Annotated in this window: 51 protein-coding genes, 1 tRNA gene and 1 riboswitch (1 of these 53 only partly in view); of the genes, 22 read left to right on the top strand and 30 right to left on the bottom strand. The window is 68.4% G+C overall.

Going from position 1 to position 56,317, the window contains the following annotated elements; genetic code table 11:
• The first annotated feature begins 216 nt into the window (after positions 1–216).
• Positions 217–1,656, top strand: coding sequence for an aldehyde dehydrogenase family protein (locus DS837_RS19350; protein WP_149166264.1), 1,440 nt, complete (start codon positions 217–219; stop codon positions 1,654–1,656).
• 162 nt (positions 1,657–1,818) lie between these two features.
• Here DS837_RS19350 and DS837_RS19355 read toward each other — a convergent pair whose 3' ends face one another.
• The 8 genes from DS837_RS19355 to DS837_RS19390 all read right to left on the bottom strand — a co-directional run bounded on the left by DS837_RS19355 (position 1,819) and on the right by DS837_RS19390 (position 10,612).
• Positions 1,819–3,180, bottom strand: a complete 1,362-nt coding sequence (locus DS837_RS19355; RefSeq protein ID WP_149166265.1) for a nucleobase:cation symporter-2 family protein — start codon at positions 3,178–3,180, stop codon at positions 1,819–1,821.
• Positions 3,181–3,383: 203 nt separating this feature from the next.
• Positions 3,384–4,628 carry a threonine ammonia-lyase gene (locus tag DS837_RS19360; RefSeq protein WP_149166266.1) on the bottom strand — a complete coding sequence of 415 codons (1,245 nt, stop codon included), beginning with the start codon at positions 4,626–4,628 and terminating at the stop codon, positions 3,384–3,386.
• 14 nt (positions 4,629–4,642) lie between these two features.
• Positions 4,643–5,449, bottom strand: a complete 807-nt coding sequence (locus tag DS837_RS19365; RefSeq protein ID WP_149166267.1) for a carbon-nitrogen hydrolase family protein — start codon at positions 5,447–5,449, stop codon at positions 4,643–4,645.
• A 4-nt stretch (positions 5,450–5,453) separates the two neighbouring features.
• Positions 5,454–6,509 carry an agmatinase gene (speB, locus tag DS837_RS19370; RefSeq protein ID WP_014199843.1) on the bottom strand — a complete coding sequence of 352 codons (1,056 nt, stop codon included), beginning with the start codon at positions 6,507–6,509 and terminating at the stop codon, positions 5,454–5,456.
• Between the two features lie 24 nt (positions 6,510–6,533).
• Entirely contained in the window at positions 6,534–7,334 is an 801-nt protein-coding gene (locus tag DS837_RS19375) for an ABC transporter permease (RefSeq protein ID WP_149166268.1), read from the bottom strand.
• Positions 7,334–8,188: an ABC transporter permease gene (locus DS837_RS19380; RefSeq protein WP_149166269.1), complete on the bottom strand. Its 855-nt coding sequence runs from the start codon at positions 8,186–8,188 to the stop codon at positions 7,334–7,336. Before DS837_RS19380 ends, DS837_RS19375 begins: the two co-directional genes overlap by 1 nt.
• Positions 8,185–9,201, bottom strand: a complete 1,017-nt coding sequence (locus DS837_RS19385; RefSeq protein WP_247890029.1) for an ABC transporter ATP-binding protein — start codon at positions 9,199–9,201, stop codon at positions 8,185–8,187. Before DS837_RS19385 ends, DS837_RS19380 begins: the two co-directional genes overlap by 4 nt.
• A gap of 289 nt (positions 9,202–9,490) precedes the next feature.
• Positions 9,491–10,612, bottom strand: coding sequence for an ABC transporter substrate-binding protein (locus DS837_RS19390; RefSeq protein ID WP_149166271.1), 1,122 nt, complete (start codon positions 10,610–10,612; stop codon positions 9,491–9,493).
• A gap of 185 nt (positions 10,613–10,797) precedes the next feature.
• Here DS837_RS19390 and DS837_RS19395 point away from each other — a divergent pair, with 185 nt between their 5' ends.
• The 3 genes from DS837_RS19395 (at position 10,798) to DS837_RS19405 (ending at position 12,397) form a co-directional block, all read left to right on the top strand.
• A complete protein-coding gene (locus DS837_RS19395) occupies positions 10,798–11,733 on the top strand; it encodes a LysR family transcriptional regulator (protein ID WP_247890041.1) in 936 nt (311 codons plus the stop codon).
• 98 nt (positions 11,734–11,831) lie between these two features.
• Positions 11,832–12,212 carry a hypothetical protein gene (locus DS837_RS19400; protein WP_149166272.1) on the top strand — a complete coding sequence of 127 codons (381 nt, stop codon included), beginning with the start codon at positions 11,832–11,834 and terminating at the stop codon, positions 12,210–12,212.
• On the top strand, positions 12,209–12,397 hold the full coding sequence (locus DS837_RS19405; RefSeq protein ID WP_149166273.1) for a helix-turn-helix transcriptional regulator: 189 nt from the start codon (positions 12,209–12,211) through the stop codon (positions 12,395–12,397). Before DS837_RS19400 ends, DS837_RS19405 begins: the two co-directional genes overlap by 4 nt.
• 29 nt (positions 12,398–12,426) lie before the next feature.
• On the opposite strand, the gene cysE is transcribed toward DS837_RS19405, so the two are convergent.
• From cysE to DS837_RS33120, 3 genes are all read right to left on the bottom strand, one after another.
• Positions 12,427–13,311, bottom strand: a complete 885-nt coding sequence (gene cysE / locus DS837_RS19410) for a serine O-acetyltransferase (RefSeq protein ID WP_149166274.1) — start codon at positions 13,309–13,311, stop codon at positions 12,427–12,429.
• 193 nt (positions 13,312–13,504) lie between these two features.
• On the bottom strand, positions 13,505–14,428 hold the full coding sequence (locus tag DS837_RS19415; protein WP_149166275.1) for a hypothetical protein: 924 nt from the start codon (positions 14,426–14,428) through the stop codon (positions 13,505–13,507).
• A gap of 427 nt (positions 14,429–14,855) precedes the next feature.
• Positions 14,856–14,978 (bottom strand): hypothetical protein, encoded by a 123-nt coding sequence (locus tag DS837_RS33120; RefSeq protein ID WP_282187580.1) that lies wholly within the window; start codon positions 14,976–14,978, stop codon positions 14,856–14,858.
• 327 nt (positions 14,979–15,305) lie between these two features.
• On the opposite strand from DS837_RS33120, the gene DS837_RS33125 reads away from it, so the two are divergent.
• From DS837_RS33125 to DS837_RS19440, 5 genes are all read left to right on the top strand, one after another.
• The gene (locus DS837_RS33125; RefSeq protein ID WP_282187581.1) at positions 15,306–15,494 is read left to right on the top strand and encodes an ATP-binding protein; all 189 of its coding nucleotides are present in this window, start codon (positions 15,306–15,308) and stop codon (positions 15,492–15,494) included.
• A complete protein-coding gene (locus tag DS837_RS19425) occupies positions 15,484–15,837 on the top strand; it encodes a response regulator (protein WP_149166276.1) in 354 nt (117 codons plus the stop codon). The genes DS837_RS33125 and DS837_RS19425 overlap by 11 nt, the downstream gene beginning before the upstream one ends.
• 15 nt (positions 15,838–15,852) lie before the next feature.
• Positions 15,853–16,122, top strand: a complete 270-nt coding sequence (locus tag DS837_RS19430; RefSeq protein WP_247890042.1) for a sensor histidine kinase — start codon at positions 15,853–15,855, stop codon at positions 16,120–16,122.
• A 158-nt stretch (positions 16,123–16,280) separates the two neighbouring features.
• On the top strand, positions 16,281–16,655 hold the full coding sequence (locus DS837_RS19435) for a hypothetical protein (RefSeq protein WP_149166278.1): 375 nt from the start codon (positions 16,281–16,283) through the stop codon (positions 16,653–16,655).
• Between the two features lie 126 nt (positions 16,656–16,781).
• The gene (locus tag DS837_RS19440; RefSeq protein ID WP_149166279.1) at positions 16,782–17,519 is read left to right on the top strand and encodes a superoxide dismutase; all 738 of its coding nucleotides are present in this window, start codon (positions 16,782–16,784) and stop codon (positions 17,517–17,519) included.
• A gap of 65 nt (positions 17,520–17,584) precedes the next feature.
• Here DS837_RS19440 and DS837_RS19445 read toward each other — a convergent pair whose 3' ends face one another.
• Entirely contained in the window at positions 17,585–18,265 is a 681-nt protein-coding gene (locus tag DS837_RS19445) for an energy-coupling factor ABC transporter permease (protein WP_149166280.1), read from the bottom strand.
• Between the two features lie 174 nt (positions 18,266–18,439).
• Positions 18,440–18,678: riboswitch (cobalamin riboswitch) on the bottom strand.
• Between the two features lie 144 nt (positions 18,679–18,822).
• On the opposite strand from DS837_RS19445, the gene DS837_RS19450 reads away from it, so the two are divergent.
• Both DS837_RS19450 and DS837_RS19460 read left to right on the top strand, forming a co-directional pair.
• A complete protein-coding gene (locus tag DS837_RS19450; protein WP_149166281.1) occupies positions 18,823–20,751 on the top strand; it encodes a glycosyltransferase family protein in 1,929 nt (642 codons plus the stop codon).
• A 207-nt stretch (positions 20,752–20,958) separates the two neighbouring features.
• Positions 20,959–22,110: a glutathionylspermidine synthase family protein gene (locus DS837_RS19460; RefSeq protein WP_149166282.1), complete on the top strand. Its 1,152-nt coding sequence runs from the start codon at positions 20,959–20,961 to the stop codon at positions 22,108–22,110.
• An 82-nt stretch (positions 22,111–22,192) separates the two neighbouring features.
• On the opposite strand, the gene DS837_RS19465 is transcribed toward DS837_RS19460, so the two are convergent.
• Positions 22,193–22,417, bottom strand: coding sequence for a hypothetical protein (locus DS837_RS19465; protein ID WP_149166283.1), 225 nt, complete (start codon positions 22,415–22,417; stop codon positions 22,193–22,195).
• Positions 22,418–22,563: 146 nt separating this feature from the next.
• Complete coding sequence (gene phaR, locus DS837_RS19470; protein WP_149166284.1) at positions 22,564–23,226, bottom strand: polyhydroxyalkanoate synthesis repressor PhaR; 663 nt, start codon at positions 23,224–23,226, stop codon at positions 22,564–22,566.
• A 485-nt stretch (positions 23,227–23,711) separates the two neighbouring features.
• On the opposite strand from phaR, the gene DS837_RS19475 reads away from it, so the two are divergent.
• From DS837_RS19475 to phbB, 3 genes are all read left to right on the top strand, one after another.
• Complete coding sequence (locus tag DS837_RS19475) at positions 23,712–24,965, top strand: alpha/beta fold hydrolase (protein ID WP_211102329.1); 1,254 nt, start codon at positions 23,712–23,714, stop codon at positions 24,963–24,965.
• 112 nt (positions 24,966–25,077) lie between these two features.
• Positions 25,078–26,253 (top strand): acetyl-CoA C-acetyltransferase, encoded by a 1,176-nt coding sequence (locus DS837_RS19480; RefSeq protein WP_149166285.1) that lies wholly within the window; start codon positions 25,078–25,080, stop codon positions 26,251–26,253.
• A gap of 98 nt (positions 26,254–26,351) precedes the next feature.
• Positions 26,352–27,074, top strand: a complete 723-nt coding sequence (phbB, locus tag DS837_RS19485) for an acetoacetyl-CoA reductase (RefSeq protein ID WP_119510469.1) — start codon at positions 26,352–26,354, stop codon at positions 27,072–27,074.
• A gap of 467 nt (positions 27,075–27,541) precedes the next feature.
• Here the strand turns inward: phbB and DS837_RS19490 are convergent, their stop codons facing one another.
• From DS837_RS19490 to DS837_RS19500, 3 genes are all read right to left on the bottom strand, one after another.
• Positions 27,542–27,949 carry a hypothetical protein gene (locus DS837_RS19490; protein WP_149166286.1) on the bottom strand — a complete coding sequence of 136 codons (408 nt, stop codon included), beginning with the start codon at positions 27,947–27,949 and terminating at the stop codon, positions 27,542–27,544.
• A 4-nt stretch (positions 27,950–27,953) separates the two neighbouring features.
• Entirely contained in the window at positions 27,954–29,207 is a 1,254-nt protein-coding gene (locus DS837_RS19495; protein ID WP_211102331.1) for an MFS transporter, read from the bottom strand.
• Between the two features lie 115 nt (positions 29,208–29,322).
• Positions 29,323–30,258, bottom strand: coding sequence for a LysR family transcriptional regulator (locus tag DS837_RS19500; RefSeq protein WP_149166287.1), 936 nt, complete (start codon positions 30,256–30,258; stop codon positions 29,323–29,325).
• Positions 30,259–30,368: 110 nt separating this feature from the next.
• On the opposite strand from DS837_RS19500, the gene DS837_RS19505 reads away from it, so the two are divergent.
• Positions 30,369–30,845: an NUDIX hydrolase gene (locus tag DS837_RS19505; RefSeq protein WP_149166288.1), complete on the top strand. Its 477-nt coding sequence runs from the start codon at positions 30,369–30,371 to the stop codon at positions 30,843–30,845.
• On the opposite strand, the gene DS837_RS19510 is transcribed toward DS837_RS19505, so the two are convergent.
• From DS837_RS19510 to DS837_RS19535, 6 genes are all read right to left on the bottom strand, one after another.
• Positions 30,808–31,644, bottom strand: coding sequence for a putative bifunctional diguanylate cyclase/phosphodiesterase (locus tag DS837_RS19510; protein ID WP_149166289.1), 837 nt, complete (start codon positions 31,642–31,644; stop codon positions 30,808–30,810). The two genes, DS837_RS19505 and DS837_RS19510, sit on opposite strands and share 38 nt — an antisense overlap.
• Before the next feature lie 200 nt (positions 31,645–31,844).
• Positions 31,845–32,945 carry a redox-regulated ATPase YchF gene (gene ychF / locus DS837_RS19515; RefSeq protein ID WP_149166290.1) on the bottom strand — a complete coding sequence of 367 codons (1,101 nt, stop codon included), beginning with the start codon at positions 32,943–32,945 and terminating at the stop codon, positions 31,845–31,847.
• Positions 32,946–33,063: 118 nt separating this feature from the next.
• Positions 33,064–33,873, bottom strand: a complete 810-nt coding sequence (locus tag DS837_RS19520; RefSeq protein WP_149166291.1) for an energy transducer TonB family protein — start codon at positions 33,871–33,873, stop codon at positions 33,064–33,066.
• Between the two features lie 27 nt (positions 33,874–33,900).
• A complete protein-coding gene (locus tag DS837_RS19525; protein ID WP_149166292.1) occupies positions 33,901–36,147 on the bottom strand; it encodes a TonB-dependent receptor in 2,247 nt (748 codons plus the stop codon).
• A 214-nt stretch (positions 36,148–36,361) separates the two neighbouring features.
• Positions 36,362–36,775, bottom strand: coding sequence for a DUF2946 family protein (locus DS837_RS19530; protein WP_247890030.1), 414 nt, complete (start codon positions 36,773–36,775; stop codon positions 36,362–36,364).
• Between the two features lie 101 nt (positions 36,776–36,876).
• The gene (locus DS837_RS19535) at positions 36,877–38,754 is read right to left on the bottom strand and encodes an ATP-binding response regulator (RefSeq protein ID WP_247890031.1); all 1,878 of its coding nucleotides are present in this window, start codon (positions 38,752–38,754) and stop codon (positions 36,877–36,879) included.
• 197 nt (positions 38,755–38,951) lie between these two features.
• On the opposite strand from DS837_RS19535, the gene DS837_RS19540 reads away from it, so the two are divergent.
• Positions 38,952–39,971, top strand: a complete 1,020-nt coding sequence (locus DS837_RS19540; RefSeq protein ID WP_149166294.1) for a chemotaxis protein CheB — start codon at positions 38,952–38,954, stop codon at positions 39,969–39,971.
• Between the two features lie 202 nt (positions 39,972–40,173).
• Positions 40,174–40,482 (top strand): hypothetical protein, encoded by a 309-nt coding sequence (locus tag DS837_RS19545; RefSeq protein ID WP_211102333.1) that lies wholly within the window; start codon positions 40,174–40,176, stop codon positions 40,480–40,482.
• Between the two features lie 7 nt (positions 40,483–40,489).
• On the opposite strand, the gene DS837_RS19550 is transcribed toward DS837_RS19545, so the two are convergent.
• The 3 genes from DS837_RS19550 to DS837_RS19560 form a co-directional block, all read right to left on the bottom strand.
• Positions 40,490–42,766, bottom strand: coding sequence for a CheR family methyltransferase (locus DS837_RS19550; protein WP_149166295.1), 2,277 nt, complete (start codon positions 42,764–42,766; stop codon positions 40,490–40,492).
• Position 42,767: 1 nt separating this feature from the next.
• Complete coding sequence (gene polA, locus DS837_RS19555) at positions 42,768–45,674, bottom strand: DNA polymerase I (RefSeq protein ID WP_149166296.1); 2,907 nt, start codon at positions 45,672–45,674, stop codon at positions 42,768–42,770.
• Between the two features lie 98 nt (positions 45,675–45,772).
• Positions 45,773–46,435 (bottom strand): DUF6766 family protein, encoded by a 663-nt coding sequence (locus DS837_RS19560; protein ID WP_149166297.1) that lies wholly within the window; start codon positions 46,433–46,435, stop codon positions 45,773–45,775.
• A gap of 153 nt (positions 46,436–46,588) precedes the next feature.
• On the opposite strand from DS837_RS19560, the gene DS837_RS19565 reads away from it, so the two are divergent.
• Complete coding sequence (locus DS837_RS19565; RefSeq protein ID WP_211102335.1) at positions 46,589–47,122, top strand: hypothetical protein; 534 nt, start codon at positions 46,589–46,591, stop codon at positions 47,120–47,122.
• Between the two features lie 89 nt (positions 47,123–47,211).
• Here DS837_RS19565 and DS837_RS19570 read toward each other — a convergent pair.
• The 3 genes from DS837_RS19570 to DS837_RS19580 all read right to left on the bottom strand — a co-directional run bounded on the left by DS837_RS19570 (position 47,212) and on the right by DS837_RS19580 (position 49,389).
• Positions 47,212–47,288, bottom strand: a tRNA-Arg gene (locus tag DS837_RS19570).
• A gap of 96 nt (positions 47,289–47,384) precedes the next feature.
• Positions 47,385–48,386 (bottom strand): alpha/beta hydrolase, encoded by a 1,002-nt coding sequence (locus DS837_RS19575; protein WP_247890032.1) that lies wholly within the window; start codon positions 48,384–48,386, stop codon positions 47,385–47,387.
• Complete coding sequence (locus DS837_RS19580) at positions 48,376–49,389, bottom strand: ABC transporter ATP-binding protein (RefSeq protein ID WP_149166298.1); 1,014 nt, start codon at positions 49,387–49,389, stop codon at positions 48,376–48,378. The genes DS837_RS19575 and DS837_RS19580 overlap by 11 nt, the downstream gene beginning before the upstream one ends.
• 171 nt (positions 49,390–49,560) lie before the next feature.
• On the opposite strand from DS837_RS19580, the gene DS837_RS19585 reads away from it, so the two are divergent.
• The gene (locus DS837_RS19585) at positions 49,561–49,752 is read left to right on the top strand and encodes a zinc-finger domain-containing protein (RefSeq protein WP_081863448.1); all 192 of its coding nucleotides are present in this window, start codon (positions 49,561–49,563) and stop codon (positions 49,750–49,752) included.
• A 327-nt stretch (positions 49,753–50,079) separates the two neighbouring features.
• Entirely contained in the window at positions 50,080–52,143 is a 2,064-nt protein-coding gene (locus DS837_RS19590; RefSeq protein WP_149166299.1) for a putative bifunctional diguanylate cyclase/phosphodiesterase, read from the top strand.
• A gap of 249 nt (positions 52,144–52,392) precedes the next feature.
• Here the strand turns inward: DS837_RS19590 and DS837_RS19595 are convergent, their stop codons facing one another.
• On the bottom strand, positions 52,393–53,076 hold the full coding sequence (locus DS837_RS19595) for an RNA polymerase sigma factor (RefSeq protein ID WP_247890033.1): 684 nt from the start codon (positions 53,074–53,076) through the stop codon (positions 52,393–52,395).
• 239 nt (positions 53,077–53,315) lie between these two features.
• On the opposite strand from DS837_RS19595, the gene DS837_RS19600 reads away from it, so the two are divergent.
• Both DS837_RS19600 and DS837_RS19605 read left to right on the top strand, forming a co-directional pair.
• On the top strand, positions 53,316–54,284 hold the full coding sequence (locus tag DS837_RS19600; protein ID WP_247890034.1) for a FecR family protein: 969 nt from the start codon (positions 53,316–53,318) through the stop codon (positions 54,282–54,284).
• 143 nt (positions 54,285–54,427) lie between these two features.
• Positions 54,428–56,317 carry the 5' portion of a TonB-dependent receptor gene (locus tag DS837_RS19605; RefSeq protein ID WP_149166301.1) on the top strand. 411 nt of this gene lie beyond the right edge of the window, so 1,890 of the gene's 2,301 nt are visible here — the first part of the coding sequence; it begins with the start codon at positions 54,428–54,430; its stop codon lies off the right edge, out of view.

The following is a 56,317-nucleotide window of genomic DNA, read 5'->3' on the forward strand; positions in this document are numbered from 1 at the left end:
GTTGTTGCGGCCCGATTCTTGTCGTTCGGCTCGCCGCAAGCGGGGCGGCGGCGCGTATGTGTTCAACGATCAGAGCTTGAAACCATTGAACTGTCAACAGGGTCCGGTCTTCTGACCTATCCGGTTTTTCCCGATGGAAAGCTTTGGCAAACGGCCCCGGACGGGGCAGGATCGGTTCACCCGAAAACGCCAACGAAGAGAGCGAGGGGATTAGAGATGAAGACCTGCCAATCCTTCTACATCGGCGGCGCCTGGACCGAACCCGCGGCGGGCGCCACCGTGATGGAGGTGTTGAACCCGGCGACGGAGCAGGTGTCGGGCACCGTGGCGCTCGGCGGGCCGGAGGACGCGCAGCGCGCGGTGGCCGCGGCCCACGCCGCCTTCGACGGCTTTTCCCGCACCCCGCTGAACGAGCGGCTGGAGCTGCTGGCCGCCGTCTGCGCGCTCTTCGAGAAGCGCATGGACGAGGTGGCCGACGCCATCACCGAGGAGATGGGCGCCCCCCTGGCGGCGCTGTCCAAGCCGGCGCAGGCCTTCATGGGTCTGGCTCATTTCAAGACGGCGCTTGAGGCCGCCCGCGAGTACCCGTTCGAGCGGACCCGCGGCACCACCCGCATCCTGCGTGAGCCGGTCGGCGTCTGCGCCATGATCACGCCGTGGAACTGGCCGATCAACCAGATCGCCTGCAAGGTCGCCCCGGCGCTCGCCACCGGCTGCACGATGGTGCTGAAGCCCAGCGAGTTCGCCCCCTATTCGGCCTGGATCTTCGCCGAGATCCTGCACGAGGCCGGCGTGCCGGCGGGCGTCTTCAACATGTTCTACGGCGACGGCGCGGTGGTCGGCCCGGTGCTGGCCTCGCACCCGCTGGTCGACATGGTGTCGCTGACCGGTTCGACGCGGGCCGGGGCTTCGGTGTCCCACAACGCCGCCGACAGCATCAAGCGCGTGTCGCTGGAGCTGGGCGGCAAGTCCGCCAACATCATCTGCGAGAGCGCCGACCTGACCAAGGCGGTGACCCACGGCGTGCGGTCGATGATGTCCAACACCGGGCAGAGCTGCAACGCGCCGTCGCGCATGTATGTCCCGGCCTCCCGCCTGGACGAGGCGGAGACGATCGCCGCCCAGGTCTGCGCCCGTCTGGTGGTCGGTGATCCGCGTGGCGACCGCACCGGCGTCGGCCCCATCGCCAACCAGCGCCAGTACGAGCGGGTGCAGCGCCTGATCCAGGCCGGCATCGCGGAGGGGGCGTCCCTGCTGTGCGGCGGTCCGGGCCGTCCGGAGGGGCTGGAGCGCGGCTTCTACGCCAAGCCCACCGTCTTCAGCCGCGCCACCGACAGCATGACCATCATGCGCGAGGAGATCTTCGGCCCGGTCCTGACCATCCGCCCCTACGAGGACATCGAGGAGGCGATCCGCAGCGCCAACGACTCGCTCTACGGCCTGTCCGGCTACGTCTACGCCGGCACGGTGGACGAGGCGCGCGCGGTGGCGAAGCGGCTGCGCACCGGCATGGTGCATCTGAACGGCGCCTCCATCGACCTCGCGGCCCCCTTCGGCGGCTACAAGCAGTCGGGCATCGGCCGCGAGTGGGGCGAGGTCGGTTTCGAGGAGTTCCTGGAGACCAAATCGGTCTACGGCAGCGAGCCGGCGGCGTAAGAGTCTGACGTCATAATAATCCCTCTCCCGCCCCGGGAGAGGGTTGCCCGCGGAAGCGGGCGGGTGAGGGTCATGCGAGAATCCGTGCGATGATCCTTGGCCGAACCCTCACCCTCCCGCCACTTCGCGGCGGGCCCCTCCCTCTCCCAGGGCGGGAGAGGGTTACGCCTCCGCGGTCTTGGCGGCGGCGACGAACGCCTTTGCGTCGGCCTTGCCCAGCCCGTTGAAGAACAGGTTCAGCAGGACCGCCGCGATGGTGCCGAGCAGAATGCCGCTGTGCAGGAGGGGCGACAGGAAGGGCGGCATCTTCTGGAAGATCTTGTCGGCGACCAGCGGCACCATGCCCAAGCTGATGCTGATGGCGACGACGTAGATGTTGCCGCGGTTGGCCGTGTAGTCGACCTTCGCCAGGATCTTGATGCCGGTCGCCGCGACCATGCCGAACATCACCAGCCCGGCCCCGCCCAGCACATAGGTCGGGACGGAGGCGACGACGTGCGCCAGCTTCGGGAACAGGCCGAAGGCGACCAGGATGACGCCGCCCGCCACGCAGACCCAGCGGCTGCGCACCCCGGTGATGCCGACCAGCCCGACATTCTGCGAGAAGGAGGTGTAGGGGAAGGTGTTGAAGACGCCGCCGATCAGGGTGCCCAGCCCGTCCGTGCGCAGGCCGCGGGTCAGTTGCTCTGGCGTCACCGGGCGGCCGACCATCTCGCCCACCGCCAGGAACATTCCGGTGGATTCGATCATCACGACGATCATCACCAGCGACATGGTCAGGATCGACCAGAACTCGAACACCGGCATGCCGAACTGGAACGGGTAGATCACATCCACCCACTTGGCCTGTCCCACCCCGTCGAAGCTGACCAGCCCCAGAACCATGGTCAGGGCGAAGCCCGCGACGATGCCAAGCAGGACCGAGATGTTGGCCCAGAAGCCCTTGGCGTATTTGGTCACCAGCAGGATCACCGCCAGAACGAACAGCGCGACGCCGAGATAGAGCGGATCGCCGAAGTTCGGGTTCCCGGCGCCGCCGCCGGCCCAGGTGATGCCCACCCGCATCAGCGAGATGCCGATGATGGCGATCACGGTCCCCGTCACCACCGGCGGGAACAGCGGCAGCAGGCGGCCGACCACCGGCGCGGCCAGCGTGGCGAAGACGCCCGCCCCGATCACCGCGCCGTAGATGCCCAGGAGCCCCAGCGACGGATTCCCCGCCATGGCGACCATCGGCCCGACCGCGGCGAAGGTGACGCCCATCATCACCGGCAGGCGGATGCCGAACTTCCAGAAGCCCAGCGTCTGGATCAGCGTGACGATGCCGCAGGCGAACAGGTCGGCGTTGATGAGCAGCGCGATCTGGTCCTTGGGCAGCTTCAGCGCGCCGCCGATGATGAGCGGCACGGCGATGGCCCCCGCGTACATCACCATCACATGCTGCATCCCCAGCGCCAGCAGGCGCAGCAGCGGAAGCTTCTCGTCAACCGGATGGGTTGGCTGTGATGACACCACCGACGACATGATCCATGACCTCCGCGAATGAACAGGCGCGAAATGCATGGCCCGTGCCACAACCGGCGGGGCGGAGGATTGTGGCGAAGCTCGCCGGGATGTGCCGCGAAAGATGGCGGTGCCAGGGAGGGGTGCTCAATCCATGGGCAGCCCCAATATCCCCTCTCCCCTCTGGGGAGAGGGCTATTTTTCCTCGGGTGAAGGGCCTCGGGTCAGGGCCGCGCGCTGGACAGCGGCTGCGCGGCTTCCGCCACCACTGCCTTGCGGACGGGCAGGCCGGCGCCGCGCAGGGCGTCGGTGATGCGGTCGCCGTGGCCCTCGTCCTCCACCTCGATCAGCAGGGCGACCTCGGCGGACTTGACGGAGAAGGCGCCGAACAGGCGCTGGTGCTGCACGTCGATGATGTTGCCGCCGCACTCGGCCACGATGCGGGCCACCTGGGCCAGCGCGCCGGGCTGGTCGGCCACGTCGATGTCCAGGTTGATCAGGCGCCCGTCGCGGGCGAAGCCGCGCATCAGCACGTTGGCGAGCGTGCGCGTGTCGATGTTGCCGCCCGACACGATCAGCCCGACCCGCTTGCCGCGGAAGCGCTCGGGGTGGAAGAGCAGGGCGGCCAGACCGGCGGCCCCGGCGCCCTCCGCCACGGTCTTCTCAACCTCGATCAGCATGGCGATGGCGCGCTCGATCACCGCCTCGGGCACCAGCACCACGTCGCAGCCGTTCTGCTTCAGGATGTCCATGGGCCGGTCGCCGACGTCGCGCACGGCGATGCCCTCGGCCACCGTCGGGCCGCCGACCTTGACCGGCTGCCCGGCGAGGCGCTGCGCCGCGGCGGGGTAGGTCTCGACCTCCACCCCGACGACCTCCAGCCCGGGCCGCAGCGCGCGGGCGGCGACCGCGGCGCCGGCGGCCAGCCCGCCGCCGCCCACCGGGATGGCCAGCGCGTCAAGGTCCGGCACTTCCGCCAGCATCTCCAGAACGACGGTGCCCTGCCCGGCGATCACCGCGTCGTCGTCGTAGGGATGGACGAAGACCAGCCCGTCCCGCTTGGCGAGGTCATGGGCGAAGGCCGCGGCCTCGGCCAGGGACTCGCCCTCCAGGATGACGGTGGCGCCGTGGTAGCGCGTGCGCTTGACCTTCACGAAGGGGGTGAAGCGCGGCATGACGATGGTCGCCGCGATGCCCAGCCGCTTCGCGTGGTAGGCCACGGCCTGGGCGTGGTTGCCGGCCGACATGGCGATCACCCCGGCCTGCCGCTCCTCCGGCGTCAGGTGCAGCAGCCGGTTGGCCGCCCCGCGCTCCTTGAAGGAGGCGGTGAACTGGAGATTCTCCAGCTTGACCCAGACCTCGGCGCCGGTGATCTGCGACAGGGTTTCCGAGCGCAGGAAGGGCGTGCGGCTGATGCGTCCGGCCAGCCGTTCGGCGGCGGCGTGAATGTCGTCGATGGTGACCGGCATGTCCTGTGCTTCCTCTACGAACCGCCCTTCCCAGGCGTACTGGAGACCGCACCGTACAGGTCCGGGCGGCGGTCCGCCAGATGCGTGCCGAGGCTGCGCAGAGCGGGATCCAGCTCGACGGTCAGCAGCGCCTCGCCGTCGCCGGCCCGCGCCAGCACCGATCCGTCCGGCGCCGCCACGCTGCTGAGCCCGCAATAGCGCAGCGTCCCCTCGTGCCCGCAGCGGTTGGCGTAGGCGACGAAAATGCCGTTCTCGAAGGCGCGGGCGGGGACGATGGTGGTGGCGACGATCTCGTAGGGCGCCATCAGCGCGGTCGGCACCAGCAACACGTCCACTCCGGCCAGGGCGTGGCGGCGCACCAGTTCCGGGAACTCCACGTCGTAGCAGATCGCCACGCCGACCCGCAGCCCGCCGACCTCCGCGGTCGGGAAGGCGTCGCCGCCCGGCGCGAAGGAGCCGCGGTCGAGTTCGCCGTAGAGATGCACCTTGCGCTGGTTCAGCAGGGACCGACCGTCTGATCCGATCAGTTGCGCGGCGTTGTAAACGGCGCCGTCCGCCCCGCGCTCCGGATAGCCGTAGAGGATGGCGATGCCGTGCCGCCGGGCGATGTCCGCGACCCGCGCGGCCATCGGCCCGTCCGCCGGCTCGGCCAGGGCATGGACCGTCTCCGCGCCGATGTCGTAGCCGGTCAGGCCCATTTCCGGCCCGACCAGCAGGGCGGAGCCGCGCTCTGCCGCCTCCGCCGCCGCCCGTTCCAGACGGTCCAGGTTGCGGTGCGGCGCACCGGGCTCCGCGTCCGCCTGGAACAGGGTCAGCCGCATGGCGTCAGCCTCGGCCCTGGCGGTTGGCGAGGGCGCGCACCGACAGGCAGAGGATTTCGAACAGCATCTGCGCGCCGGCGTGGGCGGTGTTGGTCGTGGCGTCGTACTGGGGCGCCACCTCCACAACGTCGCCGCCGATGATGTCCAGCCCGTCGAGCCCGCGCAGGATCGCCAGCGCCTCCCGCGTGGTCAGGCCGCCGACCTCCGGGGTGCCGGTGCCGGGGGCGAAGACCGGGTCCAGGCAATCCACGTCGAAGGAGACGTAGACCGGCCCGTCGCCCACCACCTTGCGCGCCGTCTCGATGACGCTGGCGATGCCGCGCTCCGGGATGTCCTCCGCGTGGATCACGGTCATGCCGCTGTCATAGGAGAACTCCCACAGATACTCGGTGCTGCCGCGGATGCCGATCTGCACCGTGCGCTCCGGGTCCAGCACGCCGTCCAGCACCGCCTGCCGGAACGGGCCGCCATGGTGGAACTTGGCGCCCTCGTAGGGGCCGCCGGTGTCGCAATGGGCGTCGAAATGGATCATGCCCACCGGACGCTCGCGGCCCAGCGCCTTGAGGATCGAATAGGTGATGGAATGGTCGCCGCCCACCGACAGCGGAACGACGCCGGCGTCCATCACGCGGTTGTAGAAGGCCAGGATGTCGCCGTGGCAGGCCTCCAGGCTGAAGCGGCTGGACAGCGGCACGTCGCCGACGTCGGCCAGTTTGCAGGAGGCCGCCGGGACCATGCGCAGGGCGTGCTCGTAGGGGCCGATGCGCTCCATCCCGCGCACGGCGCGCGGGCCGAGGCGGGCGCCGGCCCGGTTGGTGACGCCGAGGTCCATCGGCACGCCGATCAGCGCGATGTCCAGCCCGCCGAAGTCCGCGGCGTCGGCCGCGTCGGGGCGGTAGGGGGCGTCGAGCAGGGTGGACACCCCGGCGAAGGGCTGCACCCGCTTACCGCCGGAGAACTGGAGGGCGGCCACCCGCTGGAACTCCGGATCGTGGAAGTCGTCGCCGCCGGAGCCGCTGTACTTCGTACGCAAACGATCAAGCTTCTGAGGGTCGATCATCGTCCGAATCTCTCTGAAAAAAGGTCAGTCGTTTTTCGCCCAGGCCCCGAGAAGGCGGGGCAGGTCGCCGAACCACGCGATCAGCCCGAAGACCACCGCCGTCAGCGACACGAACAGCACCGTCACGGCGGCCATGGTCGGGGTGTAGCCATAGCGGAGCGCGTTGAAGATCTTGATGGGCAGCGTTTCCAGTGTGAAGCCGACCACCATGTAGGCCACGATATACTCGTTCAGCGACAGCACGAAGGCGAAGGCGAAGCCGGAGATCACGTAGGGCCGCACCAGCGGCATCACCACCGTGCGCAGCACCGTCCGGTCGTCCGCCCCCATGGTCGCCGCCGCCTCGACGTAGGAGCGGTCCACCGCCCCGAAGCCCAGCGACAGCGTGACCAGCGGCAGCGTCACGAAGAACACCGCGTGGCTGACCACCACCGTCCAGGGCGACCCGTACTCGCCGACGGCCGCCCAGAAGCTGAGGAAGCCCAGCGCGGTGATGACCGGCGGCAGGATGAAGGGCGTCATGCCCAGCACCTCGAAGGCCCGCGCCCAGGGCGCGCGCCAGCGCCACAGGAACCAGGCCAGCGGGAAGGCGATCAGCACCGCCAGCGCTGCCGACAGGGTGGCGACGACGAGGCTGGTGAGCAGCGCGCCGCGCCAGCCGGGATCGGTGAAGACCTCCGCGTACCAGGCGAGCGAGAAGCCTTGCGGCGGGAAGGTCAGGGCCTTCTTCTCGTTCACCGAGACGCCGGCCACCACCAGGATGGGGGCGGCCAGGACCAGGGCGATCAGGCCGGCGGCGATGGAATTCAGCGTGCGCATCAGCATCAGGCCGTCTCCTCCCGCCGCCCGGCGAGCAGCGCCAGCCCGACCAGGGCGAGGCTGACCAGCACCAGGAAGACGGCCATCGCCGCCGCGAAGGGCATGTTGGACTGGTAGATCGCCTGATCGGTGATCAGCACCGACAGCGTCCAATGCTGCGGCCGCCCGAGAAGCTGCGGCAGCAGGTAGGAACCGAGCGCGAAGACGAACACCATGATCGTGGTCGCCACGATGGTGTTGCGCAGCGCCGGGACCACCACCGTGAAGAAGGCGCGCAGCGGCGAGGAGCCGAGCGTGCGCGCCGCCTCCTCCAGATAGGGGTCGAGGCGGGCGAGCGCCGGGTAGAGCACCAGCACCGTGTAGGGGAAGGCCTGATAGACCAGCCCGGCCAGCAGCGCGCCGAAGCTGGGGCTCAGCGATTGCGGCTCGGCCATCAGGCCCAGCGCCACGAACAGGTTGGTGATGCCCGCGGTGCGCGACAGCAGGGTGGACCAGGCGAAGCCGATGATGACTTCCGACAGCGACAGGATCGACAGCAGGAAGACCAGCCAGCGGATCTGAGCGCCGCGCGACAGTTTGACCAGCCGGTAGGTGAAGGGGAAGGCGATGCCCACCGCCAGCGTCGCGACCAGCGCCGCCAGCCCCAGCGAGAAGGACATCACCCCGCCGAAGAAAGCGGTCAGGAACCGCTCGTAGTTGGCGAAGACGAGGTCCGGCTCGTAGAAGCCGCCGGGCACGCGCCGGAAGACGCTGACCGCGATCATCAGGCTGAAGGGGATGACGAAGAAGACGACCAGCATCAGCGCCGGGAACAGGATCGGCGCGTGCTCGGCCAGACCACGGGGCGCGCGGCGGATCATTGCGGGCGCTCCGCCATCGGCGGCAGCACGACGCAGGCCGCCGGGGGGAACTCCACCGTCAGGGCGCCGCCGGGGGCAACCGGCGGGCGGTCCTGCGGGCGCGACAGCGCGACGATCTCCCGCCCGGCCACGTCGATGCGGAATTCCACGCTGGCGCCAAGGTCGCGCATGAAGGACAGCGTGCCGGTCAGCCGGTTCGGCCCATCGGTTCCCACAGGGTGGACGATCACGTCCTCCGGACGGACGGACAGCAGGACGCGGCCCGTCGGCGGCAGGTCCGGCAGATGCAGGGTGCCGCCGGGCACGGCGGCGGTGCCGGGGGCGGTGACTTCGCCCTCCAGCAGGTTGGTCATGCCGATGAAGTCGGCGACGAAGGCGTCGGCGGGCTGGCGGTAGACCTCCATCGGCGGGGCGGCCTGATGGATGCGCCCTTGCGACATCACCACCACGAGGTCGGCCATGGTCATCGCCTCCCGCTGGTCGTGGGTGACGACGATGGTGGTGATGCCCAGTCGCTGCTGAAGCTGCTTCAGTTCGATCTGCATGGCCTCGCGCAGCTTGGCGTCGAGCGCCGACAGCGGCTCGTCCAGCAGGAACAGCTTGGGCGACAGGGCGAGCGCGCGGGCGATGGCGACGCGCTGCCGCTGCCCGCCCGACAGCTTGGAGACCGGCCGGTCGGCGACGCCGGGCAGGCGGACCAGTTCCAGCAGCTCCTCGGCGCGCTTGCGCTGCTCGGCCTTCGTGGCGCCGCGGATGCGCAGGGGGTAGGCGATGTTCTCGCCCGCCGTCAGGTGCGGGAAGAGGGCCAGCGACTGAAACACCATGCCGAATTCCCGCGTGTGGGCGGGGGCCGTGGTGATGTCGCGTCCGTCGATGACCAGCCGTCCGCCAGAGGGGTCCTCCAGCCCGGCGATCATGCGCAGCAGCGTCGTCTTCCCGCAGCCGGACGGGCCGAGCAGGCAGACGAATTGCCCGTGCGGGATGCGCAGCGACGCGCCGTGCACCGCGGTCACGGGACCGTATCGTTTGGTGAGACCGTCGAGGACAAGGGCTGACATGGGATGGCTTTGTCTTGATGGAGGCAGTGAATCCCCTCTCCCGTCCCGGGAGAGGGTGCCCGCGTAAGCGGACTCTCACGCTGGCTGAAAGCCAGCGCTGACGCGGCAGGCGGACCTTCGGTCCGCCGAGAGCGGGTGAGGGTACGGCCGAGAATCAGTCCGCTGATCCTTGGCGGCACCCTCACCCTCCCGCCGCAGTGCGGCGGGTCCCTCCCTCTCCCGGGACGGGAGAGGGTTTACACACTCACCCGACGATCATTTCCGTCCACTTCTGGTTCAGCCAGTCGGACTTGCTCGTGTAGAGGTCGTAGCGCGGGATGATCGGCGCGATGTCGGAGGACACGGCGGCGAACTCCTGATCCGTCAGGTCGGTCATCTTGCGGTCGATGGTCGGGGCGGTGCCGACCTTGCGCGACAGCAGGGCCTGAATCGACGGCTGGCACATGTAGTCCACGAAGACATGCGCGAGGTCGCCGGCCTTGGAGGCGCGGGTGACCGCCCAGCTTCCCGAATCGAGGATGCCGCCCTCCTTCGGGAAGGTCGAGCGCACCGGTTGCCCGTCCGCGGCGGCGAGGCCGGTCACGTCGTGGTAATACTGGCCCATCGGAATCTCGCCGGACTTCAGCGAGGCCTCGAACTGCGCCTCGTCGCGGTACCAGAGCTTCACGTTGGACTTCAGCTCCGCCAGCTTCTTGAAACAGTCGAGCTGCCCCTGCTCGCTGTCGAGATGCTTGGTGCCGCCGAAGAAGGTCGCCGCCGTGACCTCCAGCAGGAAGCTGTTGCTGACCAGCGCCAGCAGGCCGAGCTTGTCCTTGTTCGCCGGGTCCCACAGGGCCGCCCAGCTGTCCGGGGCCTGCGGGTAGCTCTTGGTGTTGGTGACCAGCGTGATGTACCAGGACACCGCGCCGATGCCGCTGACCTTGCCGTCCGGGTACTTGTTGATGAGGTGCGGGACGACCTTGGCGGCGTTGGGGATCTTCGACAGGTCGAAGGGCGCCCACAGCTCCGCCGAGGCTCCCTTCAGCATCGCCACCTGCGACATCATCGAGACGTCGGCGGGCGCCTGGCGGGCGCGGGCCGCCTGTTCGAGCTGGACCAGCCACGCCTCGCCGGTCGGCTCGGCGATGGCCTCCACCGTGATGCCGGTGGCCTTGGAGAATTCCGGGAAGATGTGCTTTTCGAAGGATTCCTTGAAGTAGCCGCCGTAGACGCCGACCTTCAGCGTCTTCGACTGGGCGCGGACGATGTTCGGAAAGCCGATGGCGGCCACCGTGGCCAGCGTGCCCGCTCCGGCCAGAACGGCGCGCCGGCTGATGCCGCCGGCCAAAGCGGCGTGAAGTCCCTGCTTACCCGTCGTCTCGTTCATGGATGCGACCTTTCCTTGCGGACGAGCTTATCTGTTCGTGAGGCCAGCATTGCAGCCTGCGATCATTAGACCCCCGGCGGCGTTGCCCGAAAATCAGAAAGTTTTGTATCTTACTTCGATCCGGGTCGAAGTATTGGGGGCGCCGGACCCGTCGGGTGGGGCAGGGGAGGGCGGGCGTCGTGGCGATGATTCAGCTGGAAACCGTGGATTTGCGCCTGCTGCGGTTGTTCATGACCATCGTCGAGGCCGGTGGATTCAGTGCGGCGCAGAGCGAACTGAACCTGTCGCTGTCCACCATCTCCACCCATTTCGCCGATTTGGAGACGCGCCTGGGCCTGCGGCTGTGCCGGCGGGGACGCTCGGGTTTCCAGCTCACTCCGGAAGGGCAGGCGGTCTATGACGAGGCGCGGCGCGTGTTCGACACGCTGGAGCGGTTCCGCGGGCGGGTGCGCGGGCTGCGCGAGCGGCTGACCGGCACGCTGGCGGTCGGGCTGGTCGACAACACGCTGACCGACCCGCGCGCCCCGCTGGAGCGCGTCTTTGCCCGCTTCACCGAGGCGGCGCCGGAGGTGTCGCTGATCATCAACGTGCGCCCGCCGAACGAGCTGCTGCGCGACGTCATCGGCGGGCAGTTGCAACTCGCCATCGCCAGCTTTCCGCGCATCGTGCCCAGCCTGTCCTACCAGGACCTCTACAACGAGACGATCCACTTCTGCGTGGCCGACGGGCACCCGCTGTTCACCCTGCCGGACGAGGCCATCGACCTGGACGAGATCCGCCGCTATCGGCTGGTCGCGCGCAGCTACTGGGGATCGCGCGACCTGAAGATCTTCGCCATATCGACGCCCAAGGCGACGGTCAGCGACATGGAGGGGGCGGCGCGGCTGATCCTGTCCGGCGCCTACGCCGGCTATCTGCCGGACCATTACGCAGCCCCCTACGTCAAGGCCGGGCGGCTGCGGGTGCTGCTGCCCAAGGTCCTGTCCTATCAGGCGCCGTTCCAGGTGGCCTTCGACGCCAACCGCTCCAAGAGCCCGGTGGTGGACCTGTTCATCGCGCTCACCCGCGAGGAGATGACCGCGCCGGAGTTTCGGAGCGCTCCCGTCGTCCGACCGGCCTGACCGTGGTTCGATGGTGCGAGATGTAAAGCAGCCTTGACAGTGCCGAGGCGTCGTATGTAAAGCTTCCTTGTCATTGGGCGGCATGGAAGGGGCGGGGGATGTTCAGCATCAAGCGCTACGGCGTCGAATTGTCCGGGGCTCTGGCTCTCTACGCGGCGCTTCTGCTCGGAGCCAACCTGGCGGAGCGCGTCCTTCAGCCGGAGGGCGGGGCGAAGCTGGCGCTCGCGCTCCTGCCGATCCTGGGCATGGCTGCGGTCGCCTGGGCCGTTTTGCGGGGGCTGTGGCGCATGGACGAACTCCAGCGCCGTATCCAGCTCGACGCGATCGCCCTGTCGTTCACGGGAACGGCGCTGGTGACCTTCGCCTGGGGTTTTGCGGAAAGTGCCGGCGCGCCGGAGCTGCGGGCGTTCCATGTCTGGCCGCTCATGGCGGTGCTGTGGGTTGCCGGGGTTCTGGTCGCCCAATGGCGCTATCGATGAAAAACGCTCTCAAGGACATCCGGACCACCCGCGGCTGGAGCCAGGGTGACTTGGCGGAACGCCTCCAAGTGTCCCGCCAGACCGTCAATTCCATCGAGAATGGGCGCTACGACCCCAGCCTTCCCTTGGCTTTTGCGATTGCGCGAACCTTCGATCGCAGGATCGAAGACATCTTCTTTCCCTGAGGATTCCCGGTGCGGAATCGCCCGGCCCGTCAAATGTGATACTCCGGCTCCGGCACCGTCTGGTCCATGGCGAGCGCCGGCACCGTGTCGCGGCACCAGCCGACGATCCGCGCCGGGACGCCGACCACGGTGGCGCAGGGCGGCACGTCCTTCAGCACCACGCTGCCGGCCCCGACCTTGGCGCGGCTGCCGATCTCGATGTTGCCGAGGATCTTGGCGCCGGCGGACAGCAGGACGCCGTCGCGCACCTTCGGATGGCGGTCGCCATGCTCCTTGCCGGTGCCGCCGAGCGTGACCTCCTGAAGAATCGACACGTCGTTGCCGACCACGGCGGTTTCGCCGATCACCACGCCGGTGCCGTGGTCGATGAAGACGCCGCGCCCGACCGGCACCGCCGGGTGGATGTCCACCGCGAACACCTCCGACACCCGGCTCTGCAGGAAATGGGCGAGGTCGCGCCGCTCGCGCCGCCACAGCCAATGGCCGATGCGGTGCCATTCCAGCGCGTGGAAGCCCTTGTAATAGAGGAAGGGCGTCAGACAGTTGTCGGCCGCCGGGTCGCGCGTGCAGATCGCCTGGAGGTCGGAGCAGGCTTCCTCCACGATGCAGGGCGCGTCGGCGACGGCCGAGCGCACGAGCATCGCGAGCTGGTCCGCGGAGATGTAGGAATCGCCCAGCTTGCGCGCCAGCAGGCTGCCCAGCGCCGACGGGAAATCGTGGTGCAGCAGGATGGCGGTGTCGATGAAGGGGCGCAGCCAAGGTTCCTTGACGACCACGCTTTCCGCCTCGGCGCGCAGCATCGCCCACATGCCGTCCACGCCGTCCAGAAGAGAGGTCTCCGGACGGTCCAGTTCCTTGAGGCCCTGTTCCTTGAGGCCCTGTTCCTTGAGGCAGGGGGCGACGATGTGGTTCATGGCGCAGATGTCCTGATGTTCCCGACCGGCCCGGTCGTCGGTCCGGTCATGGGTCCTTCAACAGGCCGGACCGAACCCTAGCACGCCGCTTTCCGGAAGGGGAGCCATGTCGTGGGAAATGAAGGATCACCACGAAATTTTACACATTTCTGTACTGTGAAAACGGCGCGCCTCATCCGTGCAGTGCGCGAGCTTACCACGTGATCACATAGTCGCCGGTGTACGGGCTGGACCCCACCTGCATGTTCTTGGTGCCGAACGCTTCCTGCAAGGCGGAGGCGTTGCCGTTCACCGTGATCCCCCTGGCGCTCCAACCATTGGAATCGTGGGTGACCGTGAACTCGCTCTTCGACTGCACGAGGTTCGAGTCATTCACAGCGTGTATTTTCATCGTTCCTTGTTGCGCGGCGGCGAGTTCGGCTTCGCGGCTGGCGATGATGTCTTCCCATCCATCCTCTTTTTTCAGGGAACCGGAGGCAAGCCCGCTTCTCATGCGGCTGATCTCATCCGGGTATGCTTCGAGAACCAGCTTCTTCCGGTCGGCCAGAGCCTGGTCCATCGTTTTCGGCATGCCGTCGTAAAGCCCCTGGAGAGACCTGACCGTGCCATAAATGTTCCTCTCCGCCTCGCTCAACTGGTTCAGCTGATCGTCATCGAGCGCAGGCAATTGGGAAAGCTGGCCGTCGCGAACCAGGGACCGGACCTGATCGTCCGCAACGGCTTTGGCGGCGTTCCGGAACACATCCGACTTCGCCCATTCCTTGACGGCGGCGATGCCGTCCGACGCCTGTCCCGATGCGCTCTGCTTGGACGGCGCGCCGCTGTCGGCCCATTGCGTCATGGCCAGAGGGTTCATGGAAGCCGGGATCATGGCCGCGGCGTTGCGGCCGCCCCCCGCCAGATGCGCCGCAAGTTGGCTCGCAACCGCGCGCTCCTGCTCTGCCTTCGCCATCAGCGCCTTGGCGCGATCGGACAATTCGACCTTGGAAGACGGGCTGGAACCGCTCGTGGCGGCGGTGTCGGCCTTCTTCACGAACACGTCCGTCGTCGTGTGAGGGATTGCACGAGAAGGCGGAAAGTTGCCCATCTGTGAACCGGGGGCGCTGATGGCACTCATGGTTCCCAAACCCTTTCCGTGGGGTTGCGGATTACTTAACAAATTACCGGAAAACGATCAAACAGCAAGAAATGATTCGTCGGAATGCGCGAAATTACTTCGTAATCAAATAATTTTCAATGCAGCGGTGGAGATTGAAGCGGCGGAATAGAAATCGAAGACCGTTTTTGACAGGGGCGGCCAGTCCCCTCTGGGCATCGCCGATCTGGAGCGACTGACGGTGACGGCCAAGGTGGACGAGGCCGACATCGACCGTTTGCGGGTCGGGCAAGCGGTGACGGAATGGCGCGGCGGGGAGGGGCTGGGTGGCGGCCAGGGGTTGGCGTCAGCCTGTCGCAGGGCGGCGGCGAGGGCCACCTCATCGCTTTTTGGTTGCTTGCCCTTGGCGGCGCGTTAGCATTCGGGCCTCCTCCCGACCTGGTTCGGATCAACCGCCCGCGATGTCCACATCCAGCGCCACGGTCACCCGCCGATCCCTGCTGATGCTGTTCGCCGGCGCGGTGGCGCTGTTGGGAATCGTCACGATGTCGGGGTGGCTGGCGGAAAGCACGGGGCACTATTCCCAGGCCGTCGGGCGGATGTCCGCAACGCGGGTTGCCGCGGGGACGCTTCTCAGCCAGCATCACCAAGCCAGCGAGTTGCGGTGCGTCATCGACATTGCCGGTTCCCTGCCCCCCGTCGTGTCCGACCGGCTTGCCCTGGGGCAGATTTTCGGAAACCTGATCGACAACGCGATCAAGTATCTCAATCTGGCCCGGCCCGGCCCGGCCCGGCCGGATCGAGATCCGAGGATACGCCGAGGCGAAACGTCTGATCTCCGAAGTCATCGACAACGGGCCGGGGGATCGCGCCGGGGGATCACGAGCGCATCTTCGAACTGTTCCGCCGCTCCGGCGTGCAGGACCGCCCCGGAGAGGGAATCGGGCTGGCCTACGTCCGGACCAGGGTGCGGCGTCTTGAGGGCGAGGTCACCGTCGACTCGATTCTTGGACAGGGCAGCGTCTTTCGCATAAGCCTTCCTGAAGATCCGACCCTGTCCTTGCAAAGACTGGCTGATGAAGCGTGACCCACTGGCGGCGTGCATTGTCATGATCGAGGACGAAGAAGGTCATGCCCGGCTGATCGAGAAGAACATCCGCCGGGGAGGGATGACCAATGAGATCATTCCCTTCACCAGCGGCACGACCGCGCTCACCTATCTGTTCGGACAAGACGGAACCGGCCGGGCGAGCGCGGGGCGGGCTCTTCTTATTCTGCTCGATTTGAATCTGCCGGACATGACGGGGGGCGACGTTCTGGCCAAGGTCAAAGCCAACCCGAACACGAAGCGCTTTCCCGTGGTGGTTCTGACGACCACGGACGACCGGCAGGAAGTCCAGCGTTGCTATGATCTCGGAGCCAGCGGCTAGGCGGTGTCCTTGGCGGTGATCGTCACCGAGCTGGTCACCAATGCCTGCAAATACGCCTATCCCGAAGGCCGGAGCGGCAGCATCCGTGTCCGCGCGGTGGCTGTCGAAGGCCAATTGTCGGTGAGCGTGGAGGATGATGGGGTCGGCTTTCCTGGTGGCGGCGCTCCGCAGGGGACCGGCTTCGGCACCCGCATCGTTCATGCCATGGCGTTCAACCTGGGAGCGACACTGCACCATGACCGCCAGCACACCGGCACACGGATGACGCTGACGATGCCGTTGTGATCGCTGCGCCACCATGCCGAGTCGCGATGTCCGGGCTTGTGGCCCTTGCCTCCCTGAGCGGGGGGTGGCGGGTTAATCCTTAGGGGCCTTTGCCGTGGCGGCGGTATCGGTCGGATGATGACTCACCCGATCGAACGAATCCCCGGAGTCTTTCCGCCATGCCGACATCGCCGCACGGATCGCCCGACCGCGGGCTGAAGCCATTCATCCTCGCCATTCATCGCGAAGCGCTGGAAACCGCCGCGGCAAAGGGGCTGACCGGCGCTCTGGCTCAGGTCGCCGCCCTCCAGGACACCGCCAGCCTCGCCTCGGCCAAGGCCGGACGCCTCGTCACGGAAGAGGAGGTGATGCGCTTGCTGCTTCGGGAGCGCCGCGCCCGCAAGATCCATGAGGCGGTGGGAACCGCACCGGTTGCTCCGGTCAGGAAGCCGGCGGCGGCACCCTCCCGATTCCGTCTGGGACGTTGGCGTGCGTTGGCGATGGGGGTGGCCCGGTCGGCATCCGCCGGCCTGGCGGGAAAGGTCCGGTTGTAAAATCAGGTGGCGAATGGTCCGCCGGCACCGAATGAGTACGCCCATTGCCCTGTTGAGTGAGTTGCGGGGCGCACTGAGGCTGTCGCTTCCCCGTTGTTCGGCACGAAACACACATTGGGAGGTCCCATGTCCGTTCGCCTGGATCGCCGCCAACTGCTGCTGTCCGCCGGAGCCGCCGCGCTGGTGCTGGCCGTGGCGCCGCGCTTCGTCCTGGCTCAAACTCCGGGCGGTAAGGGCTTCACGCTGCCGCCGCTCCCCTACGCGCCCGCCGCGCTGGAGCCGCACATCGACGCGACGACCATGGGCGTGCATCACGGCAAGCACCATCAGGCCTATGTGGACAACCTCAACAAGGCGCTTGCCAATCACGGCGACCTTCAGTCGATGCCGCTGGCCGACCTGCTGAAGCGGGTGCCGGAGCTGCCGGAAAGCATCCGCACCGCGGTGCGCAACAACGGCGGCGGGCACGCGAACCACAGCATGTTCTGGAGCATCATGGGGCCGAACGCCGGCGGCGCCCCGGACGGCGAGGTGGGTGCTGCCATCACGCGCGACTTCGGCAGCTTCGACGATTTCAAGAGCCGCTTCAACACGGCGGGCGCCGGGCAGTTCGGCAGCGGCTGGGTCTTCGTCACCGCCGACCCGTCGTCGGGCAAGCTCGCCATCGCCGCCCGCCCGAACCAGGATTCGCCGGCCATGGAAGGGGTGCCCGTGCTGATGGGCAACGACGTGTGGGAGCACGCCTATTACCTGAAGTATCAGAACCGGCGCGCCGACTATCTGGCGGCCTGGTGGAACGTCGTCGATTGGGGCGCGGTGAACCGCCGCTACGCGGCGATCCGCAAGGGCGAGCTGGTGATCTGAACGGAAAAGGGCGGCGGGGATGTCCCCGCCGCCCTTCCTGTGAACCGTCTGGTCCGGAGGCCCGGTCAGGCGCCCTGATGCAGGCGGATGTTGAACAGCGGGCCCTGGCTCTGGCGGCGCAGCGCCTTGGCGACGGCCAGCACGGCGAGGTCGGCCAGCGGCTCGACGATGATGACGGTCATGTAGGCGGCGCTGAAGGAGGCGACTTCCGTCATGGTCTCGGCGGTGAAGCCGTGGCCATAGAAGGCCCAGAAGGCCACCCAGGCGACGATGCCGCCCTGGTAGGCGGTGGAGAGCGCCAGCGCCTGCGAATACTTCAGGTCGACATAGGGGGTGGCGTCGGGAACGATCCGCTTCGCCAGCAGGCTGATGCCCCACAGCGGGACCAGCAGAGTGGTGACGTTCATGCCGTACTGCGGCAGGTCGAACGGCGCAAAGAACAGGCCCTGGATCAGCAGGCCGGCGGCGAGGCCGATGGAGGCCGCACCGGCACCGAACAGCAGGAGCAGCGTCGATCCGAGGATCAGGTGAACCTCCGACACGCCCACGGGGTGGTGCGGGAACACCTCGAAGAAGCTGAAGACCAGCGCGGTGGCGATCAGGCTGCGCAGCACCAGCGGCGCGACCCCGCCGTTGTTGCGGACGTCGTTGTGCGCCAGCTTTCCGGCCATCGCGAAGCCGCCGGCGGCCGTCGCGTAGCTGAGAGCGATCTTGGCGCCGTCGACGACGCCGGGTTCGATGTGCATGCTCTATGCCCTTTCCGAGTCTGCCATGCGTTTGGAGGGGCGTCGTTGCTGGCAGGCACCGGCATCGCAACCCCCTTGGTCCCCTGGATGGGCGCACCGGAGGGACGGCTTGCGGAAGACGGGCGGCCGTCGGGCCGGACATCGGCAAGCGACCACCGGGGCACCCCGCCCGAGGACGTTCGTTCGGTTACGGCAGGTCTCCTGGCTTGCGGGTCAAGGCGGCATCGTCCGGCCTTCCCGGCGCCCGTTCCCGCAGGCGGCGCCAGTGACACGGAAAGGACGATGCCGCTCACCGCTCACAGTTGCGGGGGCAGCGCCGGATTTGCCGTTTCTCCCCGATCGGGGCGGTTCACCGGCTTCCCTCTTAGCCCCGCGACCGGATGGCGCGGGGAACCATAACCGGCGCCAGGGTAGGGGCGGGGTCCCCCGTCGTCAAGAGGGGGATGGCAACCCATCGGAGGAGTCGCACGGCTTCCTTGACACCGCTCCTGCGGAACCGACAAGGTCCGGCGGACTGCGCGAGGCCGGATCAACGGGCGAAGGACGGGGTTGCGGGCATGCTACCGGTTCATTTCCTGACCATCGTGCTGAACGGCGATCCCTTCATCCGCTATCACCTGGAGGTGTTTCGCCAACTGCCCTTTCCCTGGCGCTGGCACATCGTGGAGGGGGTGGCGGAGCAGGTCCGCGATTCCTCCTGGTGCGCGCAACGGGGCGGGCGCGTCCCGCAGGACCTTCACCGCGACGGCCGCAGCAGCGACGGAACCTCGGAATATCTGGACCGCATCGCCGCGGAGGAGCCCGGGCGCGTGTCGGTCTACCGCAAGCCGTCCGGTGCCTTCTGGCAGGGCAAGGTGGAGATGGTGACCGCGCCGCTGGCTGCCATGACGGAGGACTGCCTGCTCTGGCAGGTCGATGCGGACGAACTGTGGACGGCGGAGCAGATCGCCCGTGCGCGCCAGATGTTCCTTGATTCGCCATCGCGCACGGCGGCGCTGTACCTCTGTCAGTTCTTTGTCGGCCCATCCCTGGTCCTCGACAAGGTGGACCATTACGGCAATTACCGCGCCTACGAATGGCTGCGGACCTGGCGGTATCGGCCGGGGGATTTTTGGCACTCGCACGTTCCGCCCCGACTGATGCGCCCGCAGCCCGATGGGCCGGACCTCGAACTCGGCGCGGCCAACCCCTTCCTTCACGAGGAAACGGCGGCGGGCGGGCTGGTTTTCCAGCATTTCGCCTACGCCACGCGGGAGCAGGTCGCGTTCAAGGAGGTTTATTACGGCTACGACGGCGCGGTCCGTCGGTGGGACGCGTTGCAGGTCGCGGGTCGAGCGGTCGGCAGCGGCACCCTTCCGCTGCGCGATTTCTTCCCCTGGGTGACCGACGCGGCGACCGTCGCCCGCGCCGAGCACGCCATGGTGGAGCCGCTGGCGCGCCCGGACGCCGACGAAGCCTGGGGTTTCGTGCCGCCGGCGCGGGGCGCCTCGACGGCGCCGGCGGTGGCGCTGCTGCGGGGCTCGGGCCCGGCCGTCCGCCGCCGCACGCTCGTCCCCGGCGAACCGCCGCCCTTCCCGACCGACCTGCTCCGAAGCGTCGGCGTGTTCCTGCTGGACGGCATGGGTGCCGTGCTGCGGGCGTCCGGCTTCCTGAGAGAATTGCGGCGGGCCTTGCCGCTCGCCCGGATCACCGCCTTCGCGACGCCGGACGCGGAGGCGGCGCTCGCCCTCTGCCCCTACGTCAACCAGCGGGTCAACCTGCCGCCGCTGAAGGGACGGGCGCCCGACGACGCGCTGGTGACCGCCGTGCGCCAGGAGATCGGCCAGCAGTTCAGCGGCGCCTTCGACCTGACGATCAATCCCGGCCGGGGTGAGGATACCAGCTTCGCCAACCGCCTGATGCAGGATACGGGGGCGCCGCTCCGCCTCGGTTGCAGGGTCGGCCGGCCGGTGCGCGGCTATTACGCCGACGCCTTCCTGACCCACGTCGCGCCGGCTCCCGCCGGCCTGCTGGGGGCACTGACCGCCAGGGAGCCTGACCCCGCCACGGAGGTCTGGACCTCCCCTGCGGGCGAGCGGGTCGCCGTCGCGCTTCTGGCCGAGGGCGTTCCGGCGCGCTGGCGCTGCGCGGTCGGCCTGTCCGCGTCCGTCGGCACCGGCAGCCTGTCGGAGCTGTGCCGCCGCCTTGCCGCGCGCGGCGACACCGCCATGATCCTGGTCGGCGAGGAGGCCGCCAGGGGAGCCGCGGCACGCATCGCCGGGGAGGCGGGGGGCGCCTGCGTGAACGCGGTCGGGCGGCTGGGTTTCGACGGGCTGTGCGCCCTGCTGCGGCGCTGCGACCTGTTCGTCGGGACCGGCGCCCCGGCGGAGGACATCGCCGTCGCGGCCGGGCTTCCCATGGTGGGAACCGGCCCGGAGCACGGCGATCCGACCGCCGGGGCGATGGAGAGCGCCATTACGGCTTGGCTGGCCGGCCGCACGTACTGACAAGCGTTCCCACCCGGCCTGTGAGATCCGAGAGGGGAAGCGTGGAAAAACGGAGGGACGGGCGCGCAAGGCGCTTGTGTTGGCGCGTTTGCGCCGCAATGATCCGCCCCCACCAAATCCCGGACGGCCGCAAGCGGCGCGCCGCAGCGGGGCAAAACCATGGATTGAATCCGGCGGCCCGGTAAGCACACGATGCGCAGAGCAGTCATGAAACCCCGTGCGGATTGGCGTCCGGGGCTCCGCAAATACCCCTATGGCGTCCGCGCGATGAGCGCCGGCGCCTTCTGGCGCGAGGATGTGCGGTATGAGTTCTCCGCCCATCAGATCGACCTGATCGAAAGCGTCGCCGACGAGCTGCACACCATGCTGCGCGAGGCGTTGCGCGCGACGATGGACGGGCGGGCGCTGGCCCGGCTGGGGGTCCGCGGCGGGGTGGCGCGGCTGCTGGAAGCCTCCTGGAACGATTATTGGGCGGCGGGCCGGCTGAACGAGCGGGCCGGCGCGCTGATCGGGCGGCTGACGCTGGCCTATGACGGGCGCGATTCGGTCAAGCTGCTGGCCTGCAACTACGACACGCCGGAGGGGCTGTTCGCCGCCTCGATCATCCAGCGCAACTGGCGCGAGGCCCTGATGGGCGACGCCAACCAGTTCAACGGCCTGCACGAAGGGATTGTGGAGCGCTGGGAGGAACTGGCGGCGGGCATGCCGGGCCGCCAACTCGTCCATCTCGCCTGCGCCACCCCCGACCCGATGCGCGAGAGCGAACTGGTCTATCTGGCCGCCACCGCGGCGGAGGCCGGCATCGCCACGCATCTGCTGCCATTGCAAAGTCTGGGATGGGACGGCCAGCGCTTCATCGACGACGAGGGGCGGGCGGCCTCCTGGCTGACGAAGATCTACCCCTGGCAGGGGCTGGCCGACGACGCCTTCCTGCAGAAGTTGCGGACGGGCGGCATGAGCATGCTATCGCCGCTGTGGTGCTGGCCGATGTCGAACCATGGTCTGCTGGCGACGCTCTGGTCGCTCTACCCGCGCCACCCGAACCTGTGCCGCGCCGCGCTCGACCCCCAGGAACTGGAGGGCTGCGACGCCGTGACGGAGCGCAGCCTGTTCGGGCTGGACGACGCGGCCCAGCGCATGACGGCTCATGGCCGCACCGTCTCGGACACCGGCAGCGCCGAGTATCCGGGGGGGCGGGTCTGGCTGGAAACCCCGCCGATCTTCGAGGAGGAGGGCGTCCACGCGCTCCTGCACTGTTGGATCATCGGGGACAAGTGCCTGGGCATGTCGATCCGCGAATCGGCGGACCCTCGGGTCGGCTCCGATGCGGCGATGGTGCCGCACATCTTTCGCGGCTGACACGCTTTCCTAGGGCGGGAGGAGCCCGCCCCGTCCGAAGGAGGGCGGGGCGGGCGCTTCGGCGGCGATCAACCGACAGGCCTCAGCGGCTGCGGCCCGGCGCGAAGGGGTTGGGCAGTGGTGAGCCGAACGCCGCCCGGCGGGCGTCTCGCCACGCAACGTCGTTGCCGACGCCGCTGTGGGTGCTGGACACCGACACCACCTGACTCTGGTGGCGCAGCCAGCCGCGCAGCTTCTCTTCGAACCGCTGGGCGTCCTGAGCGTCCGCAACCTCCAGTTCCATCGTCATCTGCAACTCGGTCTTCATGGCGTTCCTCCTCTGGACCGTTCCGTTGAACAAACAGCCGGGCGTGCCACTGGTGCCGAAAAAACAGAAAAGGGCGGGGAACTTTCCCCGCCCCGCGCCGCAGAGCCATCACCGTGACGGCCATACAATGCGATGGACGCTGCGGCTCATTTCCCTTCGGGCTTCGCCGGGCGGGCCGGCTTGGCGATGCTGGCGATCTGCTTTTGCAGGTCGTCGATCTGCTTCTGAAGCTCTTCATAGGTGTGGATGGCCGCTGCCGAGCCGGTCGGCGGAGCCGCGGACGGGCCGGGGGCCTGGGGGCGGGGCGGGGGGGCGGGGAATTCGCCCGGCTGCCCATCCTCGGCGCCGCCGAAGGGCGAGAACATGCGCATGGCCCGCTCGAACATCGCCATGTTCTGCTTGCCGACCTCCTCCAGCCGGCCGAAGGGGAACATGCCGCCCAGCGTGTTCTGGAAATAGTCGCGCATCTGCTCCTGGTTGCGCGAGAAGGACTGCATCGAATATTCGAGGTAGCGCGGCACCATCCACTGCATGTTGTCGCCGTAGAAACCGATGAGCTGGCGCAGGAAGCTGATCGGCAGCAGGTTCTGGCCCTTGCTCTCCTCCTCCACGATGATCTGCGTCAGGACCGAACGGGTAATGTCCTCTCCGGTCTTCGCGTCATAGACCACAAAGTCGAGCCCGTCCTTGACCATCTGACAGAGATGGTCGAGCGTCACGTAGCTGCTGGTCGCCGTGTTGTAGAGCCGCCGGTTGGCGTACTTCTTGATCGTGATCGTCGCGGACTTCTGGTCTTCCTTGTCGGCCATCGCTGTTTCTTTCAAGAAGGGTCGTGCGGCGGGTATGTTCCAGATATAAGGACTACTCGAAGGAATGCACCCTGTCCAGTGCTGTGCCGCAGCGCTGCGACCGCAGGTGGACGGCGCCCGGGTAATTCGGGATTTGCGGCATTTTCGATCGGTCCTTCGCGGCTCTGGTCAAGCGCACCGCCTCCCCCATATACTCCCGGCCATGGCCGAATCGTCCGAATCCGACACCCCGTCCCTGGAAACGCTCGCGCAACGGTACCTCGACCTGTGGCAGGAACAATGGGCGGCCTGCGCCGCCGATCCCGAGATGGCCGATGCCGCCGCCCGCCTGTTCCAGATGATGGCGCAGGGCGCCGCGGCGATGGCGCCCTTCGTCCTGGGGCCGGGCGGCTTCGCCTACACCAGCCCGCCGGGCACCGGCTGGAATCCCACGCCAGCCCCGTTCCAGCCGGCCTCATCCCAGCCGTCCTCCGAGGGAGAGCCGCGTGACCGGGGACAACGCCACGATGCCCCCACCCCCGCAACCCAGCCCACGGCTGGGGCCGCGGCCCCTGGCGCTGCATCTGGCGACGGTGGCGGCGACACTGCTCAGCTCCTCCGCCGCATTACCGCACTTGAGGAACGGCTCGCTGCCATGGAAGCCGCATCTGCGGGAGCGGGCGGAGGACCTGCGCCGACGGATCGCCGCAACCGACGCGGACGCGTTCGCCCAGACGGTTGACCGGGCGGTCCGCCGCCAACTCGACCTCGCCCTGACGGGCATTGAGCGCTACCGCCGCCACCCCTACCGCCGTGACCTTCCCGACCCGCCGGTGCTGTGGACGGAAGGGACGTCCCGGCTGCTCGACTACGGCGCCCTCGGCCCGGCGACGGGCGCGCCGGTCCTCTTCGTGCCGTCGCTGGTCAATCGCCATTACATCCTCGACCTGTCGGCGCGCAAAAGCCTGATGCGCTGGCTGGTCGCGCAGGGGCTGCGTCCCTTCCTGATCGACTGGGGCACGCCCGGCCCGCTGGAGCGGCGCTACAGCCTGACCGACTACATCGCCGGGCGGCTGGAGCGGGCGCTCGCCGCGGTGGTGGAGGCGGTGGGCCGCCCGGTTCCGGTGGTCGGCTATTGCATGGGCGGGCTGCTCGCCACCGCGCTGGCGCAGCGCCGCCCGAAGGAGGTCGCGGCACTCGGCCTGCTGGCCACGCCCTGGGACTTCCACGCGGAGGACGCCGGCATGGCCCGCCGCGCCGCGAGCTTTTTCCAGCCCTTCGGCCCGCTGCTCGACGCCTGGGGGGAACTGCCGGTGGACGTTCTCCAGGGGCTGTTCGCCCAGCTCGACCCGCTGCTGGCGCTGAAGAAGTTCTCGCAGTTCGCCCGTATGGAGCCGGACAGCCGCGCCGCGCTCGCCTTCGTGTCGCTGGAGGACTGGCTGAACGACGGGGTGCCGCTGGTCGCCGGGGTGGCGCGCGACACGCTGGCCGGCTGGTACGGGCGCAACGACACGGCGCGTGGCGAATGGCTGGTCGCCGGCCAGCCGGTGGAGCCGGAGCGGTTGCGCATGCCCGTTTTGGCGCTGATCCCGGAGCGCGACCGCATCGTTCCGCCCGCGTCCGCGGTGGCCTTGGCAAGATCAATCGGCAGCGCGCAAATGATCAGGCCGCCGCTTGGTCATATTGGCATGGTGGTCAGCGCCGGAGCCGAAACAGGCGTCTGGCGTCCCCTGGCCGAATGGCTTAGTGCGGCAGGATAACCGCAGCCTGTCAGGTGTCTTGCATTGCGAGAAATCCGCGCATAAGGTTTTTCTCACTCCGTGCGGCACCCTGTCACGATAATAAAACTGACAAAATCTGAGGAGCGTCAACATGACCGAGGTTGTGATCGCCAGCGCAGCGCGTACTCCCATCGGCAGCTTCAACGGGGCGCTCAGCGCCGTACCGGCCCATTACCTGGGTGAGATTGCCATCCGCGAAGCGCTGAGCCGCGCCAAGACCGACGCCGCGGAGGTGACCGAGGTCATCCTGGGCCAGATCCTGACCGCCGGCCAGGGCCAGAACCCGGCCCGCCAGGCCGCCGTCAACGCCGGCATCCCGGCCTCCGCCACCGCCTTCGGCATCAACCAGCTCTGCGGCTCGGGCCTGCGCTCGGTCGCGCTCGGCTATCAGGCGATCCGCAACGGCGACGCCGAGGTCATGGTCGTCGGCGGCCAGGAGAGCATGAGCCAGGCCCCGCACGTCATGCATCTGCGCAACGGCGTGAAGATGGGCGCCGCCGAGATGCTCGACACCATGCTGAAGGACGGCCTGATGGACGCCTTCAAGGGCTACCACATGGGCACGACGGCCGAGAACGTCGCCCAGAAGTGGCAGCTGACCCGCGACGAGCAGGACGCCTTCGCCGCCGCCTCGCAGCAGAAGGCCGAGGCCGCCCAGAAGTCCGGCCGCTTCAAGGACGAGATCATCCCGGTTACCATCAAGGGCCGCAAGGGCGACATCATCGTCGCCGACGACGAGTATCCGAAGCACGGCACCACGGCGGAATCGCTGGCCAAGCTGCGCCCGGCCTTCTCCAAGGACGGCACGGTGACCGCCGGCAACGCCTCGGGCATCAACGACGGCGCCGCCGCGCTGGTCCTGATGACCGCCGAGAACGCCGCCCGCCGCGGCCTGACCCCGCTGGCCCGCATCGTCTCCTGGGCGACCGCCGGCGTCGATCCGGCGATCATGGGCACCGGCCCGATCCCGGCGTCCCGCCTCGCGCTGGAGAAGGCCGGCTGGAAGCACGAGGACCTCGACCTGATCGAGGCGAACGAGGCCTTCGCCGCGCAGGCCCTGGCCGTCAACAAGGACCTTGGCTGGGACACCTCCAAGGTCAACGTCAACGGCGGCGCCATCGCGCTCGGCCACCCGGTCGGCGCGTCCGGCGCCCGCGTCCTGACCACCCTGCTCTATGAGATGCAGAAGCGCGACGCCAAGAAGGGCCTCGCCACCTTGTGCATCGGCGGCGGCATGGGCATCGCCCTTACCGTCGAGCGGGGCTGATGAAAAGCGGGCCGTTCCCTCCGGGGTGCGGCCCGCTTCGTATGTGCGCCTACAGAAACCGATAAAGAATCCAACATCAAGCTTTGGGGGAGGAGCCAATGGCTCGAGTTGCAGTCGTCACGGGCGGAACGCGCGGTATCGGCGAAGCCATCTCCGTCGCGTTGAAGAACGCCGGCTATGTCGTCGCCGCCAACTACGCCGGCAATGATGAAAAGGCGAAGGAATTCTCGGCCCGCACGGGCATCGCGGTCTACAAGTTCGACGTGTCGGACTTCGACGCCGTGAAGGATGGCATCGCGAAGATCACCGCCGAACTCGGGCCGGTGGACGTGGTGGTGAACAACGCGGGCATCACCCGCGATGGCGTGATCCACCGCATGACTCCGCAGCAGTGGAACGACGTCATCGCGACGAACCTCACCTCCTGCTTCAACCTCTGCCGCAACGTCATCGACGGCATGCGCGAGCGCGGCTTCGGCCGCATCGTCAACATCGGTTCGGTGAACGGCCAGGCCGGCCAGTACGGTCAGGTGAACTACGCCGCCGCCAAGTCGGGCATCCACGGCTTCACCAAGGCGCTGGCGCAGGAGGGCGCGGCCAAGGGCGTCACCGTCAACGCCATCGCGCCGGGCTACATCGACACCGACATGGTGCGCGCGGTGCCGCCCAACGTGCTGGAGAAGATCGTCGCCCGCATTCCGGTCGGCCGTCTCGGCAAGGCCGAGGAGATCGCCCGCGGCGTGCTGTTCCTGGTCGGCGACGACGCCGGCTTCATCACCGGCTCGACCCTGTCGATCAACGGCGGTCAGCACATGTATTGATCGGCCGGTGCGATGACTCCTGGGTCTGCGGACCCGTTTGAAGCGACACGAAGCCTTCGCCCCTCTCCCGCACCCGCGGGGGAGGGGTTTTTCTTTGGGTCGCCGAGGAAATGAGGGGCGGCGTGGGAAGCCGAAAAAGCGAAACCCCCGCGCGGGGGGCGGGGGTTTCAGCGGTTGTGCCAGGACATCCGCAATGGTTGAGCCGTCTCAACGGCAATGTTCAGAAATGTGTGGCCGAACAGGTCGGCTTCCTCAAGTAAGCGCAGGTGGACTCATGACAATCACACCCTCCTGACTACGGGAACATTTGCTGTGATGAGAAGCTGGCAACTTGGCCAACTTGATGCGGTGTCCACCGCGTCTTCACCTCAACCAGTGTTGCTCTGAGGAATAGCCTGCTCCTCCTTGCGGGGGTTGTCAATAGCCGAACTGTGGTCCCGTTACCGCTTGATGACGGGTTTTTGACGTCACTTGAATTGGAAGCCGACCGGGCGCTTGTCGTCCAGTGAGACCACCGCGCAACCGCCCAGCGCCGGACCCACCGACAGCTCGCCGTAGGCGGTGACCGCTCCCTCCTCTTTCAGGCGTCCGACGAAGCCGCCGCCATCGCTGCGGGCGACCCAGGCGAAGGGGATCCAGGTCTGGCGCACCGGCTGGCCACCGGCGCGGACCACCGCGGTGAAGGCCTCGGCGGTCGGGGTGCCCGGCGGGAAGACGGCCAGCACCGTGCCGCCATCCTCCTCGTTCAAGGCCGCCTGGGTCAGCGCCACCCCCGTCACCACCGCCCAGACGACCAGAGCCAGGGCGCCGAGCGCCAGCGCGAAGCCATGGCCGAAGCTGGGAGGAGAGGTGGGCGCGGGCGCCGGTTTGGTCATGGCCTCAGGCCTTCGCTTCCGCCGCCAGGGAGGGGGCGGGCTTCTCGGCGATCGGCCAGTTCACCACCGCGGCGGCAAAGGCCAGGGCCACGCTGGCCCACCACACCACGTCGTAGGAGCCGACGCGCTCATACAGCACGCCGCCCAGCCACACGCCGAGGAAACCGCCCACCTGATGGCTGAGGAAGGCGAAGCCGTAGAGCATGCCGAGATAGCGCGTGCCGAACATCAGGACGACGAGGCCGGAGGTCGGCGGCACCGTGGACAGCCAGAGCAGGCCCATCGCCGCGGCGTAGAGGATCACCGACACCGGGGTGACCGGCAGCAGGATGAAGATCGCCGTGCACAGGCCGCGCAGCGTGTAGTTGGCGCAGAGCAGCAGGCGCTTGCTCATCTTGCCGCCCAGCACGCCCGACATGTAGGAACCGACCACGTTGAACAGCCCGATCAGCGCCATCGCCCAGGAGGCGAGGCCGGGGCTGATCCCGGCGGCGGTCAGATAGGGCGGCAGGTGCGTGGTGATGAAGGCGAGCTGGAAGCCGCAGACGAAGAAGCCGGTGACCAGAAGGACGTAGCTGCGGTGCTTGAAGGCCTGCCGGATCGTCGCGGCGAAGCCGATGTCGGCCCCGGTGACGGCTTGCGCGCTCTTCGACCCGCCCGCCCCGGCGAAGGAGGAGGCGAGCACCGGGATCATCAGCATCGAGGCGCCGAACAGGATCAGCGCCGTCTGCCAGCCGTAGGCGGCGATGAAGGCCTGGCCGGTGGGGGCGAACAGGAACTGGCCCATCGAACCGGCGGCGGTGGCCACGCCCATCGACCAGCTCCGCTTCTCCGGCGGGACGATGCGGCTGAAACCGGCGATGACGATGCCGAAGGACGCCCCGGCCAGACCCAGCCCGATCAGCAGGCCGGAGCTGAGATGCAGCATCAGCGGCGTGTCGGCGTAGGGCATCAGCGCCAGCCCCAGCGCGTAGAGAATCCCGCTGATTCCCAGCACCAGCGCCGGGCCGTAGCGGTCGCACAGCGCGCCGGCGAAGGGGGTGCCGATGCCCCAGACCAGATTCTGGATGGCGATCGACAGGGCGAAGACGTCGCGGCCCCAGCCGTGCGCCTCCGACAGGGGTGCGGTGAACAGGCCCATGCTGGACCGCGGGCCGAACGCCAGCATGGCGATCAGGCAGCCGCAGGCGATGACGAATCCCGGCGTCCGCCAGGAGCGTGGCGAAGGCGCCCCGCCCACCCGGTTGCTGGTGTCCAAGTTATCCTCCCTCGGCGCGGGCTGTGGCCGGTGCGGCAACGTCGGCCCGCGCCTCATCAGGGTCACACGATAAGCGTGCGTCGGGCGTGCAGCAAATTCACAATGGGAAAGAAGGTTATTCGGCCGCGGAATGGCAGGGCAGGGGAAGGGGCGCCTCTTCCGCCGGGGGCAGCAGGTCCAGCAGGCTGTCCTCCAGCACGTCGAAGACGGGACCGATGCGCCCGGTAAAGCGGCCGCGCAGCAGCCACACCGCGACGGTCAGCGCGAAGTCCGGCGTCTCCAGCGGCCGCACCTGCGCGGCGTGCAGGGTCGGGGCGATCAGCCGCAGCGGGGCCAACCCGAATCCGACGCCACGGGCGACCAGCGACAGCAGAAGCGACTGGTCGAACCCCTCCACCGTGACGTTCAGCGCCGGCCCGTGCTGTGCCATCGCGCGGCTCATGGCGGTCCGGTACTGGCAGCCGTCGGGCTGAAGCACCCAGCCCACGGCGTTCATCGCCGGCAGCGTCCAGTCCCGCTGTCCGGCCAGCTCGGCCGACGCGACGACACGCACGGGCTCGCGCGAGATGCAGACGGCGTCCAGGTCGTCCGGCGGCGTCTGGGCGTCGTGGGTCAGCACCAGCGCGCCGTCCAGCGTGCCGTTGCGCACCTGCTCGACCAGCGGCGTGCTCCAGTCCGAATGCAGGCGGACGGTCAGGCCCGGGAAGGCGGCGCGCAGCCGGTCCAGCGGATGGTGCGCGGCGATGGCGGTCAGCACATGGGCCACGCCCAGCCGCAGCAACCCCTGGGGCTGGGCGGCTCCGGCGAAGGCGTCCGACAGCTCGTCGGTCGCTTTCAGGACCCGGTGCGCGTGGGCCAACGCCATCTCGCCGTCGCGGGTCAGGGCCAGCGGCTTGGTCTGGCGGTCGAACAGCAGCACGCCAAGCTCCGCCTCCAGCCGCTGGATCAGGCGAGAGACGGCGGATTGGGTCAGCCCCAGCCGGTGGGCGGCCTCCTGCACCGACTGGGCCTCGGCCACGGCGACGAAGGTGCGGATCTCGTTGAGCTTCATGGCGGCGTCCGGGGCTCGCTGTCCGGGGGGCGGTTCGTTCGGCCTCATGGCCACTGGTATCCGACTGTCCCCCTGGGTTAGCGTCGGGTCAAGCGCAACGAGGAGCCGCCATGTCCGCATTGCCCGAATCCACCACACCCCCCGCAGACCGTTCCGGCCGCGAATACCCCGACCGTCCCTGGGTGGGGGTGGGCGCCGTGGTGTGGCGCGGCGACCGGGTGCTGCTGATCCGCCGGGGCCGCCCGCCGCGGATGGGGCAGTGGAGCCTGCCCGGCGGCGCCCAGTCGGTGGGCGAGACGGTGTTCGAGACGGCGGTGCGCGAGGTGCTGGAGGAGACCGGCCTGCACGTCGTGCCGACGGAGGTGGTCACCGTGGTGGACGCCATGACGCTCGACGACGCCGGGACCGTCCAGTACCACTACACCATCGTCGAGGTGGCGGCGGAGAGCCCGGAGGGCGAGGCGGTCTGCGCCGACGATGCCCTGGAAGCGCGCTGGGCCACCATCGACGAGGCCGCGGAGCTGACCGAATGGGACGAGACGGAGCGGGTCATCCGCCTGTCGGCGTCGCGGCGAGCCGCCGGATGAAGTCAGGGACCTGCTCCGTGTCCAGGGGCTTGGCCAGCAGATAGCCCTGGATGCGGTCGCAGCGGTAGGCGCGCAGGTACAAAAGCTCGTCGTTGGTCTCCACCCCCTCGGCGATCGCCTGCATCCCCAGCGCGTGGGCGAGGTCGATGATCGCGCGCACGATGGCGGCGGCGTCGCGGTCCTGCACCATCGCCTGGGTGAAGTGCTTGTCGATCTTCAGCGCCTCGACCGGCACGCGGCGCAGCAGGGACAGCGAGGAATAGCCCGTCCCGAAATCGTCCAGCACCAATCGCACCCCGGCGCCGCGCAACTGCGTCAGCACCTCGCGCGAGGACTCGCTGTGCTCGAACAGGGCGGTTTCGGTCAGCTCCAGTTTCAGATTGGCGGCGGGCAGACCGGTTTCGGCGAGGATGCCCAGAACGGTGCGGGCGAAGCCGGGGTCTTCCAACTGCCGCGCCGACAGGTTCACCGCCACCGGCACGTCGGCGATGCCCTCCTGCATCCAGCCCGCGGCGGTTTCGCAGGCGCGGCGCACCGTCCATTCGCCGAGGATGTGGATGGCGTCGCTGGTCTCCGCCATGGGAATGAAGACGTCGGGGGGGATCACCGTGCCGTCGTCGAGCCGCCAGCGCGACAGCGCCTCGAACCCGGTCAACCGCCCGCTGTGAGTGTCGGCCTGCGGCTGGAAGGCGAGGCGCAACTCGCCGTGCCGGATGGCGTCGCGCACGCGGTCGGAGAAGGTGCCGGCACCCGGCGCGATGGCACCCGGCGCGATGGTCGCGTTCTGGTTCACCGCCATATCCCCTCCGGTCCAGCCCTCGGTTGTCACCCATTCCAATGGGCTTAACAGCCGAAGCGAGGCTTGTTAACCATATCTCAGGGGTATTTAAGCGGTTTTTCCAGTTTTACGAAAGAGTTAACGGATTCTCTGACGGTGATAAGATTGGGAGGCGTTAACCCTTCTCCCCCAGAGAGGAGAAGGGTTGCGCGGCTGTCCAATCAAACGTTGAAGCGGAAATGGAAGATGTCGCCGTCGTTGACGACGTACTCCTTGCCTTCCTGGCGCATCTTGCCGTTGTCCTTGGCGCCCTGCTCGCCACCCAGCGTGATGTAGCTGTCGAAGTCGATGGTCTCGGCCCGGATGAAGCCGCGCTCGAAATCGGTGTGGATGACGCCGGCCGCTTCCGGGGCCTTGGCGCCGCGGCGCACCGTCCAGGCGCGGGCTTCCTTCGGGCCGACGGTGAAGAAGGTGATGAGGTCGAGAAGCTGGAAGCCAGCGCGGATCAGCTTGTTGAGGCCGGTCTCCTCCAGCCCGAGGGATTCCAGGAACTCCTGCTTCTCGGCGGCGTCGGAGAGCTGGGCGACCTCCGCCTCGATGGCGGCGGAGATGACGACCATGCCGGCGTTCTCGGCCTTGGCCTTTTCGGCGACCTTGGCGGTCAGGCTGTTGCCGGTGGCCGCCGAGGCCTCCTCGACGTTGCAGACGTAGAGGACGGGCTTGGCGGTCAGCAGCATGAACTGCTTGAAGACCGGCCACTCCTCGTCGCTGACCTCGACGACGCGGGCCGGCTTGCCGTCCTGGAGGACCTTCAGCGCGCGCTCCATCAGATCGGCCTTGATCTTGGAGTCCTTGTCGCCGCCCTTGGCCTTCTTCTGGAGGCTGGTGAGCTGGCGCTCCAGGCTCTCCATGTCGGCGAGCATCAGCTCCGTCTCGACCACCTCGGCGTCGCGCAGGGGATCGACGTTGCCTTCCACATGGGTGACGTCGTCGTCCTCGAAGCAGCGCAGGACGTGGACGATGGCGTCCACCTCGCGGATGTTGGCGAGGAACTGGTTGCCCAGACCTTCACCCTTCGAGGCGCCGCGGATCAGGCCGGCGATGTCGACGAATTCGAGCTGGGTCGGGATGATCTTCTGCGACTTGGCGATGGCCGCCAGCTTGTCCAGCCGCGGGTCGGGCACGCCGACGCGGCCGACGTTCGGCTCCTTGGTGCAGAAGGGGAAGTTCGCCGCCTCGGCCGCCTGGGTGGCGGTCAGCGCGTTGAACAGGGTCGACTTGCCGACGTTCGGCAGGCCGACGATGCCGCAATTGAAGCCCATGGGGGTGCTCGCCGTCGGAAATCTCGGGAATTGGGGCGCTTTATCCTACGTGGAGCCGCAAAGCGCAAACGGGAAGTGGGGGTGGGCAGGGTTGAGCACCACTTCCGACGCGCCGGATTTACCGCGGGCGGAACAGGAAGGGCACGGAGAAAACGCGGTCCTCTGCCGACAGACCGGGCGGCGGGGTGGGGAAGGGAGACGCCTTGCGCACCGCGGCCAGGGCGGCGCGGTCCAGCGCCTCGTCGCCGCTCGACGTCAGGATGGCGGCGTCGAGCACCTCGCCCGCCGTGCCGAGGGTCAGCTTGACGGTGGCCTGCCCGCCGCCGACCACCTTCTCCGGCTTGTGCCGCCCGATCCAGGCCCAGACCTGCGCCCCGTAATCCACCATCGCGCCCCGGCTGGCCGACACCGGCTCGACCGCCGCCGCCGCGTTGCGACCGGTTCCGGTTCCGGCGGACGGCGCCGGGGAGGGATTCTGAACAGGGGCCGCCTGCGGTTTCGGCATCGCCTTGACGGGTGGCTTTGGCGCTGGCTTCGGCAGCGGCTTGGGTGGTGGTGGAGGGATCGGTTCTGGTGCGGGTTCCGGGGTCGGTTCTGCCTCCGGGGTCGCCGGTTCGGGAGTGGGCTCCGGCTCCGGTTCCGGCGCGGGTTCCCGCTGCGGTTCGATCTCCGGGGTGATCTCCGGTTCGGCGACCGCGGCCGGCGGCGGGCCGCTGTCCGCCTCGGACGCCACCAGCATCACCTCGATCACCGGCGTGGTTTCGTTCAGGCTGACGGCGCCGGTCTCCTCCGCGACCGTGCCGGGGGCCGCTCCGGCGGCGGACAGGAGGACGGCCAGGATGCCGGCGTGCAGCGTCCCGGACAGGGCGAGCGCCCCCAGCGGCCGGCGGGCCGGCTGGGGACGCTCATGCAGGCGGATCGCGCGCAAGGCGGGGGCCTCGTCAGCCGGCCTCCATCAGAAGGCCATCGTCAGGCCGAGGTTGAAGGACCGCCCCATGCCGGCCAGGGCGCCGATCGGCTGGCGGTTGCCGCTGGCGCGGAAATCGCCGTAATCGACGCCGCCCAGCGGCAGGTAATAGTGGGCGTCGAACAGGTTCTCGATCCCGACGTCGGCGCGCAGATTGCCCCAGACGTAACTGGTGCGCAAGTTGACCAGGGCGTAGCTGGGGGTTTCCGGCTCGTTCCGCCCGGAATCCACCAGGAATTTGCGCCCGACCATCTGGAATTCCAGGACGCTGCTCCAGTCGCCCAACCGGTGGCCCAGGTCGATCGTCCCGTTCAGCGGCATGATGTGATAGAGGTCGCGCCCGGTGTCGAGGTTGCGGCTGCGGACGTAGCTGACCACGGCGCCCACCGTGAACTCGCCCAGTCGCTCGTCCTGGTGCACGATGCTGCGGCCCTCGGCGTTGATGCCGTACAGCTCCGCCGTGTGGTTGGCGAAGCGCAGCTGGACGAAGCCGTTCGACAGGCTGCCGATGCGGTCGGCGTCGATGAAGTTCTCGACGTGCGAATAATAGGGCGTGACCTTGACCGACCAGCGCTTGGCCTCGGCGTCCTGCCAAGCGGCGGTGGCGCCGACCGTGTAGGCGGTTTCCGGCTTCAGGTCCGGGTTGCCGACATAGCCGTTGGCGTCGCCGTACCAGCCGATCATCGTGGAGGACATGCCCCCGGTGCCCCAGGCGAACCGCTCGTACAGGTTGGGCGAACGGGTCTTGCGGGCGAAGCCCAACTCGTAGCGTTCCGACGCGGACGGCGCGAAGCGGAGCAGTGCCGTGGCGTCGACGTTCACGTCGGTCTTGGAGCGGTCAGCCCGGTTGAAGGCCGTGGCGGCGGGCGCGTCCGGGTTCGCCATGCCCATACCCATGCCCATCATGCCGGTGCGGATCGGGTCGGCCCAGGAGTAGGGCTGGACCGGCCCGTTCTCCATCCACACCACGTCGTTGCGCACACCGAGCAGCGAGGTCCAGGCCGGGGTCCAGCGCTTTTCCCATTCCGCGAAGGTGCCCAGCCGGTCGCGCCGCGCGTCGTTCAGGTTCACGAAGGTCAGCGGCGACATCATCGCCGACCCGGCGACCGGCGGCCACCAGTCGTCGATGCGGTAGCGGACCAGCTCGTTGCCGACGCGCAGCGTGTCCTGCGCCGACAGCGGCACCTCCGCCGAGACGGCGTAGCCCATCTCGTGCGAGTCCGTGTTCATCGGCATGCCGCCACGGTCGGCGCCGCCCTTGTCGTGCAGGAAGTTCATGGCGTGGACGGTGCGCTGCCAGAAGGCCCGGCCGTCCAGCGTGCCCCAGTCGAACGCGCCCTTGTAATGGCCGTTCAGGGTGGTGCCGCGGTTCAGCGTCATGTCCATGCGCTGGTTCGCAAAGCCGGAATAGGGCGAATACTGGTAACCGCCGGACAGGGTGATCTCGTGCCCGTCCTTGCGCGCGCTGGCCGACAGGGCGTGGTTCTGCACGTTGTAGAGGGTGGAGCGGACCTTGTCCCCGTCGCCGTCCTTGTAGTCGTCCGCCCGGCTCCAGGCGCCGGTGTAGCGCAGGCTGAACCGCTCGGTCGCCGCGGTGGCGGTGCCGGACAGGGTGGTGCCGTTGCCGTTCGAGCGGTAGATGGTGGACAGGCTGCCCTCGCCGTGGATGGGCTCGCCGGGCTGGGCGTAAACGGGAGGCTTGCTGGTCACCGAGACGGTTCCGGCGATGCTGTCGCCGCCCTTGCTGACCGGGGTGACGCCGGCGATGGCCTCGATCGCGCCGATGACGGCGGGGTCGGCGTAGGACAGCGGCGCGTTCATGTGGTTGGCGCAGGCGGCGGTCATCGGCATGCCGTCCAGCTGGACGCGCACGCGGTCGTCGGCCAGACCGTTCAGCGCTGGCAGGCTGGAGAATCCGCCCGCGCTGTAGAGCGACACGCCGGGCAGGCTGCGCAGCAGCGCCGCGGCGTCCGGGCTGGCGATCTTGCGGCTGGCGATCTCAGCGGCGTCCAGCGTGCCGGTGCCGAGCGGCCGGGACAGGCCCTTCTCCGGCACCGTGGCGGCGGGGGCCGTCTCCGTCTCGACCGGGACGGCGGGCAGGGCCTGCGGGGTCTGGGCTGCGGCCGGCGCGCCGAGAGCGGCGAGGATGCCCGTCAGAAGAGCGGTGGAGGCGAGAAGACGATTGGACAAACGGGGGGCGTTCGCCGCGGCGGCGGCGGTGGACAGGCGAATCATAGGGCGCTCGTTCTCGAATCGGACGAGTGAAGATCGGCGCAGCCTTGCCGTCCCGCCCGGCCGTCGATCCGCGCGACAATCGGCGCAAGGGATCGGGACCGGCGGGTTGCGGTGCGAAGGCTGGCGTGAGGGGTGGAGTGGGCACGGCCGGGAGGGCCACGCCGCCAAGCTCAAAAGCCGGGCGCGGCGATCACACGGCGCATGCCGAGGGCGGTCAGACGAGGGCCGGGGGCGCTCGTGCCTTCAGCCGCGACAGGAACCAGCCGGCGGCGATGTGCTGGCCGGGCAGTCCGATGGAGCTGTGGGCGACGACGGAGACGGGCAGCACCACGGTCAGAAGCGGCGGCGGCGCGGCGAGGCCGGCGACCAGCCCGCAGACCGGGCAATCCTCGCCCATGGACAGCGTGGGTTTGCCGTCCGGGATCAGGGAGTCGGGGGGCGGGCCGTCGGGGAGGGCGATGGAGGCCATGCCCTGCGGCGTGCAGATCATGACCGTTTCGCCGGTCGCGGCGTTGGCCACCGGAATCAGGAAGGCCCAGCCCAGAAGCTGCAGAAGCAAAGCCACCCCGCCCGCCATCACGGCGGCGCGGCCCAGCCTGCGTCCGATGCTTCCGATTAAAGCCGGCATGTCCCGGTCGACCCCTTAATCCGAGTAAGGGATTAGGTTAATCGGACTATGCCGAAGGAACAAGGGACTATTGGTCGCAGCCCCGCACCGGTGCGCCACTTTTAGGAGGGCAGAACCTCGCCCAGCGCCCCGGCCAGATCGGCGGGCAGCACCGGCTTGTGCAGCAGGCGGCAGCCGAGCGACATGGCCTCGCGCAACCGCTCCGGGGCGGTGTCGCCGGTGATGATGATGCCCGGCACCGGCCAGCGCTGGCGCACCAGCTCGACCACCGAGCGTCCGGAGTCGCCGCCCGGCAGACGGTAGTCGGTCAGCACCACATGGGGGCGCCGCAGGCCGGGCAGCGCCGCGGCCAGTTCACTCGCCGAGGACACGGCGACCACGCGCAGGCCCCAGCGTTTCAGCATTATGGTCATGCTGCGGCGGACCTGCTCGTCGTCCTCCACCAGCAGCACCGTGCGCCCTTTCAGCCGCGGTTCCCGGTTGGCGACCGGAACCACCGCGGCGCTGGCCTCCGGCTTGCGGGCGTAGGGCACCGTCACCGAAAAGACCGAACCCGAGCCGACCCGCGAGCGCAGGGCCACCTCCGCCCCCAGCAGGCGGGCGAGGCGCGACACGATGGACAGGCCCAGCCCGAAGCCCTGGGTGGCGTTGCGCTCCGGATTGTTGAGCTGGCGGAATTCCTCGAAGATGGCCTCGCGGGCGTCCTCGGGGATGCCCGGCCCGTTGTCCCACACCTGGAACTCCACCCCGTCCGCCCGGCGGCGGCAGCCGACCAGCACCCGCCCTCGACCGTCCGTATCCTTGCGCCGGCCGTGCGCGATGGCGTTGGACAGCAGGTTGCGCAGCAGCCGTTCCAGAAGATGGGGGTCGGTGGACACGGCCAAGCGGCCGGGCCGGCAGCGCAGTTCGATGGACGACGCCTCGGCCACGCCGCGGAACTCCTCGGCCAAGCGGGTCATCAGGGCCGTGGGCGAGAAATCGCTGACCGCCACCTCGATGACGCCGGCCTCCAGCCGGGACAGATCGAGCAGCCCGCTCAGCATGCCGTTCAGGCTGTCGATGGACGCCTTCAGCCGGTTGAGCGATTCCTGGGCGATCGGGTCGGCGCCGACCGACCCGAGCAGGACATGAGCATAGAGAGCCGCCGCCTGGATCGGCTGGCGCAGGTCGTGGCTGGCCGCGGCGAGGAACTTGGTCTTGGCCCGGTTCGCCGCCTCCGCCATCTCCTTCGCTTGCTTGAGCTGCTCCTGCGTCCGCTTCCGTTCGGTCACGTCGCGGAAGATCACCGCGATGCGGCGCTGCTCGGGGGCGCCGACTTTGAAGACGTAGAAATTGATCCATTTTTCGAGCGGTCCGGCATACAGCTCCGTCCGCGTCGATTCACCGTCGCGCGCCGCGCGGCCGAACACCTCGTACCAGTGGTCCTCGAAGGCCGGGCTGATCTCGCGCAGCCGCCGCCCGACGAAGTCCTCCCCGGTCATACGCCGCGCCGCGGGATTCATCTCCAGGTACAGCACGTCCACCGGCCGGTCGCCGTCGAACAGGACGTCGGCGAGGAGGAATCCCTCGTCCATCGCCTCGAACAGGGTGCGGAACCGCCGCTCGCTTTCGGTGAGCTGGGCCGTGCGCTCCTCAACCCGCTGCTCCAGATCAGCGTTGGCCTGCTCCAGTTCCTCGGTGAGGACCTGAAGCTCCTCGTAGGAGGTCTGGAGCTCCTCCGACAGATGGGTCTCATCCCGGCGGAGCGTGTTCAAGCGCTGGTCGGAATCCGCCAAGGCGTCGAGCAGCTCCGCCCGGCGGGTTTCCGACGCGGTGAGGCGCTCGCGCAGCGCGGCGATCTCATGCCGCTGCGCGGTCATTTCCTCTTCGAGCTGAATCCGGTCGGCCGCCAGAAGGCGGGCTTCCTCGAGGGCATCCTCCGCCGTCACCAGGGCCTGTTCCAGGCTCCGGTCCAGTTCGGCGACACGCTGGAGCAACACGTCGCGCTCGGACTCGCGCGCATCGCCCCCTGCGCGGATGGATGCCGATTTTCCCAAACTCACCCCTCTCGTTGGAAGCGAATGATTGCACAGCCCGCTCAACAGTGCGCGCGTGGAAAAGTGATAGAACCAAAGCCGGAATTTCTGCATCGCCCTGCTGTTAATGCCGTGCATGAACATTCTGTCGTTTCCGGCTCATGGATAAGAGGGACATCCTGGCCATCGGGGCCTCCGCCGGTGGAATCACCGCCCTGCGGAACCTGTTCGCGGCGATGCCGCGCGACGTGACGGCCACGGTGTTCGTTGTTCAGCACGTCGGCGCCACGCACAGCGTGCTGCCGACCTTGCTGTCGCGCGCCGGCTGGCTTCCCGCCTTTCATCCCGAGGACGGGGAGCCGGTGCGGGCAGGCTGGATTCACGTCGCCCCGCCCGATCATCACCTGCTCGTCAGGGACGGTTGCGCGTTGGTGCGCCGTGGGGCGCGGGAAAACCGTTGCCGCCCGGCCATTGACCCGCTGTTCCGGTCGGTGGCGGTCGCCTATGGCCCGCGGGCGGTGGGGCTGATCCTGTCCGGCACGCTGGACGACGGAACCGCCGGGCTGCGCGCCGTGAAGCGCTGCGGTGGGCTGGCAATGGTGCAGGACCCGGAGGACGCCGAGTGGCCCGGCATGCCGCGCAACGCGATGCAACAGGTTTCGGTGGACGCCTGCGCCCCGCTGTCCGACCTCCCGGCGTTGCTGGTCTGTTCGTTGAACGAGCCGCCTGGCCCCGCCGTGCCGGTGCCCGCCGACATCGCGATCGAGGCGCGCATCCCCGAGAACGAGTTCGATGCGATGCCGGAATTCACCGCCTCCGTCGGCAAACCGAGCACGCTGAGCTGCCCCGACTGCGGGGGCAATCTGGTGGAGGTGGAGGACGGTCCGCTGCTGCGCTTCCGCTGCAAGGTCGGCCATGCCTACGGGCCCACGACGCTGGCGGAGTCCCATCGGGAGTCGATCGAACAGGCTATCTGGATTGCCCTGCGCACACACGAGGACCGAGCGATCATGTTCCGGCGCTTGGCCGAACGAGCCCGTGAGCATGGGCACCCCACCGTCGAGGCCAATTGGACCCGGTCGGCGCAGGAGGCCGAGCGGACCGTGTCGATGCTGAAAGAGGTGCTGTCCAAACAGGGCCAGGAACTGGCGGGCGGCATGATCGCCGAGGGAGAGGATTGATCGGACCGTCTCCCGCCGGTGCGCGACGGGCGAAGACCGGGACCTTGTGAAGGAGGGTGACCTGATCGTGGCGGGCGCGTTGGCGACCGGCCCAGCGCCGCCCGCGGTTTCCAAGGAGGCGCCGATGAAAGGCATATATGATTTGAACAGGCCGGCCGCCCTGACCTGCCCGGATTGCGGGGGGGCGCTCCAGGAAACCAGGGTGGACACGCTGCCCTATTTCACCTGCCACATCGGCCATCGGTTCGGCGCCGACAGCTTGGAGGAGGCGCAGTTTCATGGGGTGGAGCAGGCGTTCGAGGTGGCGCTGCGGGCCTTGAACGAGCGCGCCGCCCTGTGTCTGCGCCTCGCCGAGACGGCGGAGGCCAAGAGGCAGACCCTGTCCGCCCGACGCTGGGACGAGGCCGGGCGCGAGGCGCGCGAGCGCGCGGAGGTGCTGATCCGCTTCCTGGGGGAGGAGTGGATTCGCCCGTCCATGTCCCCCGGAAGCGGCACCCCTGACCGCTTCTGAGTGCCCCTTACTCCACTTCCGCCTTTTCGCCGCCATCCGCGCCGAGATGCTGGCGTTCGGTGGTGTCGTGCACGATGGCGACGAGGATCGGCGGCTGTTCCCCGCCGAAATGCTGAAGGCAGACCTCGACCGGATGGGGGCCGCGCTGGCTGCCCTGCATCACCGTTTCGAAGACCACCTCCTGCTTGTCGCCCGAGAGAAGAGGGGCGACGAGAGCCCGGAAGCGCTCCGCCGGCACCTCGGGCATCAGGTCGTGGACGGCCAGTCGCTTCAGATGCTCCAGCTTGTAGCCCAGCTTGGTCTCGGCGCCGCGGTTCACCAGCAGGAAATGGAAGCTGGACGGATCGAGGAAATAGACCTCGTTCAGGGATTCGCCGATGACCCGCCCGAGATAGCCGGCGAGGGCTTCGGTCCGGGTCTGGTCGGTCACGTCCTCGATGATCAGGACGACGCCGCGAGCCTCCCGCGCCTCGTACAGCAGTGGGGAGAGCCGGACCCGGCAGGTCACCGCGCGGCCGCGCCGGTCCACGGCGTTGAGCGTGACCGGCTGCGGCGGCGCCTCGCTGTGCAGAACCCCTTCCAGATCGTTGCGGAGCCGCTGGACCGGCAGGCCGATGTCGAGGTCGAGGAAGTCCTCGTCCTGCACCTCCTCGGCGCGCAGGCCCCACATGTTCTCGCCCCAGCGGTTCCAGGAGCGCACGCGCAAATCCTGGTCCAGGACGATGATGCCGACGTCCATGCTGCGCAGGATCGATTCCGAGTAGCGGCGGAACTCCCCGGATTCCTCGCCCTGGCGGCGCAACTCCTCGTTGGCGACCTCCAGCTCCTCGTTCGCGGAGCGCAGCTCCTCGTTCATGGTCTCCAGCTCCTCGTTGGTGGACTGGAGTTCCTCGTTGGTGGTTTCCAACTCCTCGTTGGTGGACTGGAGTTCCTCGTTGGTCGTCTCCAGCTCCTCGTTGGAGCTTTGCAGCTCCTCGATCGTCGTCTCCAGGCTCTCCTGGGCCGCTTCCAGCTCCTGCTGCACCTGGAAATGCCGGCTGGTGTCGGTGAAGCCGAGCAGCGTGGCGAAGGGCTTGCCGTCGCGCCCGTAAAGCAGGGAGATCTCGATGCTCAGGCGCATCGGCTCACCCGGCGGGCGGGCGAATTCCTGATGCTCGATGCGCACCGCGCGCCCGGTCTTCTGCACCTCTTCGATTCGCGAACGCAGCTCCGCCGGGCGGTAGGAGATCGACAGGTCCTGGAACGGGCGGCCGATATCGATCTCGCCCACGTCGAGAAGCCGCCGGGCCATGGCGTTGGCGAAGACCAGGATGCCGTCGCCGTCGACCGACAGATAGGCGGTGGCGCTGCTGTCCACGATGCCTTCCATCAGGCGGCTCTGGAAGCTCTGCCGGTGGCTGTTCTGGTCCGGCGCGATGGTCAGGCTGCCGCCCAGGCTGCGCCGCCATTCCTGCGGCACCTTGCGGAAGATGCGGCTCTTCAGGTTCACCGGCTCGAACATCTTGGAGCGGGCGAGCTGGGTTTCCGCCTTGCCGAGGAACAGGACGCCATCGTTCATCAGCGCATAGTGCAGGCGCGGCAGGACGATGCTCTGGGTTTCGCTTTCCAGATAAATCAGCAGGTTGCGGCAGACCAGCAGGTCGATGCGCGAGATCGGGGCGTCGGTCACCAGATTGTGGCGCCCGAAGATCACGCATTTGCGCAGCTCGCGCTGGAAGACATAGTGGTTGTTGGTGCGCTCGAAATAACGTTCCAGCAACGGCGACGGCACGCCTTCCACGTCGCGCGGGGAGTAGATGGCGTGCCGGGCGGTGTTCAGCGCCGCGTCGTCCAGATCGGTGGCGTAGATCTTCACCCGGTTGATGAAGGCGTCCTTGCCCAGCGCCTCGGCGAACAGCATGGCGAGGGAGTAGGGCTCCTCCCCCGACGCGCAACCGGCGCTCCAGATGCGGATGGGGTCGCGGTCGGAGCGTTGCGCCAGGATCTGCGGGACGACCTCCTTCCGCAGCACGTCCCACGACTCGGTGTCGCGGAAGAAGGAGGTCACGTTGATCAGCACGGTGTTCAGAAGATGGATGAATTCCTGCGGGTCGGCTTCCAGCAGGCCGTGGTAGGCGGCGAAATCCTCGCAGCCGGCCTCCTCCATCCGGCGGCGGATGCGCCGTTGCAGGCTGGTGCGCTTGTAGCCGCGGAAATCGAGGCCGCGGGCTTCCTGGATGTAGCGGATCAGCGCCTCGAATTCGGGCTCGGCAGAGCCATTGGCGCCGGAATCCTGGCTGGACATCTCAATGCGCCTCGTCCCAGTTGCCGCCGATGCCGGCCTCCGCCACCAGCGGCACGCCGAGCGTCGCGGCCCCCTCCATGACCTGCCGCACCAGGGCGGCGGCGCGTTCGGCCTGATCCTCCGGCGCCTCGAACAGCAGTTCGTCGTGCACCTGGAGCAGCATGCGGACCTCGTCGAAGCCGGCCTCCTTCAGGGCGCCGGGCACGCGGGCCATGGCGCGCTTCATGATGTCGGCGGCGGTGCCCTGGATCGGCGCGTTGATCGCCTGCCGTTCCGCGAAGGCGCGGCGGGCGGCGTTCTTGTCGTGGATGCCGGGGATGTAGCAGCGCCGCCCGAACAGAGTCACCACATGGCCGTTCTGGCGGGCGAAGGCCTTGGTCGCCTCCATCCACACCTTCAGCTCGTGGAAGCGCTCGAAATAGGCCTTGATGAAGGCGTTGGCCTCGCCCGGCGCGATGCCAAGCTGGCGGCCCAGCCCGAAGCCGGAAATGCCGTAGATGATGCCGAAGTTGATCGCCTTGGCCTTGCGCCGGATCTCCGAAGTCATCTGATCCAGCGGCACGCCGAAGACCTGGCTGGCGGTGGCCGCGTGAATGTCGATGCCGTCCTGGAAGGCCTGTTTCAGCGCGGCGATGTCGGCCATCTCGGCGACCAGCCGCAGCTCGATCTGCGAGTAGTCGACGGAGATCAGCTTGTGCCCCGGCGCCGCCACGAAGGCGCGGCGGATCTTGCGGCCTTCCTCGGTGCGGACCGGGATGTTCTGCAGGTTCGGGTCGGTCGAGGACAGGCGGCCGGTGTTGGTCGCCGCCATGGCGAAGGCGGTGTGCACCCGCTCCGTCCCCTCGGCGATCTGGGCCTGGAGCGCGTCGGTGTAGGTGTTCTTCAGCTTGGCGAGCTGGCGCCAGTCGAGCACGCGCTGGGCGATGACGTGGCCCTGCTCCGCCAGCTCCTCCAGCACGCTGGAATCGGTGGAGTAGGCGCCGGTCTTGCCCTTCTTGCCGGTGCCCAGCTTCATCTCGTCGAACAGGATCTCGCCGAGCTGCTTGGGCGAGCCGATGTTGAAGCTGCGCCCGGCGTGCTGGTGCACCTCCTTCTCGATCTCCGCCATGCGCACGGCGAGGTCCTGGGAGAGGCGGGCGAGTGCTGCCCGGTCCACGCGGATGCCGCAGGATTCCATGTCGGCGATCACCGGCACCAGCGGGCGTTCCAGAGTCTCGTAGACGGTGACCATCCGCTCGTCGACCAGACGCGGCTTCAGCACCCGCCACAGCCGCAACGTGACGTCGGCGTCCTCCGCGGCGTAGGCCAGCGCCTTGTCCAGCGGCACGCGGTCGAAGGTGATCTGGTTCTTCCCGGTGCCGCAGACCTCCTTGTAGGGGATGGTCGTGTGGGCGAGGTGCAACTCCGCCAGCTCGTCCATGCCGTGGCCGTGGGCGCCGCCCTCCAGCACATAGGAGATCAGCATGCTGTCGTCGACGGGCGACACGCGCACGCCGTGGCGGGCGAAGAGCTGGTGGTCGAACTTGAAATTGTGCCCGATCTTGAGGATCGCCGGGTCCTCCAGCACCTCCTTCAGGGCCTTCAGCGCGTCCTCCGCCGGGATCTGCTTCGGCGCTTCCGGTGTCTCGAAGGACAGCTCCCCGCTGGCCGCGGCGTTGGGGGCCTGATGCGCCAGGGGGATGTAACAGGCCAGCCCCGGCTCGGTCGCCAGCGAGATGCCGACCAGCGTCGCCGTGGCGGGGGTCAGCGAGTTGGTTTCGGTGTCCACGGCGAGGACGCCGGTGGTCCGGGCGCGCTCCAGCCAGACGGCCAGTGCGTCGAGGTCCTGCACCAGTTCGTAGCGCTGCTCGACGTCGGTCGGCGGGGCGGGGCGGCTGCGCGGCGCGCCGGCCTCCGCCGCCGGGGCGGGGGAGGGGGCGGCCGTCTTGGCCGCGCCGGCGGACGGCGTGGCGGAGGGGGCCGCGCCGTCGGCGATGGTGCCGTCCTTGCGCATCTCCGCCTCGACGCGGCTGACGATGGTGCGGAAGCCCTGGGCGCGCAGGAAGTCGATCAGCTTCTGGTGGTCGGGCTCGCGGACGCGCAGCTCCTCCAGCGGCTTCGGCGGCGGGGCGTGGTCGTCCAGCAGGACGAGGCGGCGGGAGATCCGCGCCTGCTCCGCGAAGTCGATCAGCTTCTGGCGGCGGGCCGGCTGCTTGATCTCGCCGGCGCGGGCCAGCAACGATTCCAGGTCGCCGTATTCGGTGATGAGCTGGGCGGCGGTCTTCACGCCGATGCCCGGCACGCCCGGCACGTTGTCCACGCTGTCGCCGGCCAGCGCCTGCACGTCCACCACCCGGTCGGGGGCGACGCCGAACTTCTCGAACACCTCGTCGGGGCCGATGGGCTTGTTCTTCAGCGGGTCGAGCATGCGCACGCCGGGGCGGACGAGCTGCATCATGTCCTTGTCGGACGACACGATGGTGACCTCGCGCCCGGCCTCGTTGGCCAGCCGCGCGTAGGTGGCGATCAGGTCGTCGGCCTCGTAGCCCTCCAGCTCCAGGCAGGGCAGGCAGAAGGCCTCCGTCGCCTCGCGGATCAGGGCGAACTGGGGCTTCAGCTCCTCCGGCGGCTCGGGGCGGTGGGCCTTGTATTCGGGATAGAATTCGTTGCGGAAGTTCAGCCGCTTCGAATCGAAGACCACCGCCACCGCGGAGGCCTTGAGGTCGGCCAGCAGCTTCAGCAGCATGTTGGAGAAGCCAAGCACCGCGTTGACCGGCGTGCCGTCCGGGCGGTTCAGCATCGGCAGGGCGTGAAAGGCCCGGAAGATGAAGCCCGACCCGTCCACCAGATACAGGCCGCTGCCGTCCCCGGCGGGTGCGGGGGCTTCGGTGGCGGTCTGGAGCGTGTCGGTGGTCTTTTCGTCGGACATGATGCGGCCTCTTCCCTTCGGGGCGATACCATGGCCGAAGGCGGCCCGAGAGTCGAGCGCGCCCGACGCCGGAAGACGGGCGGTGGCGGGCCGGACTTTCAGTCGCCGGTTTGGCGGTTCGGGGCGGCGACCGGCTTGGATTCGGGGGAGCCGCGCTCGCGCAGATAGATGCCGAGCACGACCAGAACCCCCATGGACAGGAACTCGCTCTGCCAGTTCTGGAAGCTCTCGTACCAGAATTCCGGATCGGCCAGGGTTTCGCCCATGGTCTTGGTGGGCTGGTGATGCCATGCCGCCTCTTCGTTCGAGCGCCGCGTGCTGCCCGCCAGATGCAGGGCGAAGGACATCACGAACAGGCTGACCAGCGCGATGCTGAGCGAGTGGGAGTAGAGCCGCAGCAGCAGGCCGCCCCGGTGCACCGGCCAGGGCGCGTCGGGGTCGCCGCGCCGCCGCTCGGGCGCCTCGTCCTCCGGGTTGGCCTCTTCCGGCTTCTTGGATTCCGAGGAGCCTTTCTGGACCAGGATGGCGGTCAGGAGCACATAGACCGACATCTGGAGGAACTCGCTCTCCCAGTTCTCGAAGGTCGCCGACAGGAAATGGCCGGTGGTCAGATAGTCGAGGAAGCCGACGGCCGGCTGGGCATGGAGGCGAAGCTCCTCCGCCAGGGCGCGCCATCCCGCCAGCACCTGCCCGACGATGGAGACGAGGAACAGCCCGAACAAGGCGACCGACAGCCCGTTGTCCCGCAGGAAGCGACGCATGTACTGCACCTTGAGTCGGATGCCACGCCCTGGTCCCTCAACGCTTGGCCAAGCAAGAGGTTTCCCCGCCGCCCCCGAAGCCTCGCCAGGAACCTTGAAAGGAGGGGTCCTGTTGATTGGAGGCTCCACACAACAACCTTTGGTCAGTTTCCCATGAACCACTCTGTCGCCGGAGCCATCGCCGGACTGGCCGGCACCGTCGCCATGACGGCGGCCATGCGCGCGATGTTCCGCGCGCTGCCGGAGAAGGACCGTTACCCCTTGCCGCCGCGCCTGATCACGGACCGGGTCGTCGGCCCGACCGGTGTGATGGACGCGATGGACGAACCGGAGCGCCGCGACCTGACGCTTGCCCTGCATTACGGCTACGGCGCCGCTGCCGGTGCGCTGTATCCGGCGATCGCGCAACGGGTCGGCGGACCGGCGGTGGCGACGGGAATCGGCTATGGCCTTGCGGTCTGGGGTGCCAGCTATCTGGGGTGGATTCCAGCGATGCGCATCCTGACGCCTGCGACGCGTCATCCACGCGCCCGCAACACCTTGATGCTGACTGCCCATGTGGTCTGGGGAGGGGTGACCGGGGTTACGGCCGCGTACTTGATGGGAGGGGGGAAGGAGGGCCGATCCGGCGGCGAACCGATGGAAGGCCTTCGCGAATTGTCCCCCGCCATTCGAGAACCGGCGTAGCGGGTGTGTTGCTACAGAAACGCGGGGATGCTGGCCAGGACGAAACGAAGAAGGCCTAGTCCGCATTGCGGCTAAGCCTTTGAAATCGCTGGCGGACCCGAATGGATTCGAACCATCGGCCTCTGCCTTCGGAGGGCAGCGCTCTATCCAGCTGAGCTACGGGTCCATCATCAGCGGAGGCGCACCATAGCGAAAAGCCTCGCCCAGTGCAAACACTCCTTTCGACATTTTTTCACACCCCGCCGGGGCCGCCCATCCGCGCTTATTTCGCCGCCAGGAGGCTGCGGTTGCGGTCGGCGCCGCTCGCCAGGGGCTGCTTGGGATTCTCGATCCAGGCGGCGATGTCGTTGACCACCACCTGACCCTTCAGGTCGCGCAGCAGCATGTGCCAGCCATCGGGATAGATCGCTACCACATGCCGTCCGCCGGCCTCGAAATCCTCGACCGCGCGGTTGACCGGTGTCTTGGGCAGCACCTCCTCGTGGGCGCCGTAGAGCACCAGGGACGGCACCGACAAATGGCCGCAGGCGGCCAGGGCCGTGCCCATCAGGTCGGTCAGCCCCTCCAGCGCATCGACACGCGAGCCCTTGATGACCAGCGGGTCGCGGCCCAGGGCGCGCAGCATCTCGATGTTGTCGGACGCCTGGATCCTCAGATCCTTCGGCGGGTGCACCACCATCCCCGGGACCGTGTTGTAGCTGAGCCAGAGCAGCGCCCGTGGGAAGAAGCCCATCGCGTCGCGGCCCCAGACGGCGGGGGCGACCAGGATCGTGCCGTTCACGGCGGGCGGATTCGGGCCGGTCATCGCGGTCAGCACCACGGCACCGCCCATGCTCTCGCCCATCAGATAGACCGGCAGGCCGGGGTGGCGGGCGTGGATCTGCGAAACGGCCGTCTTCAGGTCGGCCACCAGCGTGTCGGTGCCCGGCCAGATGCCGGTGTTCCGCGTCGCGCCGAACCCGCGCTGGTCGTAGGCGTAGACGGCGATCCCCCGCGCGGCGAGGCTGCGCCCGGCCCCCTCGAAGGCTTTGGAATAGTCGTTGTAGCCGTGCAAAGCCAGAACCACCGCACGCGGCGCCCCGTCCTCGGGCAGCCAGCGCCGCAGCGACAATTCGAAGCCGTCGGCGGCGATCAGGGCGCTGTCGGTCAGGGCCGGCTCGGCCACGGGGAGGCCCATCGGCTGATAGGCCGCGGCGCAGCCGGACAGCAGAAGGCCGATCCCGACGATCATGCTCGCAATCCGGCCGGCCGCGCTAGGCTGCATCGTGCGCGATCTCCTTGCGGGCGTGCGCGCCGCCGGTCAATTGCAGGAAGATGTCCTCCAGGTCCGATTCCTCGGTGCTGAGATCGACCACCCCCAGCCCAGCCCCGGCCAGCGCGGCCAGGATGCCGCCCACCCGCTGGCGGCTCGGCTGGTAGCGGACGATCAGACGCCGCGGCTCGGCCAGTTCGGCGGAGAAGGCGGACAACTCCGCCGGTACGGCGTCCAGGTCGCGGTCGACCAGCACGGTCAGCGCCTTGGCGTCCACCCGGCGGAGCAGCGACGCGGTCGGCTCGCAGGCCACCACCGTGCCGTGGTTGATGATGGCGATGGAGTCGCACAGCTCCTGCGCTTCCTCCAGATAGTGGGTGGTCAGCAGCACCGTCGAGCCCTCGCGGTTCAGCTTGCGCACATGCTCCCACAACTGGATGCGCAGTTCCACGTCCACGCCGGCGGTCGGCTCGTCCAGCACCAGGACGGGCGGGGTGTGGACCATCGCCTTCGCCACCATCAGCCGCCGCTTCATGCCGCCCGACAGCGATCGGGCGTAGGCATCGGCCTTGTCGCGCAGGCCCACGGCTTCCAGCAGCTCCTCGGTTCGGCGCTCGGCCTTGGGCACGCCGTACAGGCCGGCCTGAAGCTCCAGCATTTCCCGCGGGGTGAAAAAAGGGTCCATGTTCAGTTCCTGGGGGACCACGCCGATCGACGCCCGCGCCTGGCGCGGATGGGCGTCGATGTCGGTTCCCCAGATCGACACCGTCCCGCCGGTCTTGTTGACCAGCCCGGCCATGATGTTGATGAGCGTGGACTTGCCCGCCCCGTTCGGCCCCAGCAGCCCGAACACCGCCCCGCGCGGAATCGCCAGGTCGATGCCCTTCAGAGCTTGTTTCGGCCCGGCCTTGCCGGAGGCTTGGTAGGTCTTGGTGAGGCCGCGCACCTCCACGGCATAGGCGGGGACGGCGTGGGCGGGCAGGGCGGCGTCGTTCAGCGGGGCGTGCGCAACCATGGAATTGAAAGGGCCTTTCCGGTCGTGCCCCGAGTCCGAACCCACGGGGGCGATCACTGTCCAATCACTTGATCCGTCCGGCGCGTTGGGTATGATCCGACCCCGCGCGCGTGCCTCATTCGGTGGGCATCTTAACGATGGCGTTAACGCGCGCGTGTGTCAAAGTGGAGGATGTCTGCCATGCAGCCAGTTGAAACGATTGAAGTCGAGACCCTGACCGTCGGATGCGACGGTGGCGGCGGCGCGCTCGGCCACCCGCTGGTCTATCTGACGCTGAGCGCCGAGGGGAAGGTCGAATGCCCCTACTGCTCGCGCCACTTCGTCCTGAAGGAAGGCGCCAAGACGGGCACGCACGGGCACTGATCCCGGCAGCGCTTTTTTACAGGGCGGAAATCCCGCGCACAGGAAGGGCCGGAGCGATCCGGCCCTTTTCACGTGTCTGCGCCAGGGGCCGAGTCTGTGGCCCATCCGCCACCCGTTGCCGCGGTGATGCAACGTGCGGGCGGGGAGGGTCATACGCCTCTTTTATTGCAATTGTGAAAAATATAAAACGAACCGCCTTGACGCGCGTCGCGATCCGCCTTCTACTTTTTTGCGGCGCAAAAAAGGCGTCCATCGCAATTGCCCGCTCAGGTCCTTCGCATGCTTTTTCCTGAGGCCAACGCTCTCGCGCCAGATGAGGCCCGGTCCATGAGCCAAGAGACGGAAGAGCAATACAGAAGTATTTTCGAGAACGCGGTCGAGGGCATCTACCAGACCACGGTGGACGGGCGTTACCTGCGGGTCAACCCGGCTCTGGCGCGGATCTACGGCTACCGGTCGCCGGCCGACCTGATCGACAACCTGACGGACATCGCCGGCCAGCTCTACGTCGACCCCGGCAAGCGCGAGGCCTTCGCCCGCCTGATGGCCGAGCGCGACGTGGTGCAGAGCTTCGAGGCGCGGGTCTTCCGCAACGACGGCTCGATCATCTGGATCTCGGAGAACGCGCGCTGCGTGCGCGATCCGCAAGGCCGCATCCGCTATTACGAAGGCACCGTCCAGGACATCACCGAGCGCAAGCAGCATGAGGAGAAGATCCGCCTGCTCGCCACCGTCTTCGACAGCGTGGCCGACGGCATCCTGATCGTGGATCCTGACCTGTCGGTGCAGGCGGTCAGCCCGGCCTACGAGGTGATGACCGACTTCCAGCGGGAGGAGCTTCTCCACCGCCCGCTGGTGATCTTCGCCCCCGGCTCGCACGAGCGCGCCTTCATCGAGGACATCTGGCGCACCGCCCGCACGGACGGGCGCTGGCAGGGCGAGGTGACCAGCTTCCGCCACTCCGGCGACGCCTTCGCGGCCTCGCTGTCGGTCACGGCGGTGCGCGCGCCAGGCGGGGCGCTGGAGCATTACGTGCTGACGCTCGCCGACATCAGCCAGCGCAAGGACCAGGAACACCAGATCCGCTATCAGGCCAGCTTCGACCGGCTGACCGACCTGCCGAACCGATGGCTGGTCAACGAGCGGCTGGAGGAGGCCATCGTCCGCGCCCAGCGCATGCGCACCAAGGTCGCCGTCGCCTTCCTCGACCTCAACCGCTTCAAGCAGGTCAACGACACGCTGGGCCACCACGCCGGCGACGACCTGCTGAAGCTGGTGGCCAAGCGGTTGCGCAACTGCACCCGCGTGTCCGACACGGTGGGCCGGCTGGGCGGCGACGAGTTCCTGATCGTGGCGCCCGACGCGGTGGACCGCGCCGCCGGCGCCCGGCTGGTCGAAAAGATCCTCTATTCGATGGGCGAGCCCTTCGCCGTCCACAACCAGGAACTCTTCTGCGGCGCCTCGATCGGCGTCGCCTTCTTCCCCGACGACGGCGAGACGGCGGACCAGCTTCTGCGCAACGCCGACCTCGCCATGTACCACGCCAAGCGCAACCCGGAATGCAAGTTCGTCTTCTATGAGGCGGGCATGCGGGAGCGCACCGGCTTCACGCTGGGGCTGGAAAGCGACCTGCGCCGCGCCGCCGCGACCGGCGAGGAGTTCGCGCTGCATTTCCAGCCCAAGGTGGACATGCCGCACCGCGGCTCCCACCGGGTGATCGGGGCGGAGGCGCTGATCCGCTGGCACCACCCGGTGCGCGGCCTCGTCAGCCCGGCGGAGTTCATCCCGCTGGCCGAGGAGACCGGCCTGATCTGGGAGATCGGCGCCTGGACCCTGAAGGAGGCCTGCGGCCGGCTGGCCGGCTGGCTGGCCGCGGGGCTGGACATCGCGTCGGTGTCGGTCAACCTGTCGCCGCGCCAGTTCCAGGACGCGCGTCTGGTGAACTTCGTCCGCGACGTGGTGGAGCGCAGCGGCGTGCCGCCGGAGCGGCTGGAACTGGAGCTGACCGAGGGCGCCATGATCGGCGACATCGAGAAGGCGGTGACCATCCTGCACGGGCTGAAGGGGATCGGCATCCGCCTGTCCATCGACGATTTCGGGACCGGCTATTCCTCGCTGGCCTATTTGAAGCGGTTCCCGATCAACACGCTGAAGATCGACCGCAGCTTCGTCCGCGACATCGTGCAGTCGGCCACCGACCCGGCCATCGTCAACACCATCGTGAATCTGGCCGACAGCCTGGGCTTCGACACCATCGCCGAGGGGGTGGAGACGGAGGAGCAGGCGGACATGCTGCGTCGCCAGCGCTGCACGCGCATCCAGGGCTTCCTGATCAGCCGGCCGCTCGACGTGGATGCTTTCGAGCGCTTCCTGGTGGACAACGCCGGATAGGGCATCTTTCCGACCAGGGCGACCGGAAGCCGCGTCCCGTCCAGTGTCGAGCGTGATCATCGTCACGCCGATTTTTTCCTTGCGGCAAGCGGGCCTCCCTGAACCGGACCATCGACAGGCGCTTCCTGTCCAAGGCGCTGGATCGCCCCAGCGATGCGGATCCAAAACGGCTTCATTTTCCATAAGAAAGCTTATGGGATTTCCTGCCTCTCCAGTCACATGCAATCGCAGCATACATCCAACATCGTCTCACTGCGTTTGCTCTTCGTCATGCGGGGGTCGGCCCGCCCCTTCCTGCGAACCAGGGAAAGACGAATCCGCGCCTACGACGACCCGGCGGGCGGCCGGTTCCGCCCGGTCGGCGCGGGCCATGGCGTCCACAAAATGGCCCATGGCCAGTTTCATGTCGTTGAAGACCGTTCCCTGCGACACGCCGAGATGGACGGCGATTTGAGGATAGGACATGCCTTCGACCCGGTTCAGAAGCCACACCTGACGAGCCCGCGCCGGCAATCGGTCCAGCGCGTCCATGAAGCACGACAGCCGTTCACGGTGCAGCAGGCGCTCCTCCGCCGAAGGGATTTCCGCGGCGATGCGCAGTGCCTCGACGGTGTCCGCCGGACCGGCCTCGAACCGTTCCTGGGTCCGGCAGCGCCGGAGATGGTCCAGCGCGAGATTGTGGACCGTCCGGTGGAGGAAGGCTCCGATGTTGTCGATGGGTCCCTTCTCCACGGCCTTGCAGGCCCGCAGATAGCTTTCCTGCAGCAGATCCTCGGCGACCTGAAGATCGCGCACGATCTTCATCGCGCACCCGAACAGCGAGCGGCGGTGATCGAGATAGATCGCAATGAGGCTTGCGGACATGATAGCCCTGTCGGTCACGGCAGCGGAGGGGGCACCACCGCGGTCGGTGCGACATCGGCGGCCTTGCATTGTTGAAATTGATAATGATTCTCAATTTGAAATGTCAAGCCAGTTGGACGAAGGCGCGAGCGATCACAGCTGTGGGCTGAGATTTTTGGATCCGAGATGCGCGGATTGTGATCCCTTGAGCGCTGAAACGTCTCAACTGTACGTGTGTCCGGTCACAGGAAGAGTGGAAGACCAGCGTGGAGAAGGACGAGGCGGACGGTCGACAGGATGCCAGGGCCTATCGGCATGCGGACCCGATCATGGACGAGGCGCTCACTTGGTTCGTGACGCTTCTCGACGCGCCCGCCGATCCGGACACCGACGCCGCCTATCAGGCATGGCGGAACCGCGACCCGCGCCATGCCGCGGCGTTTGACCGTCTGTCGACGCTTGGGACCATGCCTGAATTGCAGGCGGCGACGCACGCTCAACAGCTGCAAACGACGATGTCTCCAGCCGGCTCCTCCAGTCGGTCGGCCGCCGCTCGTTCCGCGACGATGCGGCGGTCATGGTGGGGCGGATGGCGGACCTCGCTGGCCGCCGCCGCGCTGCTGCTGGCCATCGGCGTTCATCTCCAACCGACGCTGACGCTTCGTCTGACCGCCGACCAGCGCACCGCCACCGGAGAGCGGCGGGAGATCACCCTGCCCGACCGGTCGCGGCTGATCCTGGACACCGATTCGGCGGTCGCGCTCGATTTCGCGGACGGACGGCGTCATGTCCGGCTGCTGCGCGGGCAGGCTTATTTCGACGTGGTCAGCGACACCGCCCGCCCCTTCCGCGTCACCGCCGGCTTCGGCGAGGTGGAGGTGACCGGCACCGCCTTCACCGTGCAATCGGTCGGCGGGCAGGACACCGTCTTCCTGGAGCGCGGACGGGTGTCGGTCAGCCGGCGGGAGCCGCCGGGCCAGACGGTGGCCCTCGTTCCGGGCGACGGGGTGACGGCGACTGCGGACGGTCTCTCGGCACCCGCCCGACCCGATCCGGCGGTCGCACTGGCCTGGAAGGACGGGCGCTATGTCTTCCACGACCAGCCCTTCGCCGCGGTCGTCGACACCATCCGGCGCTACCACCCCGCACCGGTCATCCTGATCGGCGACCGGCTGGCCGGCGCGCGGGTCAGCGGAAACTACCGGCTGGACGACCCGACCGGTGCGATCCGCTCGTTGGCCGATGTGGTGGGCGCCCGCGTGACCGAGCTTCCCGCCGGGATCATCCTGCTTCGATAAGCCCGGCTTCGATCGGCTTTGTCCTTTTTGCAGGTCTTTTTTTGTGAGACGCCACACCCCCGTGCGTCTGCCGAAAAGAGGGGGCACAGTCCGTACACCGGTCATCACGCCCCCGCCACCAGCGCAGATGGGAGTTGTGAGGAATGGAAGGCCGGACGGTTTCGACAGGCAAGTTCTTGGTATGCGCGCGGGGAACCGCCGCCCGGCATCTGGTCATGGCCCTGATGGCGACCACCGCGCTCGGCGGTCTCCTGGCCCTCCCCTCCCCGTCCCTGGCCCAGCAGCCCGCACCGGCCGCGGGCGCCGCGCAGACGATGGCCTTCGCGCTGCCGGCGCAGCCCCTGCCCGCGGCGCTCGACGCCTTCGCGCGCCAGACCGGCTGGCAGATCGGCTATTCCGCCGATCTGTCCACCGGGCGCAACTCCCGCCCGGTGTCGGGCAGCATGTCGCCCGCCCAGGCGCTCGACACGCTGCTCTCCGGGACGGGCGTCGGCTACCGCATGACCGGATCCGGCTCCGCGACGCTGGTTCCGGCCCCGACCGGCGACGTCACGATGCTGGCGCCGGTGTCGGTCACCGCCTCGACCGGCGCCGGCAGCGGAAGCGGCAGCATCACGATCACCAGGGAGGATCTGGAGCGCAAGAATCCCAGAGACCTCCGCGACGTCTTCTCCGGTGAGCCGACGATCCGCGTGGGCAGTTCCGTGCCGATGTCGCAGAAGGTCTATGTGAACGGCGTCGAGGAAACCAATCTGGCCGTCACCATCGACGGCAGCCGGCAGAACAACAAGGTGTTCCACCACAACGGCACCACGCTGATCGACCCGGCGCTGCTGAAGGTGGCGCGGGTGGACGCCGGCGTCGCCCCCGCCGACGCCGGGCCGGGCGCGCTCGCCGGTTCCATCGCCTACGAGACGAAGGACGCCAGCGACTTCCTGGCGAGCGACGGCGTCGGCGCCTTCGGCAAGACCACCTTCAACACCAACGGCGCCGGCCTGACCACCAACCTCGCCGGCTTCGGACGCCACCAGGGGCTGGAGGCGCTGGGCACCGTGACCTACGGCAAGGGCGGCAAATACACCGCGGGCAACGGGCGCAAGGTGGACGGCACCGAGACGGATCTGGTCAGCGGCCTCGGCAAGGCGGCGGTGCAGACGGAGAGCGGCCACCGTTTCCAGGCCAGCTACGAGCGGGTCTACGACGACGCGCCGCGGCCCTTCCGCGCGAACATCGGGTCGCTGGCCGGGCGCCCGGCCTGGGAGCCGCGCGTGCGCGACTATTCGCTCGACCGCCAAAACATGGTCTTCACCTACACCGACGCGCTGCCGACGGAGCTGTGGAACCCCAAGCTGGTGCTCGCCTATGGCCGCACCGACGTGGAGACGCCGATCTTCACCCGCCCGGTCGGCAGCAGCACCGTGCCGGGGAGCTATCCGGGCAAGGGGGCGACCAGCTCCTTCAACGGCAAGCTGGAGAACAGCTTCGGCTTCCGGATCGGCACGTTCACGACGGGCACCGACTTCTACGTGGACCGCGCCAACTACCGGGACCGGACGATGTCCGCGACCGAGAAGGCGCGCAACAACGGCCTGTACGGTCAAGCCCGGCTGGAGCCGATGGAGCGTCTGCGCCTGTCCTTCGGCCTGCGCGGCGACCGCCAGACCTTCGAGGGGACGACCGGACGGGAGTGGACCAACCACGGCCTCAGCCACAACATCTCGGGCGAGTTCGACCTGCTTCCCCGCCACCTGACCGCCAAGGCGGGGGTGTCCCGCGGCTGGGGCGGCATCCAACTGGCCGAGAACTACATCATGAACCCGGCCTGGAACTACGGCGCCGGTCCGCGCCCGGTGACGGCCTACAACAGCACGGCCGGTCTGGAGGCCCGCTACGAAGGCTTCACCGCGGAAGGCCGGATCTTCCGCACCAAGCTGGACGACGCCCGCGCCGCGCGCTTTGCCGCCACGAGCGCCAACCTCGCTCGCGACGTGCGGTCGGAAGGCTATGAGCTGGGTCTCGGCTACGCCTGGACG

It is taken from the genome of Azospirillum brasilense (genome assembly GCF_008365405.1).
GTDB lineage: Bacteria > Pseudomonadota > Alphaproteobacteria > Azospirillales > Azospirillaceae > Azospirillum > Azospirillum brasilense_D.

Bases quoted from the DNA above. Each gene is read 5' to 3' on its own strand.
- DS837_RS19575 (WP_247890032.1), bottom strand. From the start codon at position 48,386: ATGCAGCCTAGCGCGGCCGGCCGGATTGCGAGCATGATCGTCGGGATC.
- DS837_RS19355 (WP_149166265.1), bottom strand. From the start codon at position 3,180: ATGTCGTCGGTGGTGTCATCACAGCCAACCCATCCGGTTGACGAGAAG.
- DS837_RS19565 (WP_211102335.1), top strand. From the start codon at position 46,589: ATGAACCACTCTGTCGCCGGAGCCATCGCCGGACTGGCCGGCACCGTC.
- DS837_RS19505 (WP_149166288.1), top strand. From the start codon at position 30,369: ATGTCCGCATTGCCCGAATCCACCACACCCCCCGCAGACCGTTCCGGC.
- DS837_RS19375 (WP_149166268.1), bottom strand. From the start codon at position 7,334: ATGCTGATGCGCACGCTGAATTCCATCGCCGCCGGCCTGATCGCCCTG.
- polA (WP_149166296.1), bottom strand. From the start codon at position 45,674: ATGTCCGACGAAAAGACCACCGACACGCTCCAGACCGCCACCGAAGCC.
- phaR (WP_149166284.1), bottom strand. From the start codon at position 23,226: ATGGCCGACAAGGAAGACCAGAAGTCCGCGACGATCACGATCAAGAAG.
- DS837_RS19465 (WP_149166283.1), bottom strand. From the start codon at position 22,417: ATGAAGACCGAGTTGCAGATGACGATGGAACTGGAGGTTGCGGACGCT.
- DS837_RS19425 (WP_149166276.1), top strand. From the start codon at position 15,484: ATGAAGCGTGACCCACTGGCGGCGTGCATTGTCATGATCGAGGACGAA.
- DS837_RS19540 (WP_149166294.1), top strand. From the start codon at position 38,952: ATGGATAAGAGGGACATCCTGGCCATCGGGGCCTCCGCCGGTGGAATC.
- DS837_RS19400 (WP_149166272.1), top strand. From the start codon at position 11,832: ATGTTCAGCATCAAGCGCTACGGCGTCGAATTGTCCGGGGCTCTGGCT.
- DS837_RS19390 (WP_149166271.1), bottom strand. From the start codon at position 10,612: ATGAACGAGACGACGGGTAAGCAGGGACTTCACGCCGCTTTGGCCGGC.
- ychF (WP_149166290.1), bottom strand. From the start codon at position 32,945: ATGGGCTTCAATTGCGGCATCGTCGGCCTGCCGAACGTCGGCAAGTCG.
- DS837_RS19365 (WP_149166267.1), bottom strand. From the start codon at position 5,449: ATGCGGCTGACCCTGTTCCAGGCGGACGCGGAGCCCGGTGCGCCGCAC.
- DS837_RS19435 (WP_149166278.1), top strand. From the start codon at position 16,281: ATGCCGACATCGCCGCACGGATCGCCCGACCGCGGGCTGAAGCCATTC.
- DS837_RS19585 (WP_081863448.1), top strand. From the start codon at position 49,561: ATGTCTGCCATGCAGCCAGTTGAAACGATTGAAGTCGAGACCCTGACC.
- DS837_RS19415 (WP_149166275.1), bottom strand. From the start codon at position 14,428: ATGAGTGCCATCAGCGCCCCCGGTTCACAGATGGGCAACTTTCCGCCT.
- speB (WP_014199843.1), bottom strand. From the start codon at position 6,509: ATGATCGACCCTCAGAAGCTTGATCGTTTGCGTACGAAGTACAGCGGC.
- DS837_RS19405 (WP_149166273.1), top strand. From the start codon at position 12,209: ATGAAAAACGCTCTCAAGGACATCCGGACCACCCGCGGCTGGAGCCAG.
- DS837_RS19500 (WP_149166287.1), bottom strand. From the start codon at position 30,258: ATGAAGCTCAACGAGATCCGCACCTTCGTCGCCGTGGCCGAGGCCCAG.
- DS837_RS19580 (WP_149166298.1), bottom strand. From the start codon at position 49,389: ATGGTTGCGCACGCCCCGCTGAACGACGCCGCCCTGCCCGCCCACGCC.
- DS837_RS19550 (WP_149166295.1), bottom strand. From the start codon at position 42,766: ATGTCCAGCCAGGATTCCGGCGCCAATGGCTCTGCCGAGCCCGAATTC.
- DS837_RS19395 (WP_247890041.1), top strand. From the start codon at position 10,798: ATGATTCAGCTGGAAACCGTGGATTTGCGCCTGCTGCGGTTGTTCATG.
- DS837_RS19510 (WP_149166289.1), bottom strand. From the start codon at position 31,644: ATGGCGGTGAACCAGAACGCGACCATCGCGCCGGGTGCCATCGCGCCG.
- DS837_RS19595 (WP_247890033.1), bottom strand. From the start codon at position 53,076: ATGCAAGGCCGCCGATGTCGCACCGACCGCGGTGGTGCCCCCTCCGCT.
- DS837_RS19380 (WP_149166269.1), bottom strand. From the start codon at position 8,188: ATGATCCGCCGCGCGCCCCGTGGTCTGGCCGAGCACGCGCCGATCCTG.
- DS837_RS19440 (WP_149166279.1), top strand. From the start codon at position 16,782: ATGTCCGTTCGCCTGGATCGCCGCCAACTGCTGCTGTCCGCCGGAGCC.
- DS837_RS19480 (WP_149166285.1), top strand. From the start codon at position 25,078: ATGACCGAGGTTGTGATCGCCAGCGCAGCGCGTACTCCCATCGGCAGC.
- DS837_RS19560 (WP_149166297.1), bottom strand. From the start codon at position 46,435: ATGCGTCGCTTCCTGCGGGACAACGGGCTGTCGGTCGCCTTGTTCGGG.
- DS837_RS19490 (WP_149166286.1), bottom strand. From the start codon at position 27,949: ATGACCAAACCGGCGCCCGCGCCCACCTCTCCTCCCAGCTTCGGCCAT.
- phbB (WP_119510469.1), top strand. From the start codon at position 26,352: ATGGCTCGAGTTGCAGTCGTCACGGGCGGAACGCGCGGTATCGGCGAA.
- DS837_RS19600 (WP_247890034.1), top strand. From the start codon at position 53,316: ATGGACGAGGCGCTCACTTGGTTCGTGACGCTTCTCGACGCGCCCGCC.
- cysE (WP_149166274.1), bottom strand. From the start codon at position 13,311: ATGAACCACATCGTCGCCCCCTGCCTCAAGGAACAGGGCCTCAAGGAA.
- DS837_RS19530 (WP_247890030.1), bottom strand. From the start codon at position 36,775: ATGCCGGCTTTAATCGGAAGCATCGGACGCAGGCTGGGCCGCGCCGCC.
- DS837_RS19590 (WP_149166299.1), top strand. From the start codon at position 50,080: ATGAGCCAAGAGACGGAAGAGCAATACAGAAGTATTTTCGAGAACGCG.
- DS837_RS19350 (WP_149166264.1), top strand. From the start codon at position 217: ATGAAGACCTGCCAATCCTTCTACATCGGCGGCGCCTGGACCGAACCC.
- DS837_RS19360 (WP_149166266.1), bottom strand. From the start codon at position 4,628: ATGCCGGTCACCATCGACGACATTCACGCCGCCGCCGAACGGCTGGCC.
- DS837_RS19445 (WP_149166280.1), bottom strand. From the start codon at position 18,265: ATGCACATCGAACCCGGCGTCGTCGACGGCGCCAAGATCGCTCTCAGC.
- DS837_RS19450 (WP_149166281.1), top strand. From the start codon at position 18,823: ATGCTACCGGTTCATTTCCTGACCATCGTGCTGAACGGCGATCCCTTC.
- DS837_RS19460 (WP_149166282.1), top strand. From the start codon at position 20,959: ATGAAACCCCGTGCGGATTGGCGTCCGGGGCTCCGCAAATACCCCTAT.
- DS837_RS19525 (WP_149166292.1), bottom strand. From the start codon at position 36,147: ATGATTCGCCTGTCCACCGCCGCCGCCGCGGCGAACGCCCCCCGTTTG.